We start from the raw sequence: 57671 nt of genomic DNA on the forward strand, positions 1-57671 counted from the left end.
TCAAGGTCCGTTCGGCATCTCGCCGTGCCTTTTATTATATCTCGCTGCCTTCTTTTTGTCAACCCCTTTTTCTCCCCTCTCGGTTCGAAATCTGGGGCCTACTCCTCGAAAACCGCACTCCTGTGCGCTTCCCTCGCGGACAGCTTTTGTATAATACCACAGCATGCAACCGCCTGTCAACCGCTTTTTCGAGAGTTTTCAAAAAAACTTTTCAGCTTGTCCCTAGAGTATTTTTTGACAGGTCAAAGCCCGGTCTCTCCCCTCAATTTATACCGGATGTAGAGTCCGGTCGAAGGGTGTCGACCCGACCTTGTCTGGCCCATTTAATAGGAAGACAAATGCAGATGGGTGGGGCGGATCGCTGTGACACGGGGAAAGTCTGCCCCCGATTGGCCAAAAATATGCACCCCCTTTTCCCTTTTGCAAAAAATGTTGGGACAAAGGGCGGCGGACTTCACCCACTTTTCACAAAGGAATGGGAGCAAATTCATTGCCGAATGGGGGCAATTCGTATATAATGAGAAAGTGTATTCGGTGCGGTGGGGAGCCATTTCCCGCCGGCCGGTCCGCTGGCACAGCCGGGCAGAGACAAGGCGCCCCGGCGGCGGCAGGGCCGCAAACCACTCTATCAATACGGCCGGATGGGCGACCGCCCGGCCAGGAAAGGCGCGGTTATCAAGATGATAGAAGTCAAAAACCTCGTGAAGCAGTACGGCAGCAAGCGCGCTGTGGACGACATCAGCTTCACCATCAACAAGGGGGAGATCCTGGGCTTTTTGGGGCCCAACGGTGCCGGCAAATCCACCACCATGAACATGATCACCGGCTACCTCTCCTCCACCTCGGGGACCGTCCTCATCGACGGCCACGACATCCTGGAGGAGCCGCTGGAGGCGAAGAAGCACATCGGCTATCTGCCCGAGCTGCCGCCGCTCTACCTGGACATGACGGTGAAGGAGTACCTGGGCTTTGTCTACGAGCTGAAAAAGTGCACCCTGCCCCGGGAGCAGCACCTGGCGGAGATCTGCCGCACGGTGAAGATCGAGCACGTCTACGGGCGGCTGATCAAAAACCTCTCCAAGGGCTACAAGCAGCGCGTGGGGGTGGCCGGCGCCCTGGTGGGGGCCCCCGACGTGCTGATTTTGGACGAGCCCACCGTGGGCCTTGACCCCCAGCAGATCATCGACATTCGCAACCTGATCAAAGACCTGGGGAAAAAGCACACCGTCATCCTCTCCTCCCACATCCTGCCGGAGGTGCAGGCCATCTGCGAACGGGTGATCGTCATCAACAAGGGCAAGCTGGTTGCCGACGACACGCCGGACAACCTCTCCCGCAGCCTGGCGGGCAACACCAAGCTGCAGGCGCGGATCGTCGGCCCCCAGAGCGAAGTGGTGGCCGCTGTCAGCGCCATGGACGGGGTGGCCCGGGTCCTGCCGCTGGGCGAAAAGACCGACGGCTCGGTGGAGTACACCATTGAGCCCGAGGAGGGCAAGGACGTGCGCGCCGGCCTCTTCGATCTGCTGAGCAAACAGGGCTGGCAGATGCTGGGCCTGAAGGGGAGCGAGATGTCCCTGGAGGACATCTTCCTGCACCTGATCCAGGACGACGCCCAGACCTCGAAAGAGGAGAAGAGCGAGGGCAAGAAGCGGCGCTTCTCCTTCGGCCGGAAGAAAAAAGAGACAGACGGAGGGGATGAGGAGTAATGAAAGCGATTTTCAAGCGGGAGTTCCGCGCCTATTTCACCTCGACCATCGGCTACATCTACCTGGCGGCCTTCTTCGCCTTTTCCGGCTTCCTCTTTTACAGCAACAACATCGCCGAAAAGACCACCAGCATGTACTCGCTGTTCACCTACCTCTTCAACGCAAACTTTGTCCTGGTGCCCATCCTCACCATGCGGATGTACAGCGAGGACAAAAAGCAGAAGACCGACCAGCTGCTGCTGACCTCCCCCGTGACCCTGGGAGGGCTGGTGGGGGGCAAGTTCCTCTCGGCCTTCAGCATGTACATGTGCGGCGGGGTGGTGACCCTGCTCTACGCCCTGGTGATGTCGGGCTACTCGGCCGTGCCGTGGGGGACCATCCTCACCTCCTTCCTGGGCTTTGCCCTGGCGGGGGCGGCGCTGATCGCCATCGGCGGCTTCATCTCGGCTTTGACGGAAAACCAGATCGTGGCGGTCATCATCAGCTTTATTTTCAACTTCTTCTACATCCTCTACTTCGACACCCTGGCCAAGGCGATCACTGTGACCCCCATCAGCAAGGCCATGCTGGGCCTTTCCATCACCCAGTACTACGCCAACTTCACCATCGGCCTCATCGACCTGCCGTCGGTGCTGTTTATGCTGACCCTGACCGGCCTGTTCATATTCTTCACCATTCGGATTATCGACAAGCGCCGCTGGAGCTGATAGGAGATGCAACCAATGAAGAAAAGCAAGAAATTTCGATACGGCAGCTTTGCCACCCTGCTCACCCTGGGCGTATTGGTCATCGCCATTGCGGTGAACGTGGCGGTGAACCTGTTGGGCCAGCGCGTCACCCTGCGGCTGGACACCACCGCCTCCTCCGCCTTCAACATCAGCGAAGAGGTGGACGAGCTGCTGGCAAACCTCGACCAGCCGGTGACCATCTACGTGCTCAACGACGAGGCCAACTTTGTGGCCGGCGGCACCGGCAACTCGGCCGCCAAAGACCCCAGCTTCACCCAGGCCAACGAGGTCTTTAAGTACTTTGCCAACGCCAACGACCAGATTACCCTGCAGTACGTCAACATGGTGCGCGACCCCAACTTCCAGTCGCAGTTCAGCGACCTGACCTTGCAGCAAAACGACGTGCTGGTGGTCAGCGGCGACCGGAAGATGCAGATCAGCTCGGTGGACCTTTTCAACACCCAGGTGGTGGCCAACAGCTACCTGCGGATCCTCTCCTCCAAGGCGGAGAACGCCCTGGCCTCGGCCATCCTGGTGGTCACCTCCGAAAACACCACCAAGGTCTCGCTGCTCACCGGGCACAACGAGTACGACGCCACCAGCGTCACCGAACTGCTGGGGCAGAACAACTACACGGTGAAGAGCCAGAACATCGGCACCGAGTCCATCGACCCCGAGGCCGACGCAGTCATCATCTACGGCCCCTCCACCGACTACTCGCCGGAGGAGATCGAAAAGCTGGACGCCTTTTTGCAAAACGGCGGGCAGTACGGCAAGACCGCCTTCTACTTTGCATCCAACGACCAGCCCGAACTGCCCAACCTGGAGGCCTTTTTGGAGGAGTGGGGCATCATCGTCGAGCCGGGCGTGGCCTTTGAAAACGGCAGCAACTTCATCATTCAGGACCAGTTCAATGCCGTCAACGTCCTCAACAGCGACTCGGTCTACACCGAGAACTGCCTCAACAAGGGCAAGGTGCCCTATATCCCCTACTGCCGGCCCCTGACCGCCGCCTTCAAAAACAGCGGCAGCCGCTCCACCACCATGCTGATCCGGATGTCTGCCGACTCGGGGATCATCCCGCCGGACGCGGACAAGAACGCCTCGATCACCGACTTTGTCACCGGCTACGTGCCCATCATGCTGCTGGGCCAGAACAAAGTCGAGGTGGGCGGCGAGCAGAAGGCCTCCAACGTGGTGGTCTGCGGCAGCGTCTACTACGGCGCCAGCGAAATCATCCAGAACTCGGCCTTTGCCAACGCCGACTTTCTGGTGGAGTTGACCGGCACCCTCACCGGGCGGGACAGCCAGGTCATCATCGCCCCCAAGGACATGGCGGCCAAATACCTGGACATCGCCTCGGACGGGGCCAGCTTCATGCGCATCCTCTTCATCGGGGTGCTGCCGGTCGGCTGCCTGGCGGTGGGCGCCTTTGTCTTCCTTCGCAGGAGGCACCTGTAAATGAACAAACGCCAAAAGAAAACCCTGTTGATCCTGGGCGGGGTGGTGCTGCTGGCGGCGGTGCTGGTGTGCGCCCTGCTCCTCTGGCCCAAAGAGGGCGACGAGGAGGGGAGCAAGATCACCATCCCCTTGAGCCAGCGCACCACCGACCAGGTGCAGAAAATCACGGTGGAAAACGAGCTGGGCAGCTACACCTTTGAGCGCACCGGCACCGAGGAGTGGACCGTTCCCCTGCTGCGGGACAGCGGGGTGCCCATCGACCGGACCGACCTGACCAACTGCGCCCGCTATGCGGCCGAGCTCTCGGCCGAGACCCTGGTGGCCGAGGACCTGGAAAAGGCCGCCGAGTTCGGGCTGGACGATCCCACTGCCTTTGCCACCATCGAATACACCGACGGCGGCAAGCTGGAGTTGGAGTTCGGCGATCCCTACACCGGGAACAACGGCTACTACTTCAAACTCAAAGGGGAGAACACCATCTACGGCATCAGCCTGGCGCCGGTCTCCTTTTTGACCGGGTCGGTCCTGGACTTTGCCGACCTCTACCTCTCCCCCTTTGACGACACCTCCAGCGACAACGTCACCAGCTTCCGCTTCACCAACAAAAACGGCGCCTTTGCGGTGGACAACATCGGCGACCAGAACGTCATCGACGGCTACGGCACCTACTACAAGTACCAGATGACCTCGCCGGTCACCGCCTACGTGGACCCGGAGTACTTCCACGAGACCTTTGCCGACTTGATGCGGATCCAGGCCTCTTCGGCCAAAATCCTGAACCCCACCGAAGGGCAGCTGGCCGACGCCGGGCTGGACGACCCCATCTCCACCATCGAACTGGGGGAGGGCGAGGACTTCACCCGCATCCTCATCGGCAAGAAGGACGGCGACGGCTACTACGCCGTGAAGGAGGGCATCCCGGTGATCTACCGGATAGCCGACTACGTGGTCACCTGGCTGGACTGCACCCCCTATCAGATGTCCACCAAGGCCCTCTGCGCCCCGTCCATGGATCAGGTGTCGGCGGTGGAGGTCGCCTTTGACGGGGAGAGCTATCGCTTTGACATTGCCGACGCGGCCCAGAACAAAGCCTCCTATGGGGGAAAAGAGCTGAACGCCGCCTCCTTTAAGGACGCCTATAAGCTCTTTTGCAGCCTGCGCAGCGAGTACACCGCCGACGCGCCCGACCGCATCGGCGAGACAGAGGTGCAGATCACCTTCCACCTGAAAGACGGCAGCACCCGCCGGGTGGAGCTGTGCAGCTATGAAAACCGGCGCCTGGCGGTGCGGGTGGACGGCAGAGCCCAGTACGCGGTCCGCAAGGCCGCCGGCGACGCCATGAAAAACGGGGTCAAGGCCCTGATCGCCGGCGAGGCGGTCACCGCCGCTTACTAGAGACCCCCTTCCGGCGACCCCGCCGGAGTATATTCCCCACAAGCCCTGACAAAGGGGCGGCCGCTGTTCGGCATTCTGCCGCCGGCCGCCTCTTTTTTGCGGGCTGCGGGGCTGAGAGCCAGAGAGAAGGGACGGGAGAAGATGGACATCAACCAGAGATTGGGCGCCGAGCTGTCGGTGGCCCCCAAACAGGTGGAGGCGGCTGTCAAGCTCATCGACGACGGCAACACCATCCCCTTTATCGCCCGCTACCGCAAGGAGCAGACCGGGAACCTGGACGACCAACTGCTGCGCCAGTTGGCCGAGCGGCTGCACTACCTGCGGGGGCTGGAGGAGCGCAAGGGGGAGGTGCTGGCCTCCATCGAAAAGGCGGGGGCCCTCACCGGGGAACTGCGCCGGGCGGTGGAGGGGGCCAACACCCTCACCGAGTTGGAGGACCTCTACCGCCCCTATCGGCCCAAGCGGAGGACCCGCGCGTCGATGGCCAAGGAGCGGGGGCTCGCCCCCCTGGCGGACACCCTGCGCAGCGGGAAGCGGCCGGACGGCCGACCCGGCGGCCCCGCCCTGGAAGAGGCGCGGGCCTACTGCACCGGGGAGGAGGGGCTCGCCACCCCCGAAGAGGCCCTGCAGGGGGCCATGGACATCCTGGCGGAGGAGATTTCGGACGACCCGACCATCCGCCGCCGGCTGCGGCAGTTTTTCACCGCGGCGGCCGCCCTCTGCTGCGAGGGGAAGGAGGGCTGCGCCAAGAGCGTCTACAAAAACTACCTGTCCTACCGGGAGCCGGTGCGCGCGGTGGCGGGGCACCGGGTGCTGGCCATCGACCGGGGCGAGAAAGAGGGGTTTTTGAAGGTCTCGCTGGACTTCGACCGGGACAGGGCCCTGGCCATCGCCCAGAGCAAATACCCCGGGGAGCGCCACCCCTACGGCGAGCTTCTCCGCCGGGCCGGGGAGGACGCCTTTGACCGGCTAATCCTGCCCTCCGCCTTCAGGGAGCTGCGGGCCGCCCTCACCGAGACGGCCTGCCAGGGGGCCATCCGGGTCTTTGGGGCCAACCTGAAACAGCTGCTGATGCAGCCCCCGGTGCGGGGCAAAGTGGTGCTGGGGTTGGACCCGGCCTACCGCACCGGCTGCAAGATCGCGGTGGTGGACGCCACCGGCAAGGTGCTGGAGACGGCGGTGGTCTACCCCACCCCGCCCCAGAAGAAGGTGGCCGAGGCGGCCCGCACCCTGCTGGGCCTCATCCGCCGCTACGGGGTGGAGGTCATCTCCATCGGCAACGGCACCGCCTCCAAGGAGTCGGAAGTCTTTGTGGCCGACCTGATCCGGGAGAACGGGCTGGATGTCTCCTACGCGGTGGTGAGCGAGGCGGGGGCCTCGGTCTACTCGGCCTCCCCCCTGGCGGCAAAGGAGTTCCCCCAGTTCGACGTCTCCCTGCGCAGCGCTGTCTCCATCGCCCGGCGGCTACAGGACCCGCTGGCCGAGCTGGTGAAGATCGACCCCGAGTCCATCGGCGTGGGGCAGTACCAGCACGACATGCCCAAAAAGGAGCTGCGCCAGGCCCTGGAAGGGGTGGTGGAGGACTGTGTCAACACCGTGGGGGTGGACCTGAACACCGCCTCCTCCTCCCTGCTGGCACAGGTGTCGGGCATTTCGGCCGCTGTGGCCCAGAACATCGTCGCCCGGCGGGAGGAGCTGGGCCCCTTTGCCGAGCGGCGGGACCTGCTGGCGGTGCCCAAACTGGGGCCCAAGGCCTACAAGCAGGCGGCGGGATTTCTGCGCATCCCCGGCGGCAAAAACCCGCTGGACCAGACCGCCGTCCACCCGGAGAGCTACCCCGCCGCCAAGAAGCTGCTGGCCCTCTGCGGCTACAAACCGGCCCACCTGGCAGGCGGCGGTCTGGAGGGTCTGGGGGAAAAGCTGGCCACCTTTTCGGAGGAGGCGCTGGAGGCGGCCACCGGCGCCGGGTCCTACACCCTAAAAGACATTGCCCAGGAGCTGCAAAAGCCGGGGCGGGACCCCCGGGACGAGCTGCCCCAACCGGTCTTGCGCCAGGATCTGATGGACATCAAAGACCTGAAGCCGGGGATGAAACTCACCGGCACGGTGCGCAACATCGTCGATTTTGGCGCCTTTGTGGACATTGGGGTCCACCAGGACGGGCTGGTGCACATCTCCCGCCTCTCCAAGCGGTTTGTCAAACACCCGCTGGACGTGGTGAAGGTGGGGGACGTGGTCACCGTTTGGGTGCTGGAGGTGGACACCGGCCGGGGGCGGATTTCCCTGACCATGCTGGAACCCTGACGGCAGGGGTCGAAAATTCACCCAAAGCGCTTGACAGGCGGCGCAAACTCCCGTTTAATGGGGGTAGAGAGATTTAGGGCAGGCAGAGGCCCCCTCTGTCATCACCTGAAGAGAGTCTATTCTTTTTAGGAGGAACAGCCAATGGAAACCAACAAGAGACTGATGCAGGACCCCGACTGGTGGCGCAGCGCCACCGTCTACCAGATCTACCCCCGCAGCTTCTTCGACTCGGACGGAGACGGCGAGGGCGATCTGGCGGGCATCTCCCAAAAGCTCGATTACATCAAGAGCCTGGGGGTGGACGTGGTCTGGTCCTGCCCCTACTTTGTGAGCCCCAAGGCGGACAACGGCTACGACGTTGCCGACTACCGGGCCATCGACCCGGCCTTTGGCACCATGGAGCAGTGGCAGGAGATGGTGGACGGCATCCACGCCCGGGGGATGCGCTTTGTGATGGACTTTGTGGGCAACCACACCAGCGACGAGCACCCCTGGTTCGAGGCGGCCCGCCAGTCCAAAGACAGCCCCTACCACGACTACTACATCTTCCGGGAGGGGAAAAACGGGGCCGAGCCCTCCAACTGGGCCTCGGTCTTCGGCGGCAGCATCTGGGAGTACAACCAGCCCACCGGCGAGTACTACCTGCACACCTTTGCCGTCAAACAGCCCGACCTCAACTGGGAGAACCCCAAGGTGGTGGACGAGGTGGTGGACATCCTCAAGTTCTGGGTGGACAGAGGGGTGGACGGCTTTCGGCTGGACGCCATCAACTACCTCTACAAGGAGCCGGACTTCCCCGACGTGGAGCCGATGCCCGGCAGCAAGTACGGCTTTGCCAACCAGCACTACGCCAACAAGCCCCGGGTCAACGAGCACTTCCGCGACCTGAACGAGCGGGTGTTCGGCAAGTACGGGATGATGACGGTGGCCGAGGTGGCCTACGTAGACATGGAGACCGCCCGCCAGTACTGCGGACCCGACCGGCGGGAGCTGAACATGCTCTACCTCTTCGACCTGCTCAACATCGACCAGGAGGGCTTTGACAAGTTTTCCCCCAAGCCGCTGGACCTGCCCCTCTTTAAAAAGACGGCGCTGGAGTGGCAGCAGGGGCTGCACGGCCAGGGCTGGCAGGCCCTCTTCATGGACAACCACGACCAGCCCCGGGCCGTCTCCCGCTTTGGGGACGACGGGGTCTACTGGAAGGAATCGGCCAAGATGCTGGCCAACTGCTTCTACATGATGCAGGGCACCCCCTACATCTTCCAGGGCGACGAGATCGGGATGACCAACGTCCACTACGACAGCGTGGAGAAGTTCCGGGACGTGGAGGTCTTCAACACCTACGAGGAGCGCAAGGCCGCCGGCGAGAGCGACGAGGCCCTGCTGAAGGTCTTCTGCGACCGGGCGCGGGACAACGGCCGCACCCCCATGCAGTGGGACGACAGCGAGAACGCCGGCTTCACCGCCGGCACCCCCTGGATCGAGGTCAACGACAACTACCGCAAAATCAACGTGGCCAGCCAGGAGGGGGACCCGGACTCGATCCTCAACTTCTACCGGGAGCTGATTGCCAAGCGCAAACAGTGGGACGTGATCGCCTACGGGGACATGGAGCTCTACCACCCCGACTGCGACAAGACCTTCGGCTACATCCGCCGGTTTGAGAACCAGGCCCTCTTCTGCCTCTCCAACTTCACCGGGGAGGAGATCGAGTTTCACCTGCCGGAGGAGTTCTTGAGTGACCGCACCTCGGTGCTGCTGCAAAACTACCCCGGGCTGGTGATCGCCCCGGTCATCACCCTGCGCCCCTATGAGTCCTTTACCCTGGTAAAAGAGGACTAAGCCCCTTTTCCGAACACAAAAAGCCCCCCTTCCGCCGCGGCGGGAGGGGGGCTTTTTCTCTTTTACATGGGGTGGGCGGGGGGAAGGCCCTCCAGCCCCACCGCCAGGTCGGACTGCCCGGCCTGGATGGCGTTGTAGATGCTGCGCAGCTCCTCCAGTATCTCGGTGTGGGAGAACTCCTTGCGGTGCACCATGTTGATCTTGCGGGCCATGCTGGCGTTCTCGATGGGGACCACCGCCAGCCGGCCGCTGCGCTCCTCCTCTACACAGGCGCTGTGGCCGATGACCGAGACCCCCAGGTTGAGGGCCACCAGCTCTTTGATGGTGGCAACGTTGTCGATTTGGATGATGACGTTGAAGTTTTGGATGCTCTCAAAGTGGCCTTGGAGATAGCTCTCGAAGAGGCGGCGGGTGCCGGCGCTCTGGGAGCGGAGGATGAACTTCTCGCTCTTGAGCTCTTCCAGGCCGACGCTGCTGCGCTGGGCAAACCGGTGCTGGGGGGAGACCACCAGGCAGAGGTAGTCGGTGTCCAGCAGCACCGACACAAAGGAGGGGCCGTAGATGTCCCCCTCGATGATGGCGATGTCGGCGGCAAAGGTGTGCAGCATATTATCAATTGTATTTATGGTGTCGGTAATGATATTAATGTGCATGTTGGGGTGGCGGTTGCAGTAGGTGGCAATGACCTGGGGCAACAGATTCTCCCCCACGGTGGGGGTGATGGCGATGGTCAGGTGTTTGATGTTTTTGCGGCTGTCTTTGAGCGCCTGGTCGGCTGCAGCAGAGACAGCCCAGGCGCGGCGGGCGTATTTCTCCAAAATCAGCCCTTCCGGCGTCAAAACCAACTTTTTTTTGTTTTTGTAGAAGATTTGAATGCCGTATTTCTGTTCCAACATCTGAATGTGATGGCTGACAGCCGGCTGGGTCAGGGCCAGCTTTTTGGCGGCAGCGGTGTAGCTGCCCTCGTCGATGACCCGCAGCAGGGTGATGATTTTGGTGTCGAGCACGGCGGATGTCCCCCTCTCTCTGGCGATCGAGCGATCTATTATCAATTGTATTTATATGACCTACACAAAATATAATTTGATATTATCACACTTTCGACATATAATCAACGTACAGAGATGAATTGTAAAATTCATGTAAAGTTTTTGTCTTCTGGGGCCCTGTGCTGGGGCCGATGAACAGACCGGGCCGCTGTGCCCGGTCTGCCCTGCTTTATTCGCCGCCTCTCTGGCGCCTTTTATACAACCCCACCTCAACCCTCTTATAAAAGGAGATGTGTCCCATGCTGGAAAACCTGCTGCAAACCAATCCCGCCGCCGCCATCGTGCTGACCTTGGCGGTCATCCTCTTTGCCGGCTTCGCCTTTACCCGGCTCACCAAGCGGTTGCACCTGCCCAACGTCACCGGCTACATTCTGGCCGGCGTGCTGCTGGGCCCCTACGTGCTGGGGATAGTGCCCGCCGAGATGGTCACCCGGATGGACTTTGTCACCGACGTGGCCCTGTCCTTTATCGCCTTTGACGTGGGGCGCTACTTCAAGCTCGCCGCCCTGAAAAAGAGCGGCGCCCAGGTGCTCATCGTCACCGTCTTTGAGTCCCTGATCGCCGGGGTGGTCATCACCCTGACCATGATCTTCCTCTTTCACCTGTCCATTCCCTTCTCCCTGCTGCTGGGGGCCATCGGCTGTGCCACAGCGCCGGCCTCCACCATCATGACCATCAAGCAGTACAAGGCCAAAGGCGAGTTCGTCAACATGATCTTGCAGGTGGTGGCCCTGGACGACGCAGTGGCCCTTATCGCCTTCAGCATCTGCGCGGCCCTGGCCCAGAACATGGAGGGGGGCAGCCTGGACTGGTCGGTGCTGATCCTGCCGGTGATCTTCAACCTGGTGGCCATCGCCATGGGCTCCCTCAGCGGTTTTATCCTCAACATCTTCATCAGCGATCGGCGCTCCAACTACCACCGGCTGGTGCTGGTGACCGGGTTTATCCTGGGGCTCTCCGGCCTCTGCATGCTGCTGGGGGTCTCTCCCCTGCTGACCTGCATGGCCATGGGGATGGTCTACGTCAACGTCAGCCACAGCAAAAAGCTCTTTAAGCAGGTCGGCGGTTTTACCCCGCCCATCCTGCTGATGTTCTTCGTCCTCTCCGGGCTGCGGCTCAACGTGCCCTCCCTGGCCACCGCCGGGGTGATCGGGGTGGTCTACTTCTTTGTCCGCATCTTCGGCAAGTACCTGGGCGCCTGGCTGGGCGCCAAAATCGGCCGCTCTTCCGACGACATCCGCAAATACCTGGGGCTGGCCCTGGTGCCCCAGGCGGGGGTCTCCATCGGCCTGGCCGTCCTCGGTCAGCGGATGCTGCCGCCCGACATGGGCACTATGCTCTCCACCATCATCCTCTCCTCCGGGGTGATGTACGAGATGGTGGGTCCGGCCTGCGCCAAGCTCTCGCTGCACCTGAGTCACTCCATCCCCGAGGGGGAGACCCCGCTGGAAGAGGGAGCGCCTGCGCCCACCAGTCCCTGGGCCCAGCGCCGGGCCGCCCGGCTGCAAAAGCGGGCCCAGCGGGCAGAGGCCGCCCGGCTGCGGGCGGAGGAAAAGGCCGCCGCCCTGCGGCTGAAGGCCCAGCTCCAGTGGGAGGCCGCCCACCTGGGAGAGGAGCCGCTGCCCCTGGCCAACACGCCCGAAACGCCGCTTGTCCCCCTGCCGCCCGCCGGCAAGGAGAAGGAGAAGAAAAAGGCCAAGGGCAAAACCCCCGCCCACGCCTAAAGGGGCGGGGCTCCCCTCTCGGCATTCCCGCGTTTGCAGCGGTCAGCGCCACAGCCCACCCGCCGCCAAAAACAGACCTCCCCCAAAACAGGGGGTCAAAAGCCCGCCACAAGGCAGACTTTTGACCCCCTGTTTTTTGTCATTCACCGATAAAGGGGCTTCCCCCTTTAGTGCCTTGTCCTGGCGCTCTCCTCTGCGGCGATCAAAAATGGGACAGCTCCAAAGAGGCCTCCGCGCAGCAGGGCGTTGCGATGGGAAAGCACCGCGGCAGGGCGCACCGTCGCGCCCACAAGCAGCGTTTCACTGCCCCTGCAAGTTTTTTGAATCGGCGCGCAGAGGCGGACCTTCTCTATCGCTCCCGCCGGAGGACCGCAGTGACGGTCGTCCCCCTGCCCTCGGCGCTCTGGATGTCCACCCGGCCGCCGTAGAGGGCGCAGATGTGCTTGACGATGGCCAGCCCTAGGCCGGTCCCCCCCACCTTTTTGTTTCGGTCCTTCTCCACCCGGTAAAACCGCTCGAACACCCGGCTCAGGTGGGCGGCGGGGATGCCGACACCGGTGTCCTCCACGGCAATCTGCACCTCTTCGGGCAGGGCGGTGAGCAGCACCCGCACCGAGCCACCGGGGCGGTTGTACTTGACGGCATTGTCGCAGAGGTTGCCGATCAGGTCCTCCATGTCCTTTTTGGAGCCCCAGAGCCGCAGGTCGTCGCCCCGACTGGCCATTTCCAGGGAAATGCCCTGCCGATCGGCCACCGGCTGCAGCCGCTCCATCACCTCGCCGGCCACCGCCTCCAGGTCCACCAGTTCGTTGCGGGGCACCTCCCCCTCCTCGTAGCGGGAGATTTTGAGGATGTCGCCGATGAGCTCGGCCATCCGCCCGGTCTCCTTTTCGATGTTGTGGAGATAGCGCTGGCGGGTCTCCTCCTCGGTGACCATCCCGCTCTGCAGCAGCTGGGCAAACCCGCCGATGGAGGTGATGGGGGTCTTGAGCTCGTGGGAGGCGTTTTGGAAGAACTCGCTGCGCATCTGCTGGCGGCGGCGCTCCTCGGTCACGTCCCGCAGCACCACAATGGCGCCCTGTCCCCCCTCGATCCAGTCGGCCTGTACCGGGAGGACGCTGCAAAGCAGGGCCTTTTCCCCCTCTCGGTCGTCCAGGTCAAAGGCAGAGCCGAGGGATTCGGGCCCCTCCACCGCCGCCAACACCGCGTCGATGAGGGCCTTGTTGGTGGTCAGGTGGGAGATGGTCTGCCCCGCCACCCGGCCCGGCGGCACCTGCAAAAAGGCGGCCGCCGCCCGGTTGACGGTGATGACCCGGGTGTCTTTGTCCAGGGCCAGCAGCCCCTCCTGCACATTGTCCAGCAAAAAGAGGGTCTTCTGCCGCTCTCCCCGCAGGTCTTTCAGGGTGTAGTCGATGTTCTCCGAAAGGGTGTTGATGCTGACCACCAGGGAGGCCAGCTCGTCGCAGTCGGGCAGGGGGAGGCGGCTGTAATCGCCGTTGTCGATATTTTGCAGCCCCTCCACGATCTCCTCCACCGGGCGGGCAATCTTCTTGGCCACCACCTTGGCCCCCAGGGCGGAGAAGAGGACGGCGGCGAGGATGCTGATGACCGCCGCCGGGAGGATGCTGACAAAGGCCTGGTTGAGACTTCTCACCCGCACCGAGGCGCGGTAGATATAGCCGTTGTCCGCCTGGACCGCCACATAGCGCAAACGGCCCTTCAGGGTGTCCGACCAGCGTTCGGAGACGCCGACGCCGCTCTTCTTGGCCTCGGCGATCTCCTCGCGGTCGCCGTGGTTTTCCATGGTGGCCGGGTCCTCGTGGGAGTCCCCCACCACCCGGCCGCTCTGGTCGACAATGGTCAGCCGGGCGCCGTCGTAGTTGCTGGAAAAGGTCCTCGCCGCCCGGTTGAAGTCCTCGGTGGAGGTCTGCCCCTGGGCGTTTTCGGAGAGCGCCCGCAGTCCGCTGACCACCGAGGCCACTTGCTCGTCCTTTCTCTCCCGCTGCAAAATCGCCACCGACACCGCTGAGCAGAGGAGGATGGCCACCGTGCAGAGGAGGAGGGTCTTGCGAAAGATCTCTTTTTTCATCGGCTTTCCTCTCCCTCTCGCCGTCTCTCTCGATTGCAGGTCCTATTCGGCAATGAACTTGTAGCCCACCGAGCGGACCGTCTTGATATACTTGGGGTTTTCCGCCGTGTCCCCCAGCTTTTGGCGCAGGGAGCGGATGTGCATGTCCAGGGTGCGGGTCTCGCCGATGTAGTCGTACCCCCAGACCCGGTTGAGGATCTCCTCCCGGGGGAGGGCGATGCCGGCGTTTTTCATCAGCAGGGCCAGGAGTTTGAACTCCTTGTTGGTGAGTTCCACCTCCCGCTCGCCCTGGCGCACCTCCACCCGGCCGGTGTCCAGCCGCAGGTCCGCCGCGCAGAGCACCTCCGGCCCCTCTTGGGGCCCGCCGCTGCGGCGGAGGACGGCCTTTACCCGGGAGGAGAGCTCGAGGATGCCAAAGGGCTTGGTGATGTAGTCGTCGGCCCCCAGATCCAACCCCCGCACCTTGTCAATCTCGGCGTCCTTGGCGGTCACCAAAATCACCGGCACCCGGGCGGTGAGGCCGTGCTCCCGCAGCTCCTTCAGGGTCTCCAGCCCGTCTTTGACCGGCATCATGATGTCGAGGATGACCAGGTCGGGGACGGTCCCCTCCCGCTGGATCTGGTTTAAAAGGGCCTCGCCGTCGGGAAACTCAAAGGCGTCAAAGCCAAAGCTCTCCAGGGTGCACCGGATCAGTTCGCGAATGCCGCCGTCGTCCTCCGCAATGTAGATGCGCTGTTTCAAAATCAGGCCTCTCCTTTCCCCTTCGCACCCGTGGCCGGGCGCGCTACCTCTCTTCGTTTAGCTCCTCGGACTGGTGAACGCCGGTGACCAGGTACTCGACCCACTCGCAGACGTTGACCGCGTGGTCGCCGATGCGCTCCATGTATTTGGCCACCATCAGCACGTCGATGGCCTGGTCGGCCGCCTCGCCGGCGGCGCCGCTGCGCAACAGCCCGATGAGCTCGTCCTTCACCCGGCCGAAGAGGGCGTCCATCTCGTCGTCCCGCCGGATGGTGGCCTGGGCGGCGGCCAGGTCCTGGCGGACAAAGGCGGAGATGCTGCTCTCCACCATTTCCCGGGCCACCCGCTCCATGGCGGGGATGTGCCCCACCATCCCAATCAGCTCCTGACCGGTAAAGCGGTGGCTCAAGTTGGCGATGTCGGCCGCCTGGTCGGCGATCCGCTCCAGGTCGGTAATCATCTTGAGGGCCGCAAAGACGCTGCGAAAGTCCCGCGCCACCGGCTGCTGGCGCATCAGCAGCCGCAGACAGGTCCGCTCGATCTGTTGCTCCATGTCATCGATGGCCTTGTCGCCGGCCACCACCCGCTCCGCCAGGTCGCCGTCTCGCTCCATGAGGGCGCGGATCCCCTCCTCGATGGCCTTCTGTACCATCCCGCCCATCTGCACCAGATCCAGGTGCAGGGCTTCCAGCTGTCTGTCAAAATTGCTTCGCGTCGTCAATCTGGGCTCTCCTCCTTCTCAGTATACCGAAACGGGCGTTCCACCGCAATCGCTGCGGCCACTTTTTGGGGCGCGGCCATCATCCAAAGCGGCCGGTGATGTACTCCTCGGTTTTTTTGTCCCGCGGCATGGAAAAAATCTGCTCGGTCTCGCCGTACTCCACCATCTCCCCCAGCAGGAAAAAGGCGGTACGGTCGGAGATGCGACTGGCCTGCTGCATGTTGTGGGTGACAATCACCACCGTATACCGCTCTTTGAGGCTGCTCATCAGCTCCTCGATCTTCATGGTGGAGATGGGGTCGAGGGCCGAGGTGGGCTCATCCATCAGCAGGATGCCGGGCTGCACCGCCAGGGCGCGGGCGATACACAGCCGCTGCTGCTGCCCGCCCGAGAGCCCCATGGCCGACTTTTTGACCCGGTCCTTCACCTCGTCCCAGAGGGCCGCGCCCCGCAGGCTCTCCTCCACAATGGCGTCGAGCTGGCGGCGGCCCTTGATCCCGTGGCAGCGGGGGCCGTAGGCGATGTTGTCGTAGATGCTCATGGGAAAGGGGTTGGGTTTTTGAAAGACCATCCCCACCGCCTTGCGCAGCAGGGTCACGTCCACCCGAGGGTCGTAGATGTTCTGCCCGCCGATGCACACCTCGCCGGTGATCTTCACCCCGTCCACCAGGTCGTTCATCCGGTTGAGGGTCTTTAAAAAGGTCGATTTGCCGCAGCCGGAGGGGCCGATAAAGGCGGTGATCTCGTTGGGGTAGATGTCCATATTGACGTTTTTCAGGGCCTGGCTCTCCCCGTAGTAGAGGTTTAGGTCCCTGACCGAAATGCCGCCCAGCTCGCCGGTGCGCGCTGCCTCATTGCTCATGCTTTTTCCCGCCTTTCTCGTCTGCCGGACACCCCGGCTGGCCAAACTCCGCTTTGCCCCCCAGCGGGGCCGCTCCCGTCAACTCTTCTTCTCCCTTCTGCCCGCGCCGCCCAAAACCATGGTGAGGGCGTTGATGGCAAGCACCAGCAAAACCAGGATGGAGGCGATGGCAAAGGCCAGGTCGGCGCTCTCCCCCCGCCCCATGGCATAGGTGTAAAGGGCCACGGTGAGGGTGCCGCCGGAGGAGGCCAGCTGGCTGAAGAGCCCGCCGGTGAGCTTGTCGCCAATGCCGGCGGTGAAGATCAGGGCCGCCGACTCCCCCACGATCCGCCCCACGCTCAAGATGATGGAGCTGATGATGCCGGCCTTGGCCGTGGGCAGCAAAACCGTCTTGATGGTGTGCCACTTGGTGGCCCCCAGGCCGATGGCCCCCTCGTGAAAGCTGTCGGGCACCGCCTTGAGCGCCTCCTGCGTGGTGCGGATGACGGTGGGCAGCAGCATGATCATCAGGGTGAGGGCGCCGGCAATGATGGAGGTCTGCAGTTTGAGCACTGTGACAAAGAACATCAGGCCAAAGAGGCCGTAGATGATGGAGGGGATGCCGGCCAGGGTCTCCACCGTGAACTCGATGAGGCGCACCACCCGGCCGCTCCGAGCGTACTCGTTGAGGTAGATGGCCGCGCCGATGCCCACCGGAACTGAGAAAAGCAGGCTGGTGGCGATCATCAGCAGGGTGTTGACGATGTTGGGGAGGATGCCGATGGTCCCCTTGAGGACGCTGGGAGAGGAGGTGAGAAACTCCCAGCTGATGGAGGGGAGCCCCCGCGCGAAGATATAGCCCACCATTGCCACTACCAGGGCCGCGGTGGAAAAGGCACAGAGGTAGATGACCCCCTGGAGGAGGTGTTCGCCGACGCGGCGCCGGCGCCTGGTCAAGTCTCTCATCACCGCTCCTCCTTGCTGTCTGATTTGATGATGCGGTTGAGGACAATGTTGATTGCCATAATAAAGACAAACAGCACCAGCCCAATGCCGAAGAGCGCCTCCCGGTGCAGGCCGCCGGCATACCCCATCTCCATGGCGATGCCGGTGGTCAGCAGCCGCACGCTCTGAAAGAGGGCGGGCATGTTGACGGCGTTCCCCGCCACCATGATCACCGCCATGGTCTCCCCCACCGCCCGGCCGATGCCCAGGACGATCCCCGCCGCGACCCCTGATTTGGCCGCCGGCAGCACCACCTTAAAGATGGTGCGCACCCGGGTGGTACCCATGGCGAGGGATGCCTCCCGGTACTCCTTGGGGACCGCGCGCAGGGCATTTTCGCTGATGGAGACGATGGTGGGCAGGATCATGACCGCCAGCACCAAAATGGCCGAGAAGAGGGAGGATCCGGAGGGCAGCCCGAACACCTTGGCCACCGCCGGCACCACCGCGATCATCCCCACCAAGCCGTAGACCACCGAGGGGATGCCGGCCAGCAAACTCACCATGGCCCGCAGCACCGAGGCTGTTTTTCCCCGGGCGAATTCCGCCAGGTAGATGGCGGTGAACAGCCCGATGGGCACCCCGATGAGCACCGCCCCCCCGGTCGCCAGCACAGAGGAGAGGATCATGGGGAGGATGCCGAAAGAGGGGTCTTTGGTGGTGGCGGTGGGGAACCACTCGGTGCCAAAGAGGAACTCGCCCACCCCGATTTTGCCGATGCCGGGGGCCCCCAGCGCCACCATGTAGACGGTGATCAGGACCACCGCCACCACCGACAGGCAGCCGCACACTTTAAAGATGCCGCTCATCAGCGACTCGGTCGCCCGCTGTCTGATTGCCCTGCGTCCGGTCAGGGGGGCCGACGCCCCTTCCGGCCGACTGGTCTTTGCGCTCGCCATCGCTCTTTCTCCTTTGCCGTCTCACGTGTCGCCACCCCCTCCCTTTTCAACCGCAAAATACGGACCTCTGTGCCGCGGGCAGTTGCCGGGCGAGTCCGCATTCTGCATTTGGAGGGGCTATGGGATTGTGGCTGTTGAACCTTTTTCGCGGTTTGGGGGACCCTACTTGATGGAGATCAGCTTCAGGTGGGTGACGACCTCCTGGCCCTCATCGCTGACGGCCCAGGCCAAAAAGTCTTTGGTGGCCTGCGAGGCGTTGGGGCTGGACACCATCACAAAGGGGCGCTTGAGGGAGTAGCTGCCGGACTTGGCATTCTCTTCGGTGGGCTCGGCCCCGTCGATTTTCAGCCCTTTGACGGTGTTGTCCAGGGCGGACATGGACACATAGCCGATGGCGCCGGCGGTGGAAGACACCTTGGTTTTGACCGCGCCGGTCTCGTTGAGCTCCTCGGCGTACTTGCAGGCGTCTTCAATGCCCAGCAGCTCTTCAAAGGCGCCCCGGGTGCCGGAGCCGGCCTCACGGCCCATCACCACGATGGCCGCGTCCTCGCCGCCCACCTCTTTCCAGTTGGTGATCTCGCCGGTGAAAACTTTTTTCAGCTGGTCGGCGCTCAAGTTCTCGACCTTGTTCTGGGCGTTGGCGATGACAGCGATGCCGTCGATGGCCACCACCGTCTCGGTCAGGCCCTTGGCCTTCTCGTCGTCCTTGAGGTCGCGGGAGACATTGCCGATGTCGGAAACGCCCTCCGCCACATTCTTAAAGCCGACGGAGGAACCGCCCACCTCAACGGTGATGGTGGCGCCGGTCTTCTCGCCGTAGGCCTCCGAAAAGCCCTTGGCCAATTCCTCCATCGAGGTGGAGCCGGACATCTTGATGGTCTTGGGGGTGCTGTCTGCAGAGCTGCCGCCCTGGTCTCCGGCGTCGCTGCCGCACCCGGCAAAAGCAGTCAGGGCGATGGCGGCCACCGCCAACAGCGCAATGATTTTTTTCATGGTCTCTCTCCTCACTTCTCACGTCATATCTGGTTTCTTTCTATGGCTCTATTGTAAATCGGCGCAGGGGCGGCCAACACCCCGTTTGGGTAAAGGGTTTGTAAAAGCCGGGTAAAGCAGCTATCCTGCACGCCCTCCCGTCACCGCCAGTTTACCCCGCCTTGACAGACGCCATTCCCTTTCCCCTGTCAAGCCCTGCCGAACAGGGAAAAAAGGGCCGCTTTCCCCCGCGGGTCTCGCCCCCCTTCGCTTTGATAAAGGCGAAAAAATGTGGTAAACTAATACAATATAAAACGGCGTCGCCGCCGCTGGAAAAGAGGTGCCCCGTGAAGAAAACGCCCCCCAAAGAGAGGATCCCCTCGGGCTACGAGCGCCCGTCTCTCTCCTCCCTGCTCATCTACTACATCCGCATCCTGCTGCTGGGCTTTGCCTATATGGTGCTGGTGCACCTCTTCCTCTCCCCCGGCGGTCTGCTCTACCGCATTGCCGTCTGGGTCTGGGCGGTCTCCTTTGCCCTGCTGTGGCTGCTCTATTTTCCCATCAAGTACTGGAAGCACCGCTACAAGTTGGAGGGGGACTCCCTCTATGTGGCCAGCGGGGTGATCTACACCCGCTTCCACCACATCCGCCTCCCCCTCATTCAGCTGGTGTCGGTGACCCGCTCCCCCCTGCAGTACCTCTTCGGGGTGGCCACCCTCTGCGTCTGCACCGCTGGCACCCGCACCTATGTCTGCAACATCCCCTCGGCCAAGGCAGCCATGCTGGCCAGCCTCCTCTCCCCCGCCCCCGGCGAGGGAAGCGGCGGCCTGGCCGGGGGCAAGGGGGGAGCGATTTGAAACACCACACCCACCCCATCACCGTCTTTCAGAACATGGGCAGCTTCCTCTTTCTCCTCATCATCCCCCTGGCCCGCGGCGCCCTCTCCTTTGGCGCCTCCTTCTCCGAGTGGCTGTCGGGCGCCTGGGTGGACATCCTGGCCCTCTGCGCCATCATCGGGATGGCGGTATTGCGCTGGTACTGCATCTACTACTACTTCACCCCGGAGGCCATCCACATCAGCGAGGGGATCTTCGCCAAACACACCGTCTCCCTCCCCTTTTCCCGGCTGACCTCCCTCTACCTGGAGGAGCCCTTTTGGTACAAACCCTTTGGCGCGGTCACCCTGCGGCTGGACACCGACGCCGGTTCCGCCCGCTCCCACGACGCCACCCTCACCCTCAAAAAGCGGGCCGCTGTGGAGCTGTTGGGGGCGACCGGCGTCCGCCAGCGGCTGGAGGACGTGAGCCACCGCCAGATTTTTATGTGCCGCAACTTCTACGTGGTCATCCTCTCCCTCATCACCACCAACTACTTCGCCGGGGTGCTGTTCTGCTCCACCTTCATCTCCAAGCTGGGCGACATCCTCGGCCAGCAGATCGCCGACGTGCTCTACGGCACCCTGGCCCATGTGGCCCAGCTGGTGGCGGTGGGCATCCCCCCGGTGGCCCTCTTCATCGCCACCCTGCTGGCCATCGGCTGGGGAGTCAGCTTCCTGCGAAACCTGACCCGCTACTACAACTTCTGCATCACCCGCTCCCAGCACCGGCTCTTCATCACCGGCGGGGTGCTGGTGGGCAGAGAGTACACGGTCGCCTTTGACAAGATCCACTTCATCGACATCCGCCAGACCCTCTTCACCCGCATTGCCCAATTCTATTCGGTCTACATCAAGTGCGCGGGCTACGGCAAGAGCGACGGGCTGCTGCCGGTGCTCATCCCCTCGGCGCGCAAGAGCACCCTATTCGGCTACCTGGAGCGGCTGGTGCCCGAATTTGTGGTCACCCCCCGCACCATCAAGCCCAACTTGCTCTCCATCTTCAAATTCATCATCGACCCCCTGGGCTTTTTGGTGGCGGTGCCGGTCTTTTACTTTGTGACCGGCTGGCTGCTGCCCAGTTGGCACGACCTGATCTCCTTTGTCTCTCTCATGTCCCTGGTGCCCATCTTCTGGTTTCTGGGGGTGCGCATCTGCGACTTCTGCACCACCGGCATCTCCGAAAAAAACGGCTATTACACCCTGCGCTACTCCCAGGGGTTCACCCTCCACACCGTGGTGGTCCACCGGGACAAAATCTGCGATGTCTGTTGCCGGCAGAGCATCCTGCAGATGGGGGACGACGCCTGCGACCTCTTCCTCTACACCTATGGCGAGGGGGTCACCCGCCACCACCTGAAGAATCTCCCCCGGCGCGAGGTCTGTGCCCTCTTCGGTCTAAACCCCGAAAAGAGCCACTCCTTCAACCCCTCCCATCTCTTCGCAAAGTATAATTGATTCCCTGTATTCCCCAATGTTTATAACTCTATGGAATTGTTGAATTTTATATTACCCATAGGACTGCTTTGCAGCTTCACCCAGGAGTGTCCCGCCCTGTGGCGCGACCTCCCCGACCCCTTTTTAAAGGAGGACATGACAATGGATCACCCCCTGCATTTCGCCTTTCTCATCATGGGCTCTGAGTTCGAGTCCGCCCGTCACCGCTCCTATTTTGAGAGCACCGGAAACCTGGTCACCACCATCGGGGTGCCCAGCCTGGAGGCCGCCTGTGAGGAGGCCAGAAAGCTGGCCGCCGAGGGGATCGAGCTGATCGAGGTGTGCGGCGCCTTCGGACCCGAGGGGGCAGCAGCCGTCGCCCAAGCTGCCGGCGACAAGGTGGCGGTGGGCTATGTGGTGCACGACCCCAGCCAGGACGAAAAGTTCGCCGCCCTCTTCGGCTAAAGGAAAGACCGGGCAGCGAGAAGAGGGGCGCGAAAGGATCTCCGCGCCCCTCTTTTGCAAAGCCGATGACAGACCCTTTTTCCAGACCCCCGCCGCAAGAGGTGATTACAGAGAGGAGCTTTGCCGTGGATCAATCGCTCATCAGGGTGCTCTCCTTCGCCCTCCTCATCCCCCTGAGCAACTGGGGCAGCCAGTGGCTGTTTGAGAGGGTCTGCCGCTCGGCCGCCACCAGCCCCGACCGGGTGTTGGCGCAGCGAAGGGCGGTACACAGCCATCTGCACCCCCACCGCTGGGTGCTGGGGTGGCTGATCGGCCATTCACCGGAACCCAGCAAAACCAGACGGCTACTCTTTCTCTACCAGCTCTGCACCGTCTCCCCTGTCCTCTGCCTGAACCTCTCGATTTTTAGCTTCTTCACCTTTGTCCTTGACCGGTTCTTGGGCTACGCCGGTATTGCGGTGGCCGCCGTCACCGCCGTCACGACCGCTGTCAACCTCTTCTTTACCGCGCGCAGCGAAACCCTCCGGGAGGAAGGGGGCCGGAGAAGGGCCATTGCCTCTGAGGTGGGCAAATTCGCCCTGACACTTTCCCTGCTGGGGCTGATGGTCTGGCTCCCCCTGCAGGCGGCCAAGCTGCCCACCCGGCCTGCCAGCAGCGCCCAGGTGCAGGAGGCGCTTCTCGCCCAGGGCTACACCCCTGTGCCGCTGGACAGCAACTACCTGGCAGAGCGCCCACAAATCGAGGATGCAGTCCTCTCGACCTGCAACGGGCTGCGCTTTGAGTTCTATCTCTTTGACGGCAAGGCCACTGCCGCCGCCTTTTTTGAGCGAGCTCGCACCGCCTTCAGCGACGCGGCGGAGAGCGACAGCGCCCGCGAGGAGCAGCGCACGGAGGGCGGATCCTTTGCCCGTTACACCGTGCGCGCCAACGGGGAGTACGCCGTGGCCCTTTACAGCTGGAACACCGCGGTGTATGCCCACTGCGACATCGCGGAGGAGGAGAATCTCCGCCAGATCCTCCATCAAATCGGCTACCTGTAAAGCCCTGTCGCCGCAAAATAGACCGCCGTCTTGCGCTATCGCCATTGCCCTCCTCCACTCGTCCAAGGTCCTCGGCAAAAAAAGGGGCCGGGTTTTCCACACACAGTTCTGTGACTGTGGAAAACCCGGCCCCTATCCCTATTGCAAGACACGAAAAAACCGCCGCACAAATTTGTGCAGCGGCTGCCCCAATGGTGCATGGTGACCCGAGGGGGAATTGAACCCCCGATACCGCCGTGAAAGGGCGGTGTCTTAACCTCTTGACCATCGGGCCAAATTGGTAGCGGTAATTGGATTCGAACCAATGACACTGCGGGTATGAACCGCATGCTCTAGCCAACTGAGCTATACCGCCACATGTAATCTGGTCAGAACCGCCGAAAGCGGTACCACAAGAGAACGTTATAAATTATACGTCAAACAGGGCTGTTTGTCAACACCTTTTGCCAAACTCTTCCCCCGTTTTCCCTTCGCTGGCGGCTCTCTTATTGTTTCCCCCAAAAGGCCGTTTATTCCTATTGATTATTCAATACAATTTGTATTATTTAACTTATAATATACAATATTTCCGTTTTCTCGCCCCCCTTTCTCGAGGGATGAGCTGATAGACCATATGCCCAGCGCCGCCTTCGCTCCCACAACTGCGTCTCTGACACCAGGGAGGGAGAACAATCAAAACCGCCAGCAAAGTAGGTGATATGTATCGACCCTAAAAGGGTATCATCCAATCCCAGTCCCTCAAGGAACGTCAAAGGTTTAGGCCTGCGCGACACCCACTGCACCGATCGACCGGCACAATCTAGGACATCAATTCGTGTCATCTCTGTCCCAAAAATTGCTCTCTTTTTTGCGCCCTTAGTACTCTCCTCTTGGGACTCCCTCTGTCAACACGATCCCCCCGATAGGGCCGGAGGTTTGGGCGCCAAAGCGGCAAAAAACAGCGCCGCAGGAAAAATCCTGCGGCGCTGCCAGTCTCTCTTTTTTACTCGTTGGTGGAGTAGTTGGGGGATTCTTTGGTGATGTAGATGTCGTGGGGGTGGCTCTCCCGCAGGCCGGCGCCGGAAATCTTGATGAATTGGGCGTACTTGCGCAGGTCGTCAATGGTGGCGGCCCCGCAGTAGCCCATACCGGCTTTCAGCCCGCCCAGCATCTGGTAGATGGTGTCGGACACCGATCCCTTATAGGGGACCCGGCCCTCGACCCCTTCGGGCACCAGTTTCTTGTTGTTCTCCTGGAAGTAGCGGTCCCGGCTGCCCTGGGCGCCGGACATGGCGCCCACGCTGCCCATGCCGCGGTAGACCTTGAATTTTCTGCCCTGGTAGATCTCGCTGTCGCTGGGGGACTCGTCGCACCCGGCCAGCAGCGAACCCATCATCACGGTGTTGGCGCCGGCTGCCAGGGCCTTGACGATGTCGCCCGAGTACTTGATGCCGCCGTCGGCAATGACCGGGATCCCCTTGCGGGCGGCCACCTGGGCCACATCGAAGATGGCGGTGAGCTGGGGCACGCCGATGCCTGCCACCACCCGGGTGGTGCAGATGGAGCCGGGGCCGATGCCCACCTTCAGGGTGTCTGCGCCCGCCTCGATCAGGTCTTTGGCGGCGGCGGCGGTGGCGATGTTGCCGGCAATCAGCGGCACGTCGGGGAAGGCATTTTTCACCTTTTCAATGCAGTTCATGATGCCGCGGGAGTGGCCGTGGGCCGAGTCGAGCACCAGCACGTCGACCTCCGCCTCGACCAGGGCGCGGGCCCGCTCGAGGATGTTCTGGGTGACGCCGATGGCCGCGCCGCAGAGGAGGCGGCTCTTCTTGTCGCGGGCGGAGTTGGGGTACTGAACGGCCTTCTCAATGTCTTTGATGGTGATGAGGCCCTTCAGGTTACCCTTCTCGTCGACGATGGGGAGTTTTTCGATTTTGTTTTTCCAGAGGATCTCTTTGGCCTGGTCAATGGTGGTCCCCACCGGGGCCACCACCAACCCCTCTTTGGTCATCACATTGCGGATGGGGACGTTGAAGTTGTCGAGGAACTTCAGATCGCGGTTGGTGATGATCCCCACCAGCTTCTGCCCCTCGCAGATGGGCACGCCGGAAATCTTGTACTTGCCCATGAGGGCGTCCGCCTCGGCCACCAGGTTGTCGGGGGAGAGATAGAAGGGGTTGACGATGACGCCGTTTTCGCTTCTCTTGACCTTGTCGACCTCTTCGGCCTGGCGCTCAATGGTCATATTCTTGTGGATAAAGCCGATGCCGCCCTCTCTGGCAATGGCGATGGCCATGGCCGACTCGGTGACGGTGTCCATGGCGGCGGTAAGGAAGGGGGTGTTGAGCCGAATGTCCCCCGCCAGAACGGTGGCGGTGCTCACATCGGCTGGAAGGACCTCGCTCTTGGCGGGAACCAGCAGCACGTCGTCGAAGGTCAGGCCCTCTCTCGCAAACTTATAGCCGTAATCCAACTCGTCAAAAATACCCATATTTTCTCCTCTCCCCTTGTTGTCCTGGAAACCGGCGCGCCGGCTTCCTCTGGTGGCCTCGTCTGATTTGATACCTATTGTATCATTTTGCCTAGCCTTATGCAATGAAGGCGGGCGGATATTTTGTCCCCTCCTTTTCTCGTTTTTTTGGGCAAACAGAATAGAAATACGCGCTTTTCTTCCCCTTTTACAGCCCCCCTCGCCCCCTCTTCCCCATTGTTTAGAAACCGCTTTCCTAAACAGTTCGGTTCTCTCCTATTCGAGGGCGCCAAAAGGGGGCGGAGAACTTTTCTCCGCCCCTCTCTATCTTTTCAGTGCACAGACAAAGCAGGCACTCTTGCTGTCCGGCGCCTCTCGATTATCCCCAATTTTTCCCACCAACAGTACGCCGTCCTCCTCCTCTGCGGCAAAGAGCTGAAGCCGGTCGCCCAACTTTGCTTGGTGGTTAAAGACAAACTGCGCCCCACTGGGCTGGCGGCCACCGAAGACCTGCCAACAGGCATCCATGGCCAGATCGCCGTAGACGGCGTTGTTGGTGTGGCCGTTGGCGTCGATCATGGTGTAGCGGATCGTCCGCTCCCCCACCCACCGCAGCACATCGGGGGAAAAGCGGAGCCGCCGCTGGGAGGTGACGGGGAAGTCCCGGCTGTCCATCTCATTTTGATAGGGGCACTCGCTGGGTTTGAGCACCGACATACTCTGCCGGTCGAGCAAAAACCAGTTGCTGCAGCTCTGCACCAGAACCTCCCCCTGGGCAGAACAGATCTCGGTGTCCCGCTCAAAGAAGGCGCCGCTCACCCGGCGCAGGAAGGTGCTGACTGCAATCTCCTCTCCCACCCGCGGGGGGCGGGTAATCTGCAGATGGCAGTTGGCGATGAAAAAGGCCACCTTCCAGCTGCCCTTGTCGTCACAGGGGAGGCCGTTTTGGCTGGCGAAGTGGTTGGTCGCCACCTCCTGCACGTTGCGCATCATATAGCCCAGGCTCATCTCTCCCGACGTACCCGCCTGGTGTTTGGGTACCAAAAGACGCTGTGTATACAAAACTCCCTCGCCCCTTCTTTCTCCTCTGGCAGATGAACGCCTAAATTTTTTCGTTGAAGACGCTGGCCAGCCGCATCAAATCGTCTTTGGAAAAATACTCGATCTCCAACTTTCCCTTGGTGCCATCGGTGGTCACCTTGACCCGGCGGCCCAACACCTCGGTGAGGCTCAACTCCACCTCTTTGAAGATGGGCTCGGGGGGCAAAACTGTCTTTTCCGCCTTGGGAGCTGCGTTGAGGCGCTTGCAGTAGCGCTCGGCCTCCCGCACGGAAAGGCGCTTTTCCACCATCAGCTGGGCAGCGGGGAGCACCAGCTCTTCGTCCTTGAGGGAGAGCAGCGCCTTGGCGTGTCCCGCCGTGAGACTGCCCGCCCGCAAAAAGGCCAGCACCTCCTCCGGCAGACCCAGCAGCCGCACGGCGTTGGCCACCGCCGGCCGGGATTTGGCTACCTTTTTGGCCACCTGTTCCTGGGTCATGCCGAACTGCTCCATCAATTGGTGGTAGCCCAGCGCCTCTTCCACGGGATTCAGGTCTTCCCGCTGCAGGTTTTCCACCAGGGCGGCCTGTCCCACCTCCTGGTCGGTCATCTCTTTGATGACGGCGGGGATCTCCACCAACCCCGCCAACCTCGCTGCCCGCCAACGGCGCTCGCCGGCGACAATCTGGTATCCGCCGGACACCGGGCGCACCAAAATGGGCTGCAGCACCCCGTGCTCGGCGATGGAGGCGGCCAACTCCTCTAGGGCCTCCTGGTCAAACTCCTTGCGGGGCTGGTCCCGGTTGGGCTCCACCTCGACAATGGGCAGGGTGTTGACCCGGCTCTCGCTCTCCACCGCGTTGTCTACAAACAGGGCGTCCAGGCCCTTGCCCAGCCCTCTCTTTTTGGTCGCCATCCCTAAATCACCGCCTTGTCGCCATTTCGGCGGAGAAGCTCCTCCGCCAGTTCCAGATAGCTCTTAGCCCCCCGGGAACCCCTGTCGTAGTAGAGGGCGGGCTGGCCAAAACTCGGCGCCTCGGAGAGGCGCACATTGCGGGGCACCGCTGTGGCATACACCTTGGCCCCAAAATAGCGCTTGACCTCCTCCACCACCTGCACCGTCAGGTTGAGGCGGCTGTCGTACATGGTCAGCACCACCCCTTCCACCTCGAGGAGGGGGTTGTAGAGCCGCTTGACTTGACGCACCGTGTTCATCAGCTGGGAGAGCCCCTCCAGTGCATAGTACTCGCACTGAATGGGGATCAGGACGGTATCGGCCGCCACCAACCCGTTGAGGGTGATGAGCCCCAGGGAGGGGGGGCTGTCGATGAGCAGGTAGTCATAGCGCTCTTTGCCCTCGGCAATGGTCTTTTTGAGGCGGTTTTGGCGGTCTGCCATCTCCACCAGTTCGATTTCCGCCCCGGCCAGCTGGATGCTGGAGGGCAACAGGTCGACATTTTTAAAGGCGCTGTGCACTGCGACCTGGTCAAAGGCGGCGTCACCGGTCATCAGCTCATAGGTGGTCTGCTCGCTGGCGCGCTTGTTGACCCCCAGGCCACTGGTGGCGTTTCCCTGGGGATCAATGTCCACCAGAAGCACCCGTTTTCCCAGCTCGCCCAGGCTGGCCGCCAAATTGACGGCGGTGGTGGTCTTCCCCACCCCGCCCTTTTGGTTGGCAATGGCAATGGTTTTTCCCAAGGACACTCCGCCTCCTCGTGCTCTCATTTCAACAAAGTCTGTAACCATTATAGCACAGCTCCCCCATCAAAAAAACCCTCCTCCCCTTTTTCCCTTATTTTGAGATGTTTCACGTGGAACAAACAGCCCATTGGTGTTTCACGTGAAACATCCTCTCTACCCAAACAAAAAAAGAAAGGCCTGTTTGGCCTTTCTTTCTCCTTCTCGCGCCCGAAGGCACTCTATCAAAAGGAGCACGTCGGTCTCATTGTTTGCGCTGGCGGGCTGTCCTTCCCAAAACAGCCTGTTGCCAGCAAAGACCTAGGCGCTCTCCTTTTTTTGTTTTTTCAGGGGGATGCGGATGTTGTACTCGATGTACTCCTCCCCCTTCACGGTACTCGCCTGGGCGTCCACCCCGGCCTGCTTCATCAAGTCAATGGCCCTGTCCACCGTGTTGAGAAAGATGCGGACATCCTTGACAATAAAGCGGTTTCTCTGTCTGGTAGCCGTGGCGGCGTCCTCTGCTGCCATCCGGGCGATGTAGTCCTCCGTCTGTACCACACTGTAGTGGCGCTGTGCCACCAACTGGGCCACCGAAAGGCGCTTCTCTTTTCCCACCTGCAGCAGGGCGCGGGCATGGCGCTCACTCAACTTTTGGGAGACGATGCAGTCCTGCACCTCCCTGTCCAGGCCCAGCAGCCGCAGTTTATTGGCCAGGGTGGACTGGGCGATCCCCAGGCGGCGGGCCGTCTCCTCCTGGGTGACGTGCCAGCACTCCATCAGCTTTTTGATCCCCCGCGCCTGTTCAAAGCAGTTCAAGTCCTGCCGCTGAATATTTTCCAACAGGGCAAATACCGCCGACTGCTCCTCACTGGATTCCACAACGATGGCGTGAATGGTGGAAAACCGGGCCAGCTTGGAGGCGCGCAGCCGCCTCTCCCCCGAGATGAGCTCGTACCCGCCCTCCTCCAGCTTGCGCACCGTGATGGGCTGCAACAGCCCGTTCTGGCGGATGCTCTCCGAAAGGCCGATGAGCTCATAGGCGTCAAACTCCATGCGGGGCTGAGCGGGGTTGGCCTGAATCTCCTCGATGGGCAGATCGACCACCTTTCCCACAACCTTGTTTTTTGAAAAAAGAGCTGCCATTGTTGTCTCCTCCCACTTCACCGCTTTTTTCAAAAAAGGCGGTATCCTGTAAAAATACAGCTTGTCCTGCTTCTTTTTCAGTATAGCACGCGGGAAATGAGTTTTCCAGACATTTCCATCTTCCAAAATCGACACGCCCTTCCTGTGGGCAACAAAAAAATCCGCCCTCAAAGCGGATTTTTTTTGATTTTCCCGGCGTTCCGGGGATATTTTGTCGGAGTTTGCGATATCTTTTTGACCTCTACTATGTTTCGGCTGCTGCCGTCGGGCAGAGTTTGGGGGTGAACGCCCACCACCTCGCCCCCCAACAGGGCGATGGCCGAGGCAGCCCGCTCCAACTCCTCTTCACAGGCGGGCCCTTTCAGGGCAAAGAAGCGGCCACCCAGCCGCACAAAGGGCAGGCAGTATTCCGCCAGCACCGCCAGGTCGGCCACCGCCCGGGCAGTGGCCACGTCGAATTGCTCCCGCAGTGCAGGGTCGCGGCCGCTCTCCTCCGCCCGGCCGTGCAGGCAGGTCACCCCGCCAAAGCCCAGATGAGCAGAGAGTTCCTCTAAAAAGGTCACCCGTTTCTGCAAGCTGTCCAGCAGGGTGAGGCGAAGGCCGGGCAGGGCGACCTTGGCCACCACCCCGGGAAAGCCCGCCCCGGTCCCCACATCGATCAGGCTCTTGCAGCCCTCCGGCAGCAGGGGCACCAACAGCAAACTGTCTAAAAAGTGCTTCTCCTCGATCCCCTGCCGGTCGACAATGGCCGTCAGGTTCATCTTTTGGTTGGCCTCCACCAGCGTGTCGGCATAGCGGTCCAGCTGTTCCAACTGCAGGTCGCTCAAGGCGACCCCCTGGGCAGCCGCCAGCGCTCTCATTCTCTCTCTGTCAATCATCGTTCTCCCTTTTCTCCCTCGTCCTTCTCCTCTTTGCCCCCCTGTTGGCTCAGCCAGATGAGCAGCACCGAGATGTCCGCCGGAGAGACCCCCGATATGCGGGAAGCCTGTCCCAAATTTTGGGGGCGGACCTTTGCCAACTTCTCCCGCGCCTCCAGTCGCAAGCCACCGATAGAGGCGTAATCTATCTCCACGGGCAACCGCCTGCGCTCGAGTTTCTGCATCTGCTCCACCTGTTCCAGCTGCCGGCGGATGTACCCCTCGTACTTCAGGGAGATCTCCACCTGCTCGGTCACCGGGCGGGGCAGCGGCAGCCGCTGGCTGTCCACCCCGGCCAGGGCGTCATACCCCACTTGAGGGCGGCGCAACAGGTCGGCGAGTTTTGCCCCGCTGTGCAGCGGGGCGGTGCCCAGTTCCTGCAGCAGGGTGTTGAGCTCCTCCGTCGGGGAGACGGTCGTCCCCTCCAGCCGGGCCAGCTCGGCATCAATGGCCTGTTTCTTCTCCATCAGGGCGTCATAGCGCGCCTGGGAGCAGAGTCCCAACCGGTAGCCGATGGGGGTCAGCCGCTGGTCGGCGTTGTCCTGGCGCAGGATCAGCCGGTACTCGCTGCGGGAGGTCATCATCCGGTAGGGGTCGGTGACCCCCTTGATGACCAGGTCGTCAATGAGGGTGCCGATGTAGGAGGAGGAGCGGTCGAGCACCAGCGGCTCTTTCCCCCGCACCCCCTGGGCGGCGTTGATCCCGGCTACCAGCCCCTGGGCGGCGGCCTCCTCATAGCCGGAAGTGCCGTTGAACTGCCCCGCCCCAAAAAGGCCGGGGACCCCCTTGAACTCCAGTGTGGGAGCCAGCTGGGTGGGGTCGATGCAGTCGTACTCGATGGCGTAGGCGTTGCGCATGATCTCCAGCTTTTCAAACCCCTCGATGGTGTGGTAGAGGGCCAGCTGCACGTCCACCGGCAGGGAGGAACTCATCCCCTGCAGGTAGTACTCCTCGGTGTTCTCCCCACAGGGCTCCACAAAGATCTGGTGGCGGGGCTTATCGGGGAAGCGCATCACCTTGTCCTCGATGCTGGGGCAGTAGCGGGGGCCGATCCCCTCGATCTTTCCCCCGTAGAGGGGGGAGCGGTGGATGTTGTCCCGAATGACCTGGTGGGTCCTCTCGTTGGTATAGGCCACGTAGCACAGCGCCCGGTTTTGCAGCTCCCCCCTGGTCTCGAAGGAGAAGGGGACGATCTCCTCGTCCCCCTCCTGGGGCTCCAGCTTGGAGAAGTCGATGCTCCGCCGGTTGACCCGGGCCGGGGTGCCGGTTTTGAACCGGCGCAGGCCGATGCCCAGCCGCCGCAGCGAATCGGAGAGGAGGTCGGCCCCCCTCGTCTCGTCCGGGCCCGAGCGGTAGGAGGCATCCCCCACATAGACCACTGCGTTCAAAAAGGTGCCGCTGGCGATGACGGCGGCCCGGCAGCCGTATTCGGCCCCCAACTTGGTCACCACCCCCGAGACCCGACCCCCGTCGGTGAGGATCTCCACGATTTCGGCCTGTTTGACATCCAGGTTCTCCTGCCGCTCCACCACCTGTTTCATGTAGGCGTGATAGGCGGCCCGGTCCGACTGTACCCGCAGGCTGTGCACCGCCGGTCCCTTCCCCCGGTTGAGCATCCGACTCTGCAAGAAGGTGGCGTCGGCAGCCCGACCCATCTCCCCGCCCAGGGCGTCGATCTCCCGCACCAGGTGCCCCTTGGCCGTCCCCCCGATGGAGGGGTTGCAGGGCATATTGGCGATAAAATCCAGGGTGATGGTGAAGAGGGCGGTCCTACACCCCAGCCGGGCGGCAGCCAGCGCCGCCTCCACCCCGGCGTGGCCGGCGCCAATGACCACCACGTCGTACTCGCCCAAACGAAGCCGTTCCATCTCTCGTCTCATCCCTCTTCCGTCGGCGGTCCCTGTTTTCCACATCTTTTAAAAAGCGGTGGAATTCGGCCCGCTCTACTTTCCCACACAAAAATTTGCAAACACCGCATCGATGACCTGTTCTCCAGCGCTCTCGCCGGTGAGTTCCGACAGGGCTGTTATGGCCTCGTCGATCTCCACCGCCACCGCGTCGTAGGTCATCCCCGCCCGCAGGGCGTCCAGCCCGTCCACGACCCGGGCCGCCGCCCGACTGGTGGCCTGCCGCTGCCGCTCGTTGATGAGCAGCCCGTTCTGCAGGTCGATTTTCTCCAGCCGCAGCTTCCGCAAAATGGCCTGTTCCAGCTCCTCCACGCCCCGCTCCTCGCGGGCGCTCATGGTCACCAGGTCGGGGATCTGGGCCCGCACCGCCTCAACGTCCAGCCGCTGGGCCTTGTCCTGCTTGTTGATGACGGCGATGCAGGGCTTGTCCCCTATCTGCGAGAGGAGCTGCCGGTCCTCCTCGTCCAGAGGGACCGAGCCGTCAAAGAGGGCGAGCACCAGTTGGGCCCGCTCCAACTTCTCCCGGGAGCGCTGCACTCCCAGCTGCTCCACCAGGTCGTCGGTCTCCCGAATGCCGGCCGTGTCGGCCAGGTTGAGGGTCACCTCCCCCAGCTGCACCCGGTCCTCCACCACGTCGCGGGTGGTGCCCGGCACCTGGGTGACGATACTGCGCTGGTACCCGGCCAACAGGTTCATCAGGGTGGACTTGCCCACATTGGGCTTGCCCACAATGGCGGTGTCAATGCCATTGCGTATCATCGAGCCTGTGTCAAAACTCTGCAGGAGGGCGGACAGCTGATCGGCAGCCTGCTGCAGTCGGTCAGTCAAAACACCCTCCTCCAACTGGGGGATGTCCTCGTCCGGGTAGTCCACATAGGCCGCCAGATGGGCCGCCAAATCCACCAAATCGGCGCGGATGGCGGCGGCATGCCGGTAGAGGCGGCCGTCCATGGCCGAAAGGGCGGCGGCAGCGCCCTGTCTGGTCTGGGCGTTGATCAGGTCCATGACCCCCTCCGCCTGGGTGAGGGTCATCTTCCCCGCCAAGACCGCCCGCTTGGAAAACTCGCCCGGTCCCGCCAACTCCGCACCAGCGTCCAGCAGCGCCCGCAGGGTCTCCTGCAGCACCGCCACCCCGCCGTGGCAGGAGAGCTCCACCGCGTCCTCCCCAGTGTAGCTTTTGGGGGCCCGAAAGAAGAGGGCCACCGCCTGGTCGAGCATCTCCCGCCTGCCGTCGGGCAGGGTGCGCTCCACCCGGCCCAAGAGGGCGGTGTACCCCTTTTGGCGGCGGATATCCCTGCCGCTGACGGGGACAAAGACCCGCGCCGCAATTTCATAGGCCCGGGGCCCCGACAGGCGCACCACCCCCAACCCCCCTGTTCCCAGGGGGGTGGCAATGGCGGCAATGGTGGTCTGCATAAAACTTCCTCCTCCCTAAAGGACAATGGATTTTCCACCAACGGTCGACCGGCGGTGGAAAACTAAAACTGCAACGGCTCTCCCCCAGGGACCGCCGGCAAAAGCGCATCTCTGCCCGAAACCCCAACATCCCCGGTATATCACTGACCCCCGAAAGCGGATTGTTCTGCCGCGTCGGTTTTACCCCTGTTTCATCCCAAAGGCCAGCCAGCGGCCGTCGATGTCCTCCAGCACAAACTCCCGGTTGTTGTAGTCGGTCAGCTGCAGGGGGCGGACGATCTTTGCCCCCTTTTCTCGAAACTCCGACTCCAGGGCCTCCTGGCCGCGGACCACCAGATAGGCGTCTTCCCCGTACCCGTACAGCTCCCGGTGAGGGAAGATCCGCCCCCGGTTGGCCCCGGTCAACACGATCTCCACCTGGTCCCGGTAAAGGCAGATGTGCGGCTCCTGCACGGTCAGATAGGGCACTGCTCGAAACCCCAAAACATCACAGTAATACCGCGCCGTCCTCTCCATGTCTGGGACGGGGAAAACGGCCAGCACCGAACAGATATTTGTTTCCATCCTCGTCTTCCCTCCTCCCGTCGCCGGGCCGTTCGCCCTGCCGCAGGGTATCCAAGTCGTCTTCCCGCCGCTTCGCGCAGAGGGGGACACAAGGAGTTTCTTGCAATCCATTTTTATTGTACGGATTGTGCCGGCAAATTACAAGAGCCGTCCACCGCCCTTTTCTCTTTTTTTCAAAGGGCGGGAAAGAGATGACGCTCATCGACCCAAAAAGCGCTCATCAAATATACTATTTGTATTATATTAATTTTATTATACAAAATACTTCGGTTTGTTTTCCTATCTCCCACAAAAAAGGCCCCTGTTTTCCACACCTTGCAAAGGGATGTGGAAAACCTCGCCGCTTCCCTTTGTCAAAAAAGCGGGAGAAGCCCATGCTTCTCCCGCTCACTCTTACAGCTCGATTTTCCCGTACAGGGGCAGCTCCGCCGCCTCGTCCTTCGGCTTTTCCGCCGGTTTCTGCGGGGGGCGAGGGCTCTGGCTCCGCTCTCTGGAGCGGTTCTCTCCCCCGTCTCTCCGCCCGCCGCTGCGGCGGCTGCGGTCGTAGGGGGGCCGGCTGCGCTTCACCGGGTTCTTTGAACTGATGACCACCTTGCGATAGGGGTCCTCCCCCACCGATTTGGAGGTGGCCCCCTCCACCGTCTGCACAGCGGAGTGGATGATCCGCCGCTCGTAGGGGTTCATGGGCTCCAGCGCAGTGGAGCGGCCGCTCTTGACCACCTGCCCGGCGATCTTTTTGGCCAGGGCTTCCAGGGTCTCCTTGCGCTTCTCCCGGTAGTCGCCGCTGTCGATCGACACCTTCAGGTAGTCGCCGCCGCCCCGGTTGCAGCAGAGGCTGGTCAGGTACTGAATGGCGTCCAGGGTCTCGCCGCGGCGGCCGATCAGCCCGCCGACCTTGCTGCCGCTGAGGTTGAAGATCACCCCGTCTTTGCCAAAGCGGCGCTCGACGGTGATCCCCTCCATCCCCATCTTCTGCAGGATGTCGCGCAGATAGTTCTCGGCCACGGCGGCCTTGGCCTCCTCCGCCTCGCTCACCTCCCGCGCCTTGGGGACGGCAGGCTCTTCCTCGGCCTTTTTCTCAGGGGCTGGGGCGGGCTTGTCCGCCTGTTTGACAGGCTGCGGCTCCCGTTTTGCAGGGGGAGCGACAGGGGCGGGTCTGGCCGCCTCGGCGGCCTGTTTCTTCTCCCACTCCGGTTCCTCCACCTGTACCCGCACTTTGGCGGGGGTGGTGCCCAGCAGTCCGAACAGCCGCTTGGAGGGCAGTTCCAGCACCTCCACATTGGCCTCTTCCGGGCTCACTCCCAACTCCTCGCAGGCCAGCGCAATGGCGCGGTCCACATCGGGCGCGGTTTTGATACACTCTCTCATAGCGATATACCCCCTACTTGCCTTCGGCGGCTATTTTGATTCGCTGTCTTGCGGCTTGGGCCCTTCGCCGCCATAGCGGGCCTCGTCCAACTCGCGGGCCTTGGCCAGGCGCAGGCGGTTGAGCTCCTTTTCGGTGAGGACCTTCTCCACCGTCTTCTTGTGTCCCTCTTGATCCTTGACCTCCACCTTGACCTTCTTCTTTTTGGCCTCGCGGATGGCCGCCACCTTCGCCTCGTACTCAACTGCCAACTTTTTGGGGTTGTAGATCTTGTTGAGGATATAGGACTGCAGGATCAGCAGCACATTGGAGAAGATCCAGTAGAGGCCGACGCCGGCGGGCACCTGAAAGGCAAAGACCACCGAGAAGAGGGACATGCCGTAGAGCATGAACTTGCTCATCCCCCCGGCGGGGTTCCCCTGCATGGCCTGTCCCGAGCCGGAGAACTTCATGGAGGCCCAGGAGGAGAGGATCATGGTCAGCCCGGCCAGGATGGGGACCACCACCAGGGGCTCCAGCGCAAAGTGGGGGGTGGCGGACATATCGATGCCGAAGAAGTTGAAGTTGATGTTGGTGATCTTGTGGATCTGCTCGGCGTTGAACATCTCAAAGCTGCCCGGGTCGGCCTTCACCGCGTTGATGAGGGAAACCTGGGGGTTGACCTTGCTCAACTCCAGATTCAGCGTCTCACCGGCAAAGGTGAGGGCCTTTTGAATGACGTCGCTGGGGATGCGGACGATGTGGGTCAGGGGCTTGTACACCACGTCGATGAGGCCGAAGAGGATGGGGAACTGAATGAGCATCGGCAGGCAGCCGCCGGTGGGGTTGTAGCCGTACTCCTCGTACAGCTTCATCATCTCTTCTTGCTGGCGCCGCTTGTCGGTGGCGAACTTCTTGTTGATCTCGGTGATCTTGGGCTGGAACACCGCCATCTGGGCGGTGGATTTCTGCTGCTTGACAGCCAGCGGGAACAGCAGGATCTTGGTGACCAGAGTAAACAGGAACAGCGCCACGGCGTAGTTTTGAACCAGGAAGTAGCACCCCTGCATCAAGAACCCCAAGGGGTACCCGAAAATTTCGCTGATGAAATTCATAGTTGTCTTTTTCCTCCGTACTGTGCGAGAATATCTACCTCGATTTTTGGCGCTTGGGCGGGACGGGGTCAAATCCGCCCTTGCCAAACGGGTTGCAGCGCAGCACCCGCCAAATGCTCAGCACACTCCCCCAGAGGGCGCCGTGTACCGCCAACGCCTCCTCTGCATACTGCGAGCAGGTGGGGTAAAACCGGCAGGTGGGGGGGTGGTGAAAATGGCGCTGATAGAAGTGGATACAGCCGATGAGAAACCGCCGTATCATGGCAGCACGCCCGCCTTTTTCAGCTGGCTGCGAAGGGCGCGCTCCACCATCTGTTCCTTGGAGAAGGTGGCCTTGGTCCGCGCCACCACCACAATGTCGTAGCCCGGCGCGATCTCCGGGAGGAGATTGCGGTAGGCCGTCTTGATCAGCCGGCGGGCCCGGTTCCGCTGGACCGCCTTGCCGATTTTTTTGCTGGTGGTGATCCCCAGCCGGGTGTAGCCCAGCCGGTTTTTAAGCGCGTATGTCACAATAAGGGGATGCACTTGAGAGCGCCCCCTTTTGTAGACCTTGAGATATTCGCGATTTTCTTTGATGGGCGCCACCTTCCCCGGGGGGGGAGCTGGCGGCCGGTGCGGATGTCGCTTCATTTCGTCCCTTTTTTCCGTGCAGAAAAAGAAAAGCCACAATGCGGATTGTGGCCTTCACATTAGTAGCTCAGATGTTTTCTGCCCTTGGCTCTTCTGCGGGACAAGACACGGCGGCCATTTCTGGTGCTCATCCGCTTGCGGAAACCGTGCTCCTTTTTCCGGTGGATCTTCTTGGGCTGGTAGGTTCTCTTCACTCTAAACCCCTCCTTTCGAGGCAAAACCTTGCATTTAATTAGTATACGGATTTCTCCCCGAACTGTCAACTGGTTTTTTAAAAAAAGGGGACGGCTACGCCCTTTTTCAGCCCTTCTCCCCCTGCTCCCCCCGTTTGTTTTTCCCCCGTCCCTCCCCCTTTGGCGGCATCCGTTTTCCCTTCCCCCAGAAATTTGCCCTGCAATGGCTCTTTTTGTCCCCTCCCATACCCCCGCAAAATATCCCTACTTCCCCGCAAAACGAAAATTTGCGCCATTTCCTTTTATAAATGCTTCCAGATGGGTGTTTTTCAGTTGAAAACCAGGCCTGTTTTGTGCTAAAATAGTGTGATGAAATAGCATCCAAAAATATTTTTATTTTCGATAGGGGAGGTACTCGCCGTTATGGATTCCTTCAGCGATGTGTGGGAACTGGTCGCCCACCACTGCAAAACCCAACTGTCCGACATGGTGTACGACCTGTGGATCAAATGCATCGAACCCGTCAAACTGGAAAACGACACCGCCCTGCTCTACGTCCGCAGCAAATTTCAGCAGGATCTGATCAACGAGAAGTACCTGGAGATCATCAAGCAGGGCTTTGAGAGTGTGTTGGGCTTCCCCGTCGCCGTGCAGATCACCTGCGACGCCATGGTCAAGGGCGATGGCGCCGCCGCCAAAGAGGAGAACAAGCAGCCGGAAGAGGCCCTCAACCAGGTGGGCATCGGCGGGGACTACGACTACACCTTCGCCTCCTTCATCGTCGGCTCCTCCAACAACTTCGCCCATGCGGCGGCCATGGCCGTGGCGGCCAACCCCTCCAACGTGTACAACCCCCTCTTCATCTACGGCGACTCGGGGCTGGGCAAGACCCACCTCCTCTTCGCCATCTGCAACGAGGTCAAGAAAAACAACCCCCAGGCCAACATCGTCTACGTCAAGGGCGAGGAGTTCACAAACGAGATGATTTCGGCCATCGGCTCGGGCACCACCATGGAGTTTCGCAACAAGTACCGGGTGGCCGACGTCCTCCTCATCGACGACATCCAGTTCATCGGCGGCAAGATCTCCACCCAGGAGGAGTTCTTCCACACCTTCGAGACCCTCTTTCAGTCCCACAAGCAGATCGTCCTCTCCTCCGACCGGCCGCCCAAAGAGATCAAAACCCTGGAGGACAGGCTTCGCTCCCGCTTTGAATCGGGACTGCTGGCCGACATCCAGCCCCCCGACTTTGAGACCCGGATCGCCATCATCCGCCGCAAGGCGGAGCTTTTGGGCCTCGATCTCCCCTCCGATGTGACCGAGTTCATCGCCAACCGGATCAAAAACAACATCCGCCAGCTGGAGGGGGCGGTGAAAAAGATCAACGCCTACAAGATGCTCGAGGGCATCTCCCCCACGGTGGCGGTGGCCCACGCGGCCATCAAGGACATCCTCAACGACAACCAGCCCATCCCGGTGACGGTGGAGCGCATCATCAGCGAGGTGTCCCGCACCTTCAACGTCTCCCCCCAGGACATCAAGAGCAAAAAGAAATCGGCCGACGTCTCCCAGGCCCGCCAGGTGGCCATCTACGTCATCCGCGAGGTGACCCAGATGCCCATGAAAAACATCGGCGAAGAGCTGGGCGGCCGGGACCACTCCACCATCGTCTACAGCCTCAACGAGATGAAGAGCAAGCTCAAAAAAAACCAGCGCCTGCAGGAGACCATCAACGACATCATCAAAAACATCAAGAAGTAGAGCCTTCTCCAAAATTCCACACCCTCTCCCCCGGCCGTGGAAAAATCGGCTGGGCGGGAAAATCTCCTCTCTTTTCCTTCCTATATAATTATAGGCGAAAAAAAGAGGGGCGCGTGACGCAAATTCCCCAAAACGCCCCACATTTTCCCCACATAAAAGCCCTGTCTTTTCACAGCGATGTGGAGAAATCCGCCCACCCCCACAAACTCCACAACTTTTTCACACCGCTCCCCACCGCCGAAAAAAGGCCGCCAGGCCGCACACAGACAGGCTCCATCCCCTTTTTCCACCGTTTTCACACCCCCTACTACTACGACTATCTTTATCTTTTCTATCTTCCAAACAGAAAGGAAATTGCCATGAAATTCATCTGCGACCGCCAATCCCTCAGCGAGGCAATGTTGAATATCCAAAAGGCAGTGCCCGGCAAGTCCAACATCCCCGCCCTAGAAGGGGTCCTCATCCAAACCGGGGAGGACAGCATCACCCTCTCGGGCTACGACCTGGAATTTGGCATCACCACCCAGATCCCCGCTGGAATCGAGGAGACCGGCACCATCGTCCTGCCCGCCCGCCTCTTTTCCGACATCATCCGCAAACTCTCCGACGATTCGGTCAGCGTGACGGTGGACGCAAACCTCCTCACCACCGTCACCACCAAACAGACCGAGTTCACCATCATCGGCATCGACGCGGCCGAATTTCCCGCCATCCCCCAGATCGACGGGGAGAAGACCCTCTCCATCGACCAGGCCTCTCTCAAGAGCATGATCGAACAGACCCTCTACGCTGTGGCCCAAAACGACCAGAAGCCGGTCCACACCGGCATCAAGTTCGAGGCAGAGGAGGGCATTTTGACCCTGGTGGCTGTCGACGGCTACCGGCTGGCCCTGCGGCGGGAGCCCGCTCAGATCCTCACCCCCTGCGACTTCATCGTCCCCGGCCGCACCGCCAGCGAGATCGCCAAGCTGATCAAGGAGGAGGAAAACCAGGCCGACGTCTACCTCTCCCCCAAACACATCCTCTTTCAGGTCTCGGGGTACTCGGTCTTCTCCCGGCTGCTGGAGGGCAACTTCCTGGACTACAAAAACTCCATTCCCAAATCCTCCAACACGGTGGTCACCGTCGCCACCCGCACCTTTATCGACAGTGTGGAGAGGGCGTCCATCATCATCAATGACCGCTTCAAAAACCCCCTCAAGATCTCCTTTGAGAACGCGACGGTCAGCGTCCTCTGCAAAACCCCTCTGGGCAAGGTGCAGGACGAATTCGTCGCCAACAAGCAAGGGGACGACATCGAGATCGGCTTCAACAACAAATACCTCCTCGACGCCCTCAAATACGCCCACTGCGACGAGGTGAAGCTCTCCTTTACCAGTTCCCTCACCCCCATGACCGTCACCCCGCCGGAGGGGGATTCCTTCCTCTTCCTGGTGCTGCCCGTGAGGTTGAAAAATGAAGGCTGAGCCCATCTCCATCCGCCCCCCTTTCATCAAACTCGACCAGCTGCTGAAATTTGCCGGGCTCATCGGCACCGGGGGAGAGGCCAAAGAGCTGGTGGCCGAGGGTCTGGTCAAAGTCAACGGGGAGGTCGTCACCCAGCGGGGCAAAAAGGTCTACCCCGGCGACATCCTCTCCTTTGGCGGGCGGGAGTACGAGGTCACCCTGTGAAGGTCCTCTCCCTCTCGGCCGAGGGGTACCGCAACCTCGCCTCCGTCTCCCTCTGCCCCGACGAGGGGGTCAACGTCATCTGCGGCGACAACGCCCAGGGCAAGACCAACCTGATCGAAGCAATTTGGAACTTTACCGGCGCCAAGAGCTTTCGTCCCTCCAAGGAGCGGGACTTTGTCAAGAAGGGGGAACGGGTCGCCACCCTCTCCCTGTCCTTCTCGGCACAGGGGCGGGAGCAGAGCGCCAAGCTCCGCTACGGCGAGCGGCGGGAGATCCTCCTCAACGGGGTGGGCAAGACCTCTCCGGCCGAACTGGCCGGCAGCTTTTGCTGCGTGGTCTTCTCCCCCGCCCACCTCTCCATCGTCAAAGAGGGCCCGTCGGTCCGCCGCCGCTTTTTGGACGGGGCCATCTGTCAGGTGCGGCCCCGCTACATCCATGTGCTCTACCAGTACAAAAAGGCCCTCTCGCAGAAAAACGCCGTCCTCAAAGAACTCTACAAAAACGGGTCCGCCTACGACCTGCTGGACGTCTTTGACGACTCCATCGCCGCCTGGGGGGCGCAGGTATGGCGCACCAGGGTGCGCTATCTGAACAAGTTGGGGCAGAATGCCTGCTCCATCTACGGGGGCCTCTCCTCCAGCCGGGAGGAGTTGACGGTCGGCTATAAGAGCTTTCTCTCCCTCTCCCCCGACACCCCCCTTCCCCAGGTACAGGTCGCCTACCGAGAGGCGCTGCGCGCCGCCCGCACCGATGACACCGGCGCCGGCTTTTCGACCCTGGGGGTCCACCGGGACGACTTCTCTCTGCAGATCGACGGCCTCGACGCCAAGGTCTACGGATCCCAGGGACAGCAGAGGAGTGCGGCCCTGGCCCTCAAGCTGGCCGAAGGGTACCTGCTCAAAGAGGTTTCGGGGGAGACGCCGGTGATGCTTTTAGACGACGTGATGAGCGAACTGGACCAGGGCCGGCAGAGCTATGTCCTCAACCACCTGGAGGGGGCGCAGGTCTTCATCACCTGCTGTGACGCCGCCCACTTTGAGGGCCTTCTGTCCGGCAAGGTCTTTCGGATGGAGCGGGGCGCCCTGTCCCCCGCCTAAACGCCACTAGGAAAGAGAGAGCGATCTATGTACATCCACCTCGGCCAGGACACGGTGGTCTCCACCGACTCAATCATCGGCATCTTCGACATCGAAAACACCTCGGTATCCCGGGACACCAAGGCCTTTTTCAGGGGCTGTGAGGCGGCGGGCGGGGTCATCAACGTCTGTTCCCAGCAGGACCCCCTGCAAGTGGAACTGCCCAAGTCCTTTATCATCTGCGGCGAGCGGGGGAAGACCCGCATCTACATCTCGCAGATCTCGTCGGCCACCCTGCGCAAGCGGGCCGGCCGCTACAACCGCAAAACCCAGCCGCAGGGCCAATAGGGCCCTGCAGCGCCATCCAATGGGAGGAATCATCTGTGGAAGAAAATAAACCCTTGAGCGAACAAGAGTACGGCGGAGACCAAATCCAGGTCCTGGAGGGACTGGAAGCGGTGCGCAAGCGCCCGGGCATGTACATCGGCTCCACCGGGCCCCGGGGACTTCACCACCTGGTCTACGAGATCGTGGACAACGCCATCGACGAGACCATGGCGGGCTTTTGCACCGACATCTCGGTGGACATCCTCCCCGGCAACGTCATCCGGGTGGAGGACAACGGCCGCGGCATCCCGGTGGGGATCCAGCACAAGACCGGCCTGCCGGCGGTGACGGTGGTCTTCACCATCCTCCACGCCGGCGGCAAGTTCGGCGGCGGCGGGTACAAGGTCTCCGGCGGTCTCCACGGCGTGGGCGCCTCGGTGGTCAACGCCCTCTCCACCGAGTTGGAGGTCTGGGTCAAGCACGACGGCAAGCTGCACTACCAGAAATTTCACCGCGGCGTGCCCGAGGAGGACTTGAAGGTGGTGGGCCCCTGCGAGGGGACCGGCACCATCGTCCAGTTCAAGGCCGACGAGGAGATTTTTGAAGAGGTGGAGTACGACTACGACACCCTCCTCTCCCGTCTGCGGGAGCAAGCCTTCCTCAACGCCGGGGTGCGGGTGCGGGTGTCCGACCAGCGCGATGGGGAGAACCCCCTCTCCGAGACCCTCCACTACGAGGGCGGCATCCGCAGCTTTGTGGAGTACCTGCACAGGAAAAAGGGGCTCGACTGCATCCACCCCGACATCATCTACCTGTCGGGGCAGAAGGGCGACACCACCGCTGAGATCGCCATGCAGTACAACGACAGCTACAACGAGGTCATCCTCTCCTTTGCCAACGACATCCACACCACCGACGGCGGCACCCACGAGATGGGCTTCAAATCGGCCCTCACCCGGGTGTTCAACGAGTACGGCAAGAAGGCCGGCATCCTCAAAGACGGGGACAAAAATCTCTTCGGCGAGGACGTGCGGGAGGGGTTGACGGTGGTCATCAGCGTCAAGCTGACCGAGGCCCAGTTTGAGGGCCAGACCAAGGCCCGCCTGGGCAACACTGAGGTGCGCTCCCTGGTGGAGTCGATGGTCTACGACAAGTTGATGGTCTACTTTGAGGAAAACCCCGCTGTGGTCAAAGCGGTCTTTGACAAGGCCCTCACCGCCTCTCGCGCCAGGGAGGCCGCCCGCAAGGCCAGAGAGCTGACCCGGCGCAAGACCGCGCTGGAATCGGCCTCTCTCCCCGGCAAGTTGGCCGACTGCGCCGACACCGACAACGTCCGCACTGAACTCTACATCGTGGAGGGCGATTCCGCCGGTGGCTCCGCCAAGATGGGGCGGGATTCCAGCTTCCAGGCCATCCTCCCCCTCTGGGGCAAGATGCTCAACGTGGAGAAGGCCCGAGTGGACCGGGTCTACGGCAACGACAAATTGATGCCCATCGTCCTGGCCTTGGGATGCGGCATCGGCGAGGACTTTGACATCGAGAAGGTCCGCTACGGCAAGATCATCATCATGGCCGATGCCGATGTGGACGGCTCCCACATCCGCACCCTGCTGCTGACCTTCTTCTTCCGCTACATGCGCCCCCTCATCGAGGACGGCCGGGTCTACCTGGCCCAGCCCCCCCTCTACAAGATTTTCAAGGGCAAAAAGGTCTACTACGCCTACAGTGACAAAGAGCGCGATCAGTACATGGCCACCCTGGAGGGCAAGTGGGAGATCTCCCGCTACAAAGGCCTCGGCGAGATGAACCCCAAGCAGCTGTGGGAGACCACCATGAATCCGGAGAACCGCACCGTGCTCAAGGTGGAGATGGACGACGCCGCCCGCGCCGACGAGATCTTCACCATCCTCATGGGCGACAAGGTGGCCCCCCGCCGCGAGTTCATCGAGAAAAACGCCCGGTACGTCAAGAATCTGGACATCTGACCGGCCGCATGGCAACAGGAGAGAACCTATGAACGAATACCCCCAAGTCACCTATATCAACAACCAGGACGACTGGTATGAATTTCTCCTCTTTGAACAGTACTGGTCCTGTTTGGACGACCGCAAAAACGCCGCCAATGTGCTGATGAAGTGCCTGATCGCCGATTTGTTGTTCACCCTCTTCTTCGTCTTTGCCCCCTTTATCGACAAGGCCTACATCTGGCTGACACTGGCCTTTGCGGCGGTCTTTGTGCTGCGCTTTTTCTACGAGTATTACAGCGGCTACATCGCCGACTACCGCAACATGACAAACCTCTACCTCAACTTGAAAAAGAGCAACATCGTCAACATCTACGACGACAAGATCTTCCTCTCCTTTGGGGAGAGCGAGGTCAACCTCGCCGCAGACAACTACCGGCGCTTCTTCGAGTACGAGGACATCGCCTACATCCAGGAGACGTCGAACCTGATCATCATCCGCATCAAGGAGAACACCAACAAGCCCAACCTGCGGCAGTTTCAGCGCGTCATCATCTCCAAGCGCTACATCTTCCCCGATAAAGTCGAAAAGCTGCGCGCTTTTTTAGGCGAAAAGATCGAGGAGTACCACATCCCCAAACTCCTCACCGAGGAGGAGATGGAGGGCCTTCACCTGGCCACCGAGGACCGTTCGGCCCGCTAAAAAAGGAGTGTTTTCCATGAGCAAGGAATCCCCTATCCTCAAAGTCACCTTTCAAATGGATTTTAATGACTTTTATAACTTCAACATGCACGTCTCCAAGGAGATGATCGACAAGAGCAAGAAGAAGGTCACCATCTTCGGCGCGGTGGAAATCGTGTTGGCCGTGGTCTTTTTGGTGCTCAACTTCACCAGCCAGGCCAACTCCTCCCTCAACCTGGTGCTGGCGGTGGCCCTGCTGTGCATGGGGCTGTTCTCGGTCCTCTTCTACCCCGCCTTTTTTGAGCGGCAGCTCTCCAAAGCGGTGAAGAAGACCTTTGATCAAAACGAGTACTTCCACAACGACGTCACCCTGGAGTTTTTGGAGAACAAGATCTTCGAGACCTCCTGCGTGGGCACCGGCAGCGTCGCCTACAAGGACCTGCAAAAGGTCTACCGCCTGGGGGACTGCCTGATTTTGCGGATGAGCAAAGAGGGCGGCTACGTGCTGCCCCTGAAGGCCATCGGCGAGGAGAAGATCGACCAGATCGAGGAGCTGGTGCGCCGGAAGATGGACGAGGCCGAGCTGGAAGAGGCGGAGGAGCTGGACCGCGAGGCCGACGAGCTGACCGCCCGAGAGGAAGAGGGGGCTGAGGAGCCCGGCGATCCCCTCTCTGAAAGGAACGGCGAGCAATGAAATTTCCCCTGCAACTGCAGTACGAACTCACCCTAGATGACACCCGCAAGGTGTTCGACCTGGTCTACGGCAAGAAGGAGAAGCGGGGCAACATCATCCGCACCATCTTCTTTTCGGTGATGGCCCTCATCTTCTGTTGCAGCATGATCTACGCTTTGGGCCAGTCGGCGGTGGCGGTGCACACCCTGAAAAACGGCACCCTCTCCCCCTATATCGACTACTCCCACCTGGACTTTTCCAAGGTCAACTGGCAGATGGTGGGGATGTCCGCCCTGTTGATGGTCATCTGCATCCTGATGGCGATCTTTTACAACATCTACACCCGCCGCCGGCTGGAGAGCATTGTCAGGGACCGGCACGAGGCCATGCACGGGGGGATCGTCGTCCTGGGGCGGGAGAGCTTTCTCTTTCGCAGCGACGACGGCGGGATCGAGGTCAACAAGGAGTACAAAAACCTCTACGAGGCCTATGAGGACGCCGAGTTCTTCGCCCTCATCACCGGCGACCAGACCTGCGTCCCCATTCCCAAATCCAAGATGGAGACCGAGCAGTTTGCCGAGCTCTCGAAGATCCTCTCCATCGACCTGAAGGAGTACTTCTTCAAAAACGGATACATGAACACCGAGGTGGAGATGAAGACCATCTTCGGCGACTTTACGAGGCGGAAACTCAAGTAGCGAGCTCTCGAGTTCCCCCGCCCACACCTGAAAACCCCAATGAGGAGGCAAGAAACCATTATGAGTACAGGAGAATCCGTGACGCCAGCGGCTGACAACACCAAAGTCATCGTCGTCGACCTGGAAAAAGAGATGAAAAAGTCCTATCTGGACTACTCGATGGCGGTCATTGTCGGCCGCGCCCTGCCGGACGTGCGGGACGGCCTCAAGCCGGTGCACCGCCGCATTTTGTACACCATGTTCGAGCGCGGCCTCACCGCGTCCAAGGCATTTCGCAAGTGCGCCGACACCGTCGGTTCGGTGCTGGGCAGCTACCACCCCCACGGCGACGCGGCGGTCTACGACGCCATGGTCCGCCTGGCGCAGGACTTCTCCCTGCGCTACCCCCTGGTGCAGGGGCAGGGCAACTTCGGCTCCATCGACGGCGACCCCCCGGCCGCCTACCGGTACACCGAGTCGAAGATGAGCCGGATCTCTGAGTACATGTTGCAGGACATCGAGAAGGAGACGGTGGACTTTGTCCCCAACTACGACGACCGGCTGCAGGAGCCGGCGGTCCTGCCCTCCCGCTTCCCCAACCTGCTGGTCAACGGCTCCACCGGCATCGCCGTGGGAATGGCGACCAACATCCCCCCCCACAACATGAGAGAGGTCATCGAGGGGATGAACTTCCTCATCGACAACCCTGACGCCTCTGTCGCCGAGCTGATGGACCACATCAAGGGCCCCGACTTCCCCACCGGGGGGATCATCATGGGCTACTCGGGCATCCGCGCCGCTTACGCCACCGGCCGCGGCAAGATCACCCTGCGGGGCCGGGCGGAGATCGTCGAGGGGAAAAACGGCCGCAACCAGATCATCATCACCGAGATCCCCTACATGGTCAACAAGTCGCGCCTGGTCTCCAGCATTGCCGATTTGGTCAAGGAAAAGCGGGTGGACGGCATCTCCTCCCTCAAGGACCAGTCCAACATGCAGGGCATCCACATCGTGGTGGAGCTGAAAAAGGACGCCATCCCCCAGGTCATCCTCAACCAGCTCTACTCCTACACCCAGCTGCAGGAGACGGTTGGGGTCATCATGTTGGCCATGTCCGGCGGCGAGCCCAAGGTCTTGAGCCTCAAGGAGATGCTCCAGCAGTACATCGACTTCCAGAAATCGGTCATCACCCGCCGCACCCAGTTTGACCTGAAAAAGGCCAGGGAGCGGGCCCACATTTTAGAAGGTCTCAAGATCGCCCTGGACTTCATTGACGAGGTCATTGCCATTTTGCGGGAGAGCAAGACCATTCCCGAGGGCAAAGAGCGGTTGATGGAGCGCTTTGGCTTTGACGACGTGCAGGCCTCGGCCATTGTCGCCATGCGCCTGGGCCAGCTCACCGGCCTGGAGCGCAGCAAGATCGAGGAGGAGTTGGCCGCCCTGATGGTGCAGATCGGCGAATTGGAGGCCATCCTCGCCGACGAGGGCAAGCTCCTCTCCATCATCAAAGAAGAGGCAAACGAAATCAAAGAGAAGTACGGTGACGACCGCCGTACCGAGATCGCCGCCGTCAGCGGCGAGGTGGACATCGAGGACCTCATCCCCCAGGAGGAGTGCGTCCTCACCCTCACCCACTACGGCTACATCAAGCGCCAGCCGGTCTCCACCTACAAGACCCAGCGCCGTGGCGGCCGCGGCCTGTCGGGGATGACCCGGCGAGAGGAGGACTTTGCCGAGGAGCTGTTTGTCTGCTCCAGCCACGACTACGTCCTCTTCATGACCAACCGTGGCCGCCTCTACCGGCAGAAGTGCTACCAGGTGCCCGAGGGATCCCGCGGTTCCCGCGGCATCAACATCGTCAACCTGCTGCCGCTGGAGGAGAACGAAAAGGTCACCTCGATGATCAAGGTCACCGAGTTCACCGACGACCAGTACCTGATCATGGTCACCCGTCAGGGGGTCATCAAGCGCACCGCCCTCTCGGCCTTCTACACCAACCGCAAGGGCGGGCTCATCTGCATCACCCTCGACGAGGGGGACGAACTGGCTTGGTGCCGCCTCACCGGCGGCCAGAACCAGCTGATCGTCGCCACCCGGATGGGCAAGGCCATCCGCTTTGACGAAAACGACGTCCGCCCCCTGGGCCGCAGCGCTCGGGGCGTGAAGGCCATCGCCCTGGAGGAGGGGGACCAGGTCATCGGCATGGCCCGCGTCCGCGAGGGGGCCACCCTGGTCACCGTCACCGAGAAGGGGTTGGGCCGCCGCACCGACCTGTCCGAATACCGGCTGCAGGCCCGGGGCGGCAAGGGCATCACCAACTACAAGCAGGTGGAGCAAAACGGCCAAGTCTGCAACATCAAGGTGGTGGACGAGGAGGACGACCTGATCCTCATCGCCTCCAACGGGGTCATCATCCGCATCTCGGTGGCGGACATCAGCGTCCAGTCCCGCTACGCCCAGGGCGTGCGGGTGATGCGGGTCCCCGAGGGGGAGCGAGTGGTCACCATGGCCCGCACCGCCAGAGAAGAAGAGGAGCCAGGCGAAGACGACCAGGAAGAGCCGCCTGCCGACGCCTCCGACCCCGCTTCCGAGCCCCCTGCCGAGGAACCGGAAGAATAGCAGTTTCAAAAAAGAGAGAGGGAGCAGCCCGCGGGCTGCTCCCTCTCTTTTCAATTGGAGGACACATCGGCTCGGTGTGCGGACCGGCGTGTGGAACTAGAGCGATCGTCTCTTTTCAAACTCCGCCAGGGCATTTTGCAGCAGCAGGTCCAGCATCTGGGGATAGCTGTACCCCGCCCACTCAAAGCAGAGGGCGGTGCTGCCGTCGGCGCCCATGTAGCAGTCGGGCGAGAGCTCGATCAGCTTGAACCCGTCGGGGCCGATGCGGCCGTCCACCCGCATCACGTCCACCTTCCCCAGGGCCCTAAAGAGGCGGGCAAAGCGCCCTTTCATCTGCTCGGTGAGCAGATGGGTGCCCCTCACCATCTCCACCTTCCCCTGCTCCCCCTTTTTGGGTTCGCAGCTGTAGATGTCGTGGGACTGGTAGTCCTTGCCGTTTAAAATCAGCAAGTCGGCCTCCAGCACATCGATGTGCTCCGGAGTGCCGGCAATGCTGGCGCAGACCTCTTTCCCCTCGATGTACTCCTCCACCAGGATGGGCTGGTGAAAGTGCTCCAGCAGCTCCGTGGCCAGTTGTTTGGCGCCGTCGTGGCTGTCCACCAAACTTCGCTTGGTGATGCCGTTTGACCCCCCCTCGGCGTTGGGTTTGACCACTAGCGGGAAGCGAAGGTCGTCAATTTGGGGCAGCTGGTCGGGCCCTTCCACCAACACCTCTCGGGCACTGTCAATGCCGTATTTCCGGCAGAGGTGTTTGGTCAGGCTCTTGTCCTCTGTCAGCAGCTGCACGTAGGGATCGGCCCCCACGTAGGGAATGCCGTAGGCCTCGCAGATGGAGCCCACGTACCCCCGCCGGTTGCGGGAGCGCCGCCCCGACCAGACGGTGAAGACGATGTCGTCCCGGTGCTCGCGGATGTGCTCCATCAGTTGGGCCGGGTGGCTGTAGTGGACCACCGCAGGCGCCACCTCTTGCAACCCGCCGTAGAGGGACTCAAAATACCCCTCGCTCACACACTCCAAATTGTCGCTGAACTGGTTTACCTCCCCGTAAGACTGCACCCGGTCCGCCAGCAATACCACTCTCCTGTTCAATGGCATGTCTCCCCCTTTCATCTACTTTTGCAGTAGATTTTTTCACTTTACATTTACAATTTATATATATTGTAAACCAATTTATCTGGTAAACTAATAACAGAATGTGAATAGCCGGTGAATCCGGGCTGCCCAGTTCTCCCGAAGGGCGCCCCAAAACACCCTGATATGGGGTGTTTTGTTTTTTATGAGCAGAGCCAAGAAACCCGATCGAAAGCCGAGAGAGGAAGCGAAGAGATGAAAATTTTGGGAGTTGCAGGCGGACTCGGTCCCCTGGCCACCGCCTGTTTTATGCGCCGCTGTGTGGAGATGACCGACGCCAAAAGTGACCAGGATCACCTGGAGATCGCCCTTCTCAACCGCCCCTCCACCCCCGACCGCACCGCCTATATCCTCGACCGCAGCCAGCCCGACCCCCTGCCCGCCCTCATCGGCACGATCCGGGCGCTGGAGGGCCTGGGGGCGGGGTGTATCGCCATCCCCTGTGTCACCGCCCACTATTTTTTTGCCCCCCTGCAACAGGCGACAGGGGTGCCCATCCTCAACGCCCTGGAGGAGACCGCTCTCTGTCTGCAGAAAGAGGGGGTAAAAAAGGTGGGCCTCCTCGCCACCGAGGGGACCATCCGCACCGGCATCCTGCAAAAGGCCTTCTCTCGCAGGGGGATTGCAGCGGAAACGCCCGACTGGGCCAACCAGTGCAGGGTGACGGACATCATCTACCAAAATATCAAGGCCGGTCGACCGGCCGACGCCACCGCCTTTGCCCAAGCCAGCGCCAGCCTATTGAAAAAGGGCTGCCAGTGCATTCTTTTGGGCTGTACCGAACTCTCTGTGGCCCGGGATGAACTCCGCCTGGGAGAGGGGTATCTGGACGTGCTGGACGTGTTGGCCCGGGCCTCTGTTCTGGCCTGCGGCGCCCGTCTCAAACCCGCCTACAAGACCCTCGTCAGCGGCCGGAGAGAAGAGACGTTGCGCTCGGTCTGACCAATTTTTGAAAAAAGCCATTTTTCTCTGGATTTTTTGCTGAAAAAGAGGTATACTCAGATAGTAGTTGCGACTGTGTTGCAACTACTATTCTTTTAAAGTAGGCCGCGGCGAAGATTGCCGGGCGGCCGGGAGGTCCTCTTTTGTCTGCATTTATGGAAACGCTTTTCGATATTCTCCTCGACACCGCCATCGACGGCGTCAAGATGCTGCCCTTTCTCTTCGGGGCCTATCTCCTCATCGAGTACATGGAGCACCGGGCCAAAAACCTGCACCGGGCCCTGGGGGGGCCTTTTGGCGCAGTGGGGGGCGCGCTGTTGGGGCTGGTCCCCCAGTGCGGGTTTTCCGCCGCCGCCGCCAACCTCTACGCCCGGGGACTGATCACCACCGGCACCCTGTTGGCGGTCTTTATCTCCACCTCCGACGAGGCCATCCCCGTGCTGTTGGCAAACCCCGGCAGTTTGGGGCTGATGGGGCAGCTGCTCCTCACCAAGGCGCTGTTGGCTGTGGCAGTGGGGCTGGTGGCCGATTTGATTTTTCGCCGGGTCCGGCGGGGGAAAACACAGGCCGAGCAGGGTCCTCGCGGGGAGGATCACCACCACCATCACCACGGCTGCAGCAGCTGCGACGCCTACCGGGGCCGCCATCCCCTGCTGCGGGCCGCCGCGGTGCACACTTTGCAGATTTTTGCCTTTGTCGTGGCCATCATGCTGGCCCTCAACCTGGCCATCGCCCTCATCGGCACCGAAAATCTCTCCCGACTGCTGCTGCAAAACAGCCTCTGGCAGCCGGTGCTGGCGGCGCTTATCGGCGCCATCCCCAACTGCGCCTCCTCGGTCTTGCTCACTGAACTCTACCTCTCCGGCAGCCTCACCTTCGGCTCGGTGGTGGCGGGGCTGACCACCGGCGCAGGGCTGGGGCTGGTGGTTCTCTTTAAGCAAAACCGCGACAAGTGCCAAAATGCCCTTGTCTTTGCAATTTTATTGGCCGTCGGCATCGGGGCGGGCATTGCCCTTCAGCTGCTGGGATTTTAGAGGAAACAGACGGTTGTTTTTCAACCAAAGGGGTGTGGAATTGTGGAAAACCAGATGAGAGAAGAGGCAGACGCCCTCCTGCGGCAGGGGGGGATGCGGGTCACCCGCCAGCGGCAGCTGGTGCTGGCCGCCCTTCTGCAGGCGGGCGGACCCCTGGCAGCTGAGGCGGTGGCCGAGTGCATCGGCGACCCGGCCGGCTGCAACCGCTCCACCGTCTACCGCACCCTCGCCGCACTGGAGGAGCGGGGGCTGGTCTACCGCCGCCTGGGGGCCGACGGCGGCGCCCTCTACGCCCTGCGGCGGGAACACCACGCCCACGTCCTGCGCTGTCTGGTCTGTCAGCGAAGTTTTTCCCTCAGCCAGTGCCCGCTGGAAGGACTGGAGCGGGAAATTTATGAGACCACCGGTTTTTTGGTGCAGGGCCACAGCTTGGAGTTTACCGGCGTCTGCGCCGAGTGCCGAGAGAAGGCAAAAGACAGGAAGGTTTGACAGCAAAAAGGGGCCCCGACTACTTCTTCAGTCGGGCCCCTTTTTTGCTGTTTTCTGAGGGGTCGACAGGTATCGCACACCCTCTGTCGACCAGCGGTTTTGAAGCGGGAGAGGTCACTCCACCGTCAGCTCTCCCGAGGAGAGGTTCCCCAGCTGGTCGCGGGCAGTGAGGGTGTAGTGGCCCAAGGGCAGAGAGAGGGCCAGGAGATTTCCATCCCTGTCCACCGGGTCGTAGGTGGCGCCGTCCTCCCCGGTGGCGGTGATCGACGCCCCGCCGGCGAGGTCGTCTTGCAGGGTGACCCAGACCCGCGCGGAGCAGGTCTCTATCGCGAGGAGCTGGGGTCCGGCGGTGTCGATGCAGTCGATCGTCACCTTCTGGCTGTCCCGCTGCCCATTGTTTCCCACGGCGGTGAGGAGGTAGTGCCCATTGCGGGGGATGTCGGCCGTGTAGCCGCTGCCGGCGGGAGAGAGGGGGATCCGCTGTCCCTCCCCTTCCAAGTGGACTTCCCGCAGGGGAAGGGCGCTCTTTACTTGGGCGGTGAGGATAACCGGCCCGCTGGTGGGGGATGGATTTCAGCGCATCTCCCCCAGTTTGACCGGCGAGAGGGCGCAGAGGGAGACAGAGGCAGCCACCGCCCCGCAGCAGCAGCGGGGAACCGATCCCCCTATTGGATTGGGGCTTTTTCACTCTGTTGGCTCTGGCCCTCTTGGCCCTGATCGCCTTCCGCCGCTGTCCGCTGGACCTGGCGTCTATCGCCATGGCAGCGGTGGTGGCTGCCTTTGAACTGGGCCGCCTGCTGGGCGACCCCCGCAGGGAAGACAACCGCCTCCGCCGCTGGAACACTTAAGTGAGCAAATCAAAATGAAAAAAGAGGTTTCGGCCCGGCACCTGCTGATCGGTGCTGGCCGAAACCTCTCTTTTTGTCTCCCCTCTCCCGAGACGGGGAAAAGAGCGCTAGACAGTGGCTATCCAAAGGTGGGCAGCGCGTTCTCGAGCCCGATGTCGCGAGGGCGCTGCAAAGGTGGGTAGGGCAATTCTCAGCTGGTGTGAGGGCATTTATCGGATGGCAAATGCCCGGGCGAGCGGCGATTCCTTTGACAGAGTTTCCCCCCTGGCCCCATTCCCTCAACGCTTCTCAGCGCGGCTGGTGCCAACGGCCTGAATACAGGGGCTGCGGAGGTCTGACGGCTGTCCAATACAGGCCGCCCCTTTGCAGAGAAGGATGACAATGACAGGTGAGGGGGAGACATGATCGCCTAAGACAGAAAAAGAAAAGAGAGGAGCGCGTTTTCTGCCCAAAAGTACCCGCTCTTTTTACAGCCCGTTGACCACGTTTTGGGGCTCTCCGGCCAAAAAGGCGCGCAGGTTTTGCCCCAGCACCTCCATCAACCGGCTGCGGGCGGCCTTGGTCGCCCAGGCGATGTGGGGGGTGATAAAGCAGTTGGGCGCGGTCAGCAGGGGGTTGTCGGCGGCAATCGGCTCCACTGAGGCCACGTCAAATCCCGCCCCGGCCAGCCGGCCCGCGCGCAGGGCGTCGGCCACCGCCCCCTCGTCGCAGAGGGCGCCCCGGGCGGTGTTGAGGAGGATGGCCCCCTCCTTCATCCGGCGCAGGGCGTCGGCGTCGATGAGATCCCGCGTCTCATCCGTCAGCGGGCAGTGGAGGCTGATCACATCGCTTGTGCGCAGCAGATCGTCCAGGGTGCAAAAGGCCATTCCCTCTCCCAGCAGTTCGGGCCGCTGGGTGCGGGTGTAGACGCGCACCTCCATCCCAAAGGCGCGGGCGATGGCAGCCGCCGCCCGCCCGGTGCTGCCGAAGCCCACCACCCCGAAGGTTTTGCCGCAGAGCTCGACTTGGGGCTTTTTCCAGTAGGAGAAGGTCTTGCAGCCGGTCCACTCCCCTGCCTTGACCGACTCGTCGTGCAAGCCCACCCCGTTGACGATTTCCAGCAGCAGGGCAAAGGTCATCTGCGCCACCGAAGGGGTGGAGTAGCTGGGCACGTTGCAGACATAGATGCCCCGCCGCGCCGCCTCCGCAATGTCCACGATGTTGTAGCCGGTGGCCAACAGCCCCACCATCTTCACAGAGGGGCAGGCCTCCATCACCTCGCGGGTGATCTCCACCTTGTTGGTGAAGACGATTTCGCAGTCCCCGATCCGCTGGGCGGCCAGCTCCTGGGGGGTGCCGTCGTAGAGGGTGAACTCCTCCACCTGGGAGGAGACCCCCTCCCAGCTCAAGTCCCCCGGGTTGAGGGTGTATCCGTCCAAAACCACTGCTTTCACTGGGTCACCTCCTCGCTGGCCTCGTCGCCCCGCAGCAAAAACTGCTTGAGGGCCGTCAGGTTGTCCCTGGCGTCCTTCTGCCCCAGCTGGTAGAGGGCCTCCACCTGCTCGGGTTTGGCCCGCACCCGCCCCATCTGAATGCTCTCGCTGGGGCGCAGCACAAAAGCCTTCCCCTGCCCCTCCAACTGGGTCAGGGCCGCCGTCTGGCCGTTGTAGACCTGGGGCCGCTCCTTCACCGCGGCGACAAACTGGGGAAATTCCTTGTACACGCTCTTGATGGCGTGAAAGCTGTCCGGCTTTTTCTTCACATAGCCCTGGGGGCGGGTCAGCACCGCCACCACCCGGTCGTTTCCGTCCTCCAGCGCCCGCTGAAAGGGGATGGGATCGGTGAGTCCGCCGTCCAGATAGGCGGCCTTTTTCCAGACCACCATCGGCGTCATCAGCGGCAGGGAGGAGGAGGCCCGCACCGGGGTGAGGAAGCGGTCCATCCCCTCCTTCTCAAAGTATTCGGTCATGCCGGTGTAGCAGTTGGTGGCGGTGGCGTAAAAGGTGGTGTGGTTTTGGTCGAAGGCGTCAAAGTCAAAGGGGACAAGCTCGGTGGGCAGGGTGTGAAAGAGGTAGTCCATGTTCATGAAACTGCCGTTTTTCATCAGCTGCCAGAAGCCGGCGTACCGTTTATCCAGGTACTTGGTGTTGATGGTGTACTGCCGCCCCTTCTGCCCCGAGAGGTAGGAGCAGGCGTTGCAGGCCCCTGCCGAGGAGCCGATGACATAGGGGAAGGCGATCCCCTCCTCCAAAAAGACGTCCAGCACCCCTGCGGTGTAGGTCCCGCGAATGCCGCCGCCCTCCAATACCAGCGCTGTTTTCAATGGTTTCCCTCCTTGTTCTGTTTCCGCCGTTTCCCCCTGGAAAGGGCTGTCCGGCGCGCCGTTCATGTTTCTGGTTGCAGTCAGTCCGCAGCCTCTTTCTGGGCGAATTGCAGACGGGTCTCGTCCATCTCCCGGCGGATCTTCCCAAACTGGGTCAAAAAGACGGTGATGGTGGTCACGGCCGCCAAAAAGTCGGCCACCGGCTCGGCGGTGAAGATGCCGTCGGTGCCGAAGAAGTGGGGCAGGATGTAGATGAGGGGGATGAGCAGGATCACCTTGCGCAGCAGCGCCAAAAAGATGGACACCTTCGCCTTCCCCAGGGCGATAAAGGCGTTTTGAAAGGCGCACTGGGCGCCCATGATGAACATCGAGAAGAAAAAGATGTTCATCGCCCCCACCGCCGTCTCGGTCAGGGCCGGGTCGCTGGTGAAGATGCCGGTGAAGACGGTGGGCGCCAGGCGGATGGCCAGCCACATGGCCACGGCGTAGACCATGCACAGCCCCACCGAGTAGCCCACCGCCTTTTTCACCCGGTGGGCGTTGCCCGCCCCGTAGTTGTAGCCGATGATGGGCTGGGCCCCCTGGGTAAAGCCCATCAGGGGCATCAGCAGCACCTGCATCACCGAGGAGAGGATGGTCATGGCCCCCACGTAGAGGTCGTTGCCGTAGAGCTGCAGGTTGGAGTTGAAGGCGATCTGCACCAAGCTCTCGGTGGACTGCATGATGAAGGGGGCCATCCCCAGGGCCAACACCTGCCCCGAGTGGGGGGTCCAGAGCTTTAGGTTGGGCCGTCTGATTTTGAGGATGGTCTTTTTCGAGCAGAGGAAGGCGATGACCCAGACCGCCGACACCGCCTGGGAGAGGATGGTGGCCAAAGCCGCCCCCTGCACCCCCATCCCCAGCCCGAAGATGAAGATGGGGTCGAGGATGATGTTGAGCACCGCGCCGATGAGGACGGTCACCATCCCGGTGCCGGCAAACCCCTGGGAGTTGATGAAGGCGTTCATCCCCAAGCTGGTCTGCACAAAGAGGGTGCCCAGCAGGTAGATGGTCAGGTAGCTGTCGGCGTAGGGCAGGGTGTTCTCGCTGGCGCCGAAGGCCAGCAGCATCGGCCGCTTGAAGAGGAGGAAGACCGCCGTCAGCACCAGCCCCACCGCCACCAGTAGGGCCATGCAGTTGCCGAGGATGGACTCGGCCTCCTCCCTCTTCCCCGCCCCCAGGCGGATGCTGGTGAGGGGGGCGCCCCCCATCCCGATGAGGGCGGCAAAGGCCGAAATGATCATGATGATGGGCATCGACACCCCGACCCCGGTGAGGGCGGCGGCCCCCACCCCCTCCATCCGGCCGATGTACATCCGGTCGACGATGTTGTACAGGGCGTTGATGAGCTGGGCCGTGATGGCGGGGATGGACAGTTTCAGCACCAGTTTAAAGATGTTTCCGGTGGCAAATTGATTCTGCTTTTCTTCGTGTGCTTCCAAATTGGTCTCTCCTTTCAGGGGTCTCCCCCGGTCATTTTCTACCACTCAATATAGTAGCACAACCAAAGCGTTTTCGCCAACCAAAACGCCCCTCTTTTGTCGAGCTGCGGACAAAATCCGGCGGCGCGCGGCAGCCTTTCTCCTGCGGGAAAAAACGGGAAATGGGCGCAAAAAAGGAGGGTAGGTGGGAAAACCTGCCCTCCTTTAATACAAACAGTAATATAGAATTATAATTATACTAAAATTGCAAAATCAAAAGCCTACCGGTAGGCCCCCGGGTCCCCCACCAACACGGCGGTAAACTTTTCGTCTCGGTACCAGGAA

The 57671-nt window shown here is 61.6% G+C and carries 53 protein-coding genes and 2 tRNA genes (1 of these 55 running past the window's edge); 25 read left to right on the plus strand and 30 right to left on the minus strand.

Translation table 11 applies throughout. From position 1 onward, the window contains the following. The first annotated feature begins 680 nt into the window (after nucleotides 1-680). The 6 genes from KQI11_RS12360 (at nucleotide 681) to KQI11_RS12385 (ending at nucleotide 9436) form a co-directional block, all read left to right on the plus strand. Nucleotides 681-1706: an ABC transporter ATP-binding protein gene (locus KQI11_RS12360; RefSeq protein ID WP_073261035.1), complete on the plus strand. Its 1026-nt coding sequence runs from the start codon at nucleotides 681-683 to the stop codon at nucleotides 1704-1706. After that, entirely contained in the window at nucleotides 1706-2413 is a 708-nt protein-coding gene (locus KQI11_RS12365; protein ID WP_021660029.1) for an ABC transporter permease, read from the plus strand. Before KQI11_RS12360 ends, KQI11_RS12365 begins: the two co-directional genes overlap by 1 nt. 15 nt (nucleotides 2414-2428) lie before the next feature. Continuing rightward, nucleotides 2429-3895, plus strand: a complete 1467-nt coding sequence (locus KQI11_RS12370) for a GldG family protein (protein WP_216402338.1) — start codon at nucleotides 2429-2431, stop codon at nucleotides 3893-3895. Beyond that, entirely contained in the window at nucleotides 3896-5290 is a 1395-nt protein-coding gene (locus KQI11_RS12375; protein ID WP_216402339.1) for a DUF4340 domain-containing protein, read from the plus strand. 141 nt (nucleotides 5291-5431) lie between these two features. Next, nucleotides 5432-7594: a Tex family protein gene (locus tag KQI11_RS12380; RefSeq protein WP_216402340.1), complete on the plus strand. Its 2163-nt coding sequence runs from the start codon at nucleotides 5432-5434 to the stop codon at nucleotides 7592-7594. Between the two features lie 141 nt (nucleotides 7595-7735). Continuing rightward, nucleotides 7736-9436: a glycoside hydrolase family 13 protein gene (locus tag KQI11_RS12385; protein WP_256135494.1), complete on the plus strand. Its 1701-nt coding sequence runs from the start codon at nucleotides 7736-7738 to the stop codon at nucleotides 9434-9436. 62 nt (nucleotides 9437-9498) lie between these two features. Here the strand turns inward: KQI11_RS12385 and KQI11_RS12390 are convergent, their stop codons facing one another. Continuing rightward, nucleotides 9499-10443, minus strand: coding sequence for a LysR substrate-binding domain-containing protein (locus KQI11_RS12390; protein ID WP_185916781.1), 945 nt, complete (start codon nucleotides 10441-10443; stop codon nucleotides 9499-9501). Nucleotides 10444-10724: 281 nt separating this feature from the next. On the opposite strand from KQI11_RS12390, the gene KQI11_RS12395 reads away from it, so the two are divergent. Further along, nucleotides 10725-12209: a cation:proton antiporter domain-containing protein gene (locus KQI11_RS12395; protein WP_216402341.1), complete on the plus strand. Its 1485-nt coding sequence runs from the start codon at nucleotides 10725-10727 to the stop codon at nucleotides 12207-12209. Nucleotides 12210-12558: 349 nt separating this feature from the next. Here the strand turns inward: KQI11_RS12395 and KQI11_RS12400 are convergent, their stop codons facing one another. The 7 genes from KQI11_RS12400 to KQI11_RS12430 all read right to left on the minus strand — a co-directional run bounded on the left by KQI11_RS12400 (nucleotide 12559) and on the right by KQI11_RS12430 (nucleotide 19498). Next, entirely contained in the window at nucleotides 12559-14298 is a 1740-nt protein-coding gene (locus tag KQI11_RS12400) for a HAMP domain-containing sensor histidine kinase (RefSeq protein WP_216402342.1), read from the minus strand. Nucleotides 14299-14340: 42 nt separating this feature from the next. Beyond that, the gene (locus KQI11_RS12405; RefSeq protein ID WP_216402343.1) at nucleotides 14341-15039 is read right to left on the minus strand and encodes a response regulator transcription factor; all 699 of its coding nucleotides are present in this window, start codon (nucleotides 15037-15039) and stop codon (nucleotides 14341-14343) included. Between the two features lie 43 nt (nucleotides 15040-15082). Further along, entirely contained in the window at nucleotides 15083-15760 is a 678-nt protein-coding gene (gene phoU, locus KQI11_RS12410) for a phosphate signaling complex protein PhoU (RefSeq protein ID WP_216402344.1), read from the minus strand. Nucleotides 15761-15839: 79 nt separating this feature from the next. After that, on the minus strand, nucleotides 15840-16622 hold the full coding sequence (gene pstB, locus KQI11_RS12415) for a phosphate ABC transporter ATP-binding protein PstB (protein WP_216402345.1): 783 nt from the start codon (nucleotides 16620-16622) through the stop codon (nucleotides 15840-15842). 78 nt (nucleotides 16623-16700) lie between these two features. After that, nucleotides 16701-17567 carry a phosphate ABC transporter permease PstA gene (gene pstA, locus KQI11_RS12420; RefSeq protein WP_216402346.1) on the minus strand — a complete coding sequence of 289 codons (867 nt, stop codon included), beginning with the start codon at nucleotides 17565-17567 and terminating at the stop codon, nucleotides 16701-16703. Continuing rightward, complete coding sequence (pstC, locus tag KQI11_RS12425; protein WP_216402347.1) at nucleotides 17567-18505, minus strand: phosphate ABC transporter permease subunit PstC; 939 nt, start codon at nucleotides 18503-18505, stop codon at nucleotides 17567-17569. Before pstC ends, pstA begins: the two co-directional genes overlap by 1 nt. Before the next feature lie 162 nt (nucleotides 18506-18667). Continuing rightward, complete coding sequence (locus KQI11_RS12430) at nucleotides 18668-19498, minus strand: phosphate ABC transporter substrate-binding protein (RefSeq protein WP_216402348.1); 831 nt, start codon at nucleotides 19496-19498, stop codon at nucleotides 18668-18670. A gap of 326 nt (nucleotides 19499-19824) precedes the next feature. Between KQI11_RS12430 and KQI11_RS12435 the strand changes: the two genes are divergently transcribed. From KQI11_RS12435 to KQI11_RS12450, 4 genes are all read left to right on the plus strand, one after another. Beyond that, nucleotides 19825-20334 carry a PH domain-containing protein gene (locus KQI11_RS12435; RefSeq protein WP_216402349.1) on the plus strand — a complete coding sequence of 170 codons (510 nt, stop codon included), beginning with the start codon at nucleotides 19825-19827 and terminating at the stop codon, nucleotides 20332-20334. After that, nucleotides 20331-21809 (plus strand): PH domain-containing protein, encoded by a 1479-nt coding sequence (locus KQI11_RS12440; RefSeq protein ID WP_216402350.1) that lies wholly within the window; start codon nucleotides 20331-20333, stop codon nucleotides 21807-21809. Before KQI11_RS12435 ends, KQI11_RS12440 begins: the two co-directional genes overlap by 4 nt. A gap of 141 nt (nucleotides 21810-21950) precedes the next feature. Continuing rightward, a complete protein-coding gene (locus KQI11_RS12445) occupies nucleotides 21951-22253 on the plus strand; it encodes a DUF6506 family protein (RefSeq protein WP_286172781.1) in 303 nt (100 codons plus the stop codon). Nucleotides 22254-22378: 125 nt separating this feature from the next. Continuing rightward, nucleotides 22379-23293: a hypothetical protein gene (locus KQI11_RS12450; protein WP_216402351.1), complete on the plus strand. Its 915-nt coding sequence runs from the start codon at nucleotides 22379-22381 to the stop codon at nucleotides 23291-23293. Nucleotides 23294-23492: 199 nt separating this feature from the next. On the opposite strand, the gene KQI11_RS12455 is transcribed toward KQI11_RS12450, so the two are convergent. The 16 genes from KQI11_RS12455 to rpmH all read right to left on the minus strand — a co-directional run bounded on the left by KQI11_RS12455 (nucleotide 23493) and on the right by rpmH (nucleotide 37691). Beyond that, a tRNA-Glu gene (locus KQI11_RS12455) sits at nucleotides 23493-23567 on the minus strand. A gap of 4 nt (nucleotides 23568-23571) precedes the next feature. Continuing rightward, nucleotides 23572-23648, minus strand: a tRNA-Met gene (locus KQI11_RS12460). 627 nt (nucleotides 23649-24275) lie between these two features. Continuing rightward, the gene (guaB, locus tag KQI11_RS12465) at nucleotides 24276-25763 is read right to left on the minus strand and encodes an IMP dehydrogenase (RefSeq protein WP_216402352.1); all 1488 of its coding nucleotides are present in this window, start codon (nucleotides 25761-25763) and stop codon (nucleotides 24276-24278) included. Between the two features lie 303 nt (nucleotides 25764-26066). Further along, complete coding sequence (locus KQI11_RS12470; protein WP_216402353.1) at nucleotides 26067-26804, minus strand: acyl-[acyl-carrier-protein] thioesterase; 738 nt, start codon at nucleotides 26802-26804, stop codon at nucleotides 26067-26069. Between the two features lie 40 nt (nucleotides 26805-26844). Next, the gene (locus KQI11_RS12475; RefSeq protein ID WP_216402354.1) at nucleotides 26845-27696 is read right to left on the minus strand and encodes a ParB/RepB/Spo0J family partition protein; all 852 of its coding nucleotides are present in this window, start codon (nucleotides 27694-27696) and stop codon (nucleotides 26845-26847) included. A 2-nt stretch (nucleotides 27697-27698) separates the two neighbouring features. Continuing rightward, nucleotides 27699-28478 carry a ParA family protein gene (locus KQI11_RS12480; RefSeq protein ID WP_207721374.1) on the minus strand — a complete coding sequence of 260 codons (780 nt, stop codon included), beginning with the start codon at nucleotides 28476-28478 and terminating at the stop codon, nucleotides 27699-27701. Nucleotides 28479-28778: 300 nt separating this feature from the next. Continuing rightward, complete coding sequence (locus tag KQI11_RS12485) at nucleotides 28779-29603, minus strand: ParB/RepB/Spo0J family partition protein (RefSeq protein WP_216402355.1); 825 nt, start codon at nucleotides 29601-29603, stop codon at nucleotides 28779-28781. Between the two features lie 167 nt (nucleotides 29604-29770). Continuing rightward, nucleotides 29771-30481 (minus strand): 16S rRNA (guanine(527)-N(7))-methyltransferase RsmG, encoded by a 711-nt coding sequence (rsmG, locus tag KQI11_RS12490; protein WP_216402356.1) that lies wholly within the window; start codon nucleotides 30479-30481, stop codon nucleotides 29771-29773. After that, complete coding sequence (mnmG, locus tag KQI11_RS12495) at nucleotides 30478-32388, minus strand: tRNA uridine-5-carboxymethylaminomethyl(34) synthesis enzyme MnmG (protein WP_216402357.1); 1911 nt, start codon at nucleotides 32386-32388, stop codon at nucleotides 30478-30480. The genes rsmG and mnmG overlap by 4 nt, the downstream gene beginning before the upstream one ends. Nucleotides 32389-32463: 75 nt before the next feature. Then, a complete protein-coding gene (mnmE, locus tag KQI11_RS12500) occupies nucleotides 32464-33843 on the minus strand; it encodes a tRNA uridine-5-carboxymethylaminomethyl(34) synthesis GTPase MnmE (protein ID WP_216402358.1) in 1380 nt (459 codons plus the stop codon). Between the two features lie 180 nt (nucleotides 33844-34023). Further along, nucleotides 34024-34407 carry a VOC family protein gene (locus KQI11_RS12505; protein ID WP_216402359.1) on the minus strand — a complete coding sequence of 128 codons (384 nt, stop codon included), beginning with the start codon at nucleotides 34405-34407 and terminating at the stop codon, nucleotides 34024-34026. A 393-nt stretch (nucleotides 34408-34800) separates the two neighbouring features. Then, nucleotides 34801-35775: an RNA-binding cell elongation regulator Jag/EloR gene (gene jag / locus KQI11_RS12510; RefSeq protein WP_216402360.1), complete on the minus strand. Its 975-nt coding sequence runs from the start codon at nucleotides 35773-35775 to the stop codon at nucleotides 34801-34803. Between the two features lie 30 nt (nucleotides 35776-35805). Beyond that, nucleotides 35806-36867 (minus strand): YidC/Oxa1 family membrane protein insertase, encoded by a 1062-nt coding sequence (locus tag KQI11_RS12515; RefSeq protein ID WP_185916800.1) that lies wholly within the window; start codon nucleotides 36865-36867, stop codon nucleotides 35806-35808. A gap of 34 nt (nucleotides 36868-36901) precedes the next feature. After that, entirely contained in the window at nucleotides 36902-37129 is a 228-nt protein-coding gene (yidD, locus tag KQI11_RS12520; protein WP_021660067.1) for a membrane protein insertion efficiency factor YidD, read from the minus strand. Beyond that, the gene (gene rnpA, locus KQI11_RS12525; protein ID WP_185916801.1) at nucleotides 37126-37497 is read right to left on the minus strand and encodes a ribonuclease P protein component; all 372 of its coding nucleotides are present in this window, start codon (nucleotides 37495-37497) and stop codon (nucleotides 37126-37128) included. Before rnpA ends, yidD begins: the two co-directional genes overlap by 4 nt. Before the next feature lie 59 nt (nucleotides 37498-37556). Then, complete coding sequence (gene rpmH, locus KQI11_RS12530) at nucleotides 37557-37691, minus strand: 50S ribosomal protein L34 (protein ID WP_021660069.1); 135 nt, start codon at nucleotides 37689-37691, stop codon at nucleotides 37557-37559. Nucleotides 37692-38093: 402 nt separating this feature from the next. Between rpmH and dnaA the strand changes: the two genes are divergently transcribed. The 10 genes from dnaA to gyrA all read left to right on the plus strand — a co-directional run bounded on the left by dnaA (nucleotide 38094) and on the right by gyrA (nucleotide 49120). After that, on the plus strand, nucleotides 38094-39431 hold the full coding sequence (dnaA, locus tag KQI11_RS12535) for a chromosomal replication initiator protein DnaA (protein WP_021660071.1): 1338 nt from the start codon (nucleotides 38094-38096) through the stop codon (nucleotides 39429-39431). A 359-nt stretch (nucleotides 39432-39790) separates the two neighbouring features. Next, nucleotides 39791-40897, plus strand: coding sequence for a DNA polymerase III subunit beta (dnaN, locus tag KQI11_RS12540; protein ID WP_216402361.1), 1107 nt, complete (start codon nucleotides 39791-39793; stop codon nucleotides 40895-40897). After that, entirely contained in the window at nucleotides 40887-41102 is a 216-nt protein-coding gene (locus KQI11_RS12545) for an RNA-binding S4 domain-containing protein (protein ID WP_216402362.1), read from the plus strand. Before dnaN ends, KQI11_RS12545 begins: the two co-directional genes overlap by 11 nt. Beyond that, entirely contained in the window at nucleotides 41099-42199 is a 1101-nt protein-coding gene (recF, locus tag KQI11_RS12550) for a DNA replication/repair protein RecF (protein WP_216402363.1), read from the plus strand. The genes KQI11_RS12545 and recF overlap by 4 nt, the downstream gene beginning before the upstream one ends. A 27-nt stretch (nucleotides 42200-42226) precedes the next feature. After that, complete coding sequence (gene remB, locus KQI11_RS12555; RefSeq protein ID WP_059002981.1) at nucleotides 42227-42526, plus strand: extracellular matrix regulator RemB; 300 nt, start codon at nucleotides 42227-42229, stop codon at nucleotides 42524-42526. Nucleotides 42527-42561: 35 nt separating this feature from the next. Continuing rightward, a complete protein-coding gene (gene gyrB / locus KQI11_RS12560; protein ID WP_353653982.1) occupies nucleotides 42562-44490 on the plus strand; it encodes a DNA topoisomerase (ATP-hydrolyzing) subunit B in 1929 nt (642 codons plus the stop codon). 28 nt (nucleotides 44491-44518) lie between these two features. Beyond that, a complete protein-coding gene (locus tag KQI11_RS12565) occupies nucleotides 44519-45172 on the plus strand; it encodes a hypothetical protein (RefSeq protein ID WP_216402364.1) in 654 nt (217 codons plus the stop codon). Between the two features lie 16 nt (nucleotides 45173-45188). Then, entirely contained in the window at nucleotides 45189-45845 is a 657-nt protein-coding gene (locus KQI11_RS12570) for a YcxB family protein (RefSeq protein ID WP_216402365.1), read from the plus strand. Next, nucleotides 45842-46522, plus strand: a complete 681-nt coding sequence (locus KQI11_RS12575; protein WP_216402366.1) for a YcxB family protein — start codon at nucleotides 45842-45844, stop codon at nucleotides 46520-46522. Before KQI11_RS12570 ends, KQI11_RS12575 begins: the two co-directional genes overlap by 4 nt. A 60-nt stretch (nucleotides 46523-46582) precedes the next feature. Continuing rightward, nucleotides 46583-49120, plus strand: coding sequence for a DNA gyrase subunit A (gene gyrA / locus KQI11_RS12580; RefSeq protein WP_216402367.1), 2538 nt, complete (start codon nucleotides 46583-46585; stop codon nucleotides 49118-49120). Nucleotides 49121-49216: 96 nt separating this feature from the next. Here gyrA and KQI11_RS12585 read toward each other — a convergent pair whose 3' ends face one another. After that, on the minus strand, nucleotides 49217-50209 hold the full coding sequence (locus tag KQI11_RS12585) for a D-alanine--D-alanine ligase family protein (RefSeq protein ID WP_216402368.1): 993 nt from the start codon (nucleotides 50207-50209) through the stop codon (nucleotides 49217-49219). A 237-nt stretch (nucleotides 50210-50446) separates the two neighbouring features. Between KQI11_RS12585 and cuyB the strand changes: the two genes are divergently transcribed. From cuyB to KQI11_RS12600, 3 genes are all read left to right on the plus strand, one after another. Continuing rightward, nucleotides 50447-51193: a cysteate racemase gene (cuyB, locus tag KQI11_RS12590; RefSeq protein WP_216402369.1), complete on the plus strand. Its 747-nt coding sequence runs from the start codon at nucleotides 50447-50449 to the stop codon at nucleotides 51191-51193. A 143-nt stretch (nucleotides 51194-51336) separates the two neighbouring features. Beyond that, nucleotides 51337-52227 carry a putative manganese transporter gene (locus KQI11_RS12595; RefSeq protein WP_286172783.1) on the plus strand — a complete coding sequence of 297 codons (891 nt, stop codon included), beginning with the start codon at nucleotides 51337-51339 and terminating at the stop codon, nucleotides 52225-52227. Nucleotides 52228-52269: 42 nt separating this feature from the next. After that, nucleotides 52270-52716, plus strand: a complete 447-nt coding sequence (locus tag KQI11_RS12600) for a Fur family transcriptional regulator (protein WP_216402370.1) — start codon at nucleotides 52270-52272, stop codon at nucleotides 52714-52716. Nucleotides 52717-52830: 114 nt separating this feature from the next. Here the strand turns inward: KQI11_RS12600 and KQI11_RS12605 are convergent, their stop codons facing one another. Then, nucleotides 52831-53214, minus strand: a complete 384-nt coding sequence (locus KQI11_RS12605; RefSeq protein WP_216402371.1) for a hypothetical protein — start codon at nucleotides 53212-53214, stop codon at nucleotides 52831-52833. Between the two features lie 170 nt (nucleotides 53215-53384). Here KQI11_RS12605 and KQI11_RS12610 point away from each other — a divergent pair, with 170 nt between their 5' ends. Then, a complete protein-coding gene (locus KQI11_RS12610) occupies nucleotides 53385-53564 on the plus strand; it encodes a hypothetical protein (RefSeq protein WP_216402372.1) in 180 nt (59 codons plus the stop codon). Between the two features lie 467 nt (nucleotides 53565-54031). Here the strand turns inward: KQI11_RS12610 and KQI11_RS12615 are convergent, their stop codons facing one another. The 4 genes from KQI11_RS12615 to KQI11_RS12630 form a co-directional block, all read right to left on the minus strand. After that, nucleotides 54032-54997, minus strand: coding sequence for a D-2-hydroxyacid dehydrogenase (locus KQI11_RS12615; RefSeq protein WP_216402373.1), 966 nt, complete (start codon nucleotides 54995-54997; stop codon nucleotides 54032-54034). Beyond that, the gene (locus KQI11_RS12620) at nucleotides 54994-55866 is read right to left on the minus strand and encodes a patatin-like phospholipase family protein (protein WP_216402374.1); all 873 of its coding nucleotides are present in this window, start codon (nucleotides 55864-55866) and stop codon (nucleotides 54994-54996) included. Before KQI11_RS12620 ends, KQI11_RS12615 begins: the two co-directional genes overlap by 4 nt. A gap of 80 nt (nucleotides 55867-55946) precedes the next feature. Beyond that, on the minus strand, nucleotides 55947-57347 hold the full coding sequence (locus tag KQI11_RS12625; protein ID WP_216402375.1) for an MATE family efflux transporter: 1401 nt from the start codon (nucleotides 57345-57347) through the stop codon (nucleotides 55947-55949). 260 nt (nucleotides 57348-57607) lie between these two features. Further along, on the minus strand, nucleotides 57608-57671 hold the final stretch of the coding sequence (locus KQI11_RS12630; RefSeq protein ID WP_216402376.1) for a hypothetical protein. 491 nt of this gene lie beyond the right edge of the window; only the last 64 of its 555 coding nucleotides appear in the window; its start codon lies off the right edge, out of view; its stop codon occupies nucleotides 57608-57610.

Origin of the sequence: Acetanaerobacterium sp. MSJ-12, from assembly GCF_018917875.1 — a bacterium.
Lineage (GTDB): Bacteria > Bacillota > Clostridia > Oscillospirales > Ruminococcaceae > Bittarella > Bittarella massiliensis.

Excerpts from the sequence above, each read along its gene's own strand:
- KQI11_RS12360 (WP_073261035.1), top strand. The coding sequence starts at position 681 with ATGATAGAAGTCAAAAACCTCGTGAAGCAGTACGGCAGCAAGCGCGCT.
- KQI11_RS12365 (WP_021660029.1), top strand. The coding sequence starts at position 1,706 with ATGAAAGCGATTTTCAAGCGGGAGTTCCGCGCCTATTTCACCTCGACC.
- KQI11_RS12370 (WP_216402338.1), top strand. The coding sequence starts at position 2,429 with ATGAAGAAAAGCAAGAAATTTCGATACGGCAGCTTTGCCACCCTGCTC.
- KQI11_RS12375 (WP_216402339.1), top strand. The coding sequence starts at position 3,896 with ATGAACAAACGCCAAAAGAAAACCCTGTTGATCCTGGGCGGGGTGGTG.
- KQI11_RS12380 (WP_216402340.1), top strand. The coding sequence starts at position 5,432 with ATGGACATCAACCAGAGATTGGGCGCCGAGCTGTCGGTGGCCCCCAAA.
- KQI11_RS12385 (WP_256135494.1), top strand. The coding sequence starts at position 7,736 with ATGGAAACCAACAAGAGACTGATGCAGGACCCCGACTGGTGGCGCAGC.
- KQI11_RS12395 (WP_216402341.1), top strand. The coding sequence starts at position 10,725 with ATGCTGGAAAACCTGCTGCAAACCAATCCCGCCGCCGCCATCGTGCTG.
- KQI11_RS12400 (WP_216402342.1), bottom strand. The coding sequence starts at position 14,298 with ATGAAAAAAGAGATCTTTCGCAAGACCCTCCTCCTCTGCACGGTGGCC.
- pstB (WP_216402345.1), bottom strand. The coding sequence starts at position 16,622 with ATGAGCAATGAGGCAGCGCGCACCGGCGAGCTGGGCGGCATTTCGGTC.
- pstA (WP_216402346.1), bottom strand. The coding sequence starts at position 17,567 with ATGAGAGACTTGACCAGGCGCCGGCGCCGCGTCGGCGAACACCTCCTC.
- pstC (WP_216402347.1), bottom strand. The coding sequence starts at position 18,505 with ATGGCGAGCGCAAAGACCAGTCGGCCGGAAGGGGCGTCGGCCCCCCTG.
- KQI11_RS12430 (WP_216402348.1), bottom strand. The coding sequence starts at position 19,498 with ATGAAAAAAATCATTGCGCTGTTGGCGGTGGCCGCCATCGCCCTGACT.
- KQI11_RS12445 (WP_286172781.1), top strand. The coding sequence starts at position 21,951 with ATGGATCACCCCCTGCATTTCGCCTTTCTCATCATGGGCTCTGAGTTC.
- guaB (WP_216402352.1), bottom strand. The coding sequence starts at position 25,763 with ATGGGTATTTTTGACGAGTTGGATTACGGCTATAAGTTTGCGAGAGAG.
- KQI11_RS12475 (WP_216402354.1), bottom strand. The coding sequence starts at position 27,696 with ATGGCGACCAAAAAGAGAGGGCTGGGCAAGGGCCTGGACGCCCTGTTT.
- KQI11_RS12485 (WP_216402355.1), bottom strand. The coding sequence starts at position 29,603 with ATGGCAGCTCTTTTTTCAAAAAACAAGGTTGTGGGAAAGGTGGTCGAT.
- rsmG (WP_216402356.1), bottom strand. The coding sequence starts at position 30,481 with ATGATTGACAGAGAGAGAATGAGAGCGCTGGCGGCTGCCCAGGGGGTC.
- mnmG (WP_216402357.1), bottom strand. The coding sequence starts at position 32,388 with ATGGAACGGCTTCGTTTGGGCGAGTACGACGTGGTGGTCATTGGCGCC.
- mnmE (WP_216402358.1), bottom strand. The coding sequence starts at position 33,843 with ATGCAGACCACCATTGCCGCCATTGCCACCCCCCTGGGAACAGGGGGG.
- KQI11_RS12505 (WP_216402359.1), bottom strand. The coding sequence starts at position 34,407 with ATGGAAACAAATATCTGTTCGGTGCTGGCCGTTTTCCCCGTCCCAGAC.
- jag (WP_216402360.1), bottom strand. The coding sequence starts at position 35,775 with ATGAGAGAGTGTATCAAAACCGCGCCCGATGTGGACCGCGCCATTGCG.
- KQI11_RS12515 (WP_185916800.1), bottom strand. The coding sequence starts at position 36,867 with ATGAATTTCATCAGCGAAATTTTCGGGTACCCCTTGGGGTTCTTGATG.
- yidD (WP_021660067.1), bottom strand. The coding sequence starts at position 37,129 with ATGATACGGCGGTTTCTCATCGGCTGTATCCACTTCTATCAGCGCCAT.
- rnpA (WP_185916801.1), bottom strand. The coding sequence starts at position 37,497 with ATGAAGCGACATCCGCACCGGCCGCCAGCTCCCCCCCCGGGGAAGGTG.
- dnaA (WP_021660071.1), top strand. The coding sequence starts at position 38,094 with ATGGATTCCTTCAGCGATGTGTGGGAACTGGTCGCCCACCACTGCAAA.
- dnaN (WP_216402361.1), top strand. The coding sequence starts at position 39,791 with ATGAAATTCATCTGCGACCGCCAATCCCTCAGCGAGGCAATGTTGAAT.
- KQI11_RS12545 (WP_216402362.1), top strand. The coding sequence starts at position 40,887 with ATGAAGGCTGAGCCCATCTCCATCCGCCCCCCTTTCATCAAACTCGAC.
- remB (WP_059002981.1), top strand. The coding sequence starts at position 42,227 with ATGTACATCCACCTCGGCCAGGACACGGTGGTCTCCACCGACTCAATC.
- KQI11_RS12565 (WP_216402364.1), top strand. The coding sequence starts at position 44,519 with ATGAACGAATACCCCCAAGTCACCTATATCAACAACCAGGACGACTGG.
- KQI11_RS12570 (WP_216402365.1), top strand. The coding sequence starts at position 45,189 with ATGAGCAAGGAATCCCCTATCCTCAAAGTCACCTTTCAAATGGATTTT.
- KQI11_RS12575 (WP_216402366.1), top strand. The coding sequence starts at position 45,842 with ATGAAATTTCCCCTGCAACTGCAGTACGAACTCACCCTAGATGACACC.
- gyrA (WP_216402367.1), top strand. The coding sequence starts at position 46,583 with ATGAGTACAGGAGAATCCGTGACGCCAGCGGCTGACAACACCAAAGTC.
- cuyB (WP_216402369.1), top strand. The coding sequence starts at position 50,447 with ATGAAAATTTTGGGAGTTGCAGGCGGACTCGGTCCCCTGGCCACCGCC.